Here is a 46297-nt window from a genome sequence, read left to right as displayed (position 1 = left end):
CAAGCCGCGCAGGTCAAGCGAGGAGAAGGCAGCATGAGCGACCACGGATGGAAGCACGACGACCTCGCCGCCGATCTTGCGCAGCATTTGCTTTCGGACAAGCGCATGGTCTGGACCGACATGCAACTCGGGCCGAGCGGATCGGCGCGGCCGGACGTCTACACTCTCGAACGGTCCTACAGCCGGCCGCTTCCGACCGCCTACGAGTGCAAGATCAGCCGGTCTGACCTGCGTTCCGATACCACGTCGGGCAAGTGGCAGAAGTACCTGCAATTCGCGGGTGCCGTCATCTTTGCCGTCCCCGAAGGCCTCTGCACACCAGCCGATATCCCGACCGGCTGCGGCCTGATCGTGCGGAAGGACAAGGTGTGGCGGAACGTTCGGAAGGCAACGCGCCAGCCGGTCACGCTCCCGATGGATGCCTGCATGAAGCTGCTGATCGATGGCGTGTCTCGCTCTGTGCAGCGGACAATACCGCAGCCGCGTGAGATCAAGTTGTGGACCGAGCACGAAGCCGTTCGGAAGAAGTTCGGATCCGCCGTGGCGAAGGCTGCTCGCGACCTCACTGCCGCGCAGACCGAAGCGACCAATTACGCGGAACAGCGGGCGGAGATGTGGCGTCGCATCGATATCGAGACATCGGCGAGGAGGCAGTCCCTCATCGACCAAGCCAAGCGCGACGCTGGCGAGTACGAGCAGGCCAAGCGCGACCTTATGGAGTGGCTCGGACTTGAAGAGCCCGCGAGCGTCTATGCCATCCGCCGTCGCATCGCCGAATTGCAGGCCGAATGCCGGGCTGACGCGCGTGTCGAGAAGGTCGAGAGTGCGCTGTCGAATGCGCTGCGTTCCGCCCAGCAGGCAGCGCGGACGCTTGAAGCCATCGCGCAGGAGAAGGCAGCATGACCCGCTGGCCCGCCATGATGAAGCGCAAAACGGCCGCAGAATACTGTGATATGACCGAGGCCGCGTTCGAGCGCGAGATCATCGCCGGTCGTCTGCCTGCCGGAATCATGTTCGGCGGGCGTGAGCATTGGCGTAAAAGTGCCCTCGATGCGGCATTCGAACGGCTGACGGGTGACGTCGTGCCGGAATATCGCCGCAGATTGAGAGGCGACAATGCTCAGGCTGCCTAAGCTCGAACACGTCAAATACGTGAAGTCGAAGGGGAAAGTTTACGCCTACTTCAACACGGGTGCGAAGAAGGACGGCCGGACGATCTATGCGCGCCTGCCGCACCCGAGCGACACCGGCTTCTATGAGAGCTACGCCGGGATGTGCCGGGCGCGCAAACGCCGCGGCGGCTCGGCCTACACAGTGGCCCAGCTTGTCGCTGATTACGAGACGGCAATGGAGAAGCGCATCAACCTGGCTGAGGGTAGCAAGACGCTATACCGGAAGGTCAACAAGAAGGTCGTCGCCTTCCTCGGGGACTTTCCCGTCAACGATCTCCAGCCCGACGATGTGCAATTCGTGCTGGACGAGAAGATCAACGGGGTAGGGGCCTACAACTCGTTCCTGTCGATGATCAGCATCCTCTACAAGCACGCCCGCAAGTCAGGCAAGACGAAGCTGGAACCCACCAAGGACATGGCGAAGCTCAAGACGGGCGAGCATGAACCGTGGCCGGAGCCCATCCTGCGCGCCGGCCTGTCCGCGAAGGACGACCAACTGCGGCTCGCGATCAGCCTTCTCTACTACACCGGGCAGCGTATCAGCGACGTGATCAAGATGCGCTGGTCGGACATTCAGGACGGCGAGATCTTCGTCCTGCAGAAGAAGACCAACAAGGACGTCTGCCCGCCGCTGCACAGTGCCCTCGCCGCCGAGCTGGCGCGCACCCCCAAGCGCGGCATGACGATTCTGTGTGACGAGATCGGAAAGCCGCTCACGGGCACGGCGATCCGCGATCAGATCAAGGCCTTCACCAAGGATCTTGGCAAGGAGTGCATACCGCACGGCCTTCGCAAGAATGCCGTGATCGCGCTTCTGGAGGCAGGCTGCACCGTTGCCGAAGTGTCCGCCATCACCGGCCAGACATTCCAGGTCGTCGAGAAATACGCCAACCGCGTGAACCGCAGGCGGCTCGGCAGGGCGGCCATTCTCAAGCTGGAGAACAGTGCGGGAACAGGAAAACCCTCGTAAAAACTTTTCAGGAAATGGCAGTGAAACAACGCATTAGAACACGGCGAAGTAAACACAGCATTTACTTCTTGGGCTTACGATCGGCCCAGGCCCGGTCACGGGACCGTCGGTGTATCGCATGCAAGACCGGGGTTGATGATTCACTTCCACGCCAATGCAGCCATCAAGGACAGTGCAAAGGCCATCAACGATGACCGTCCAGACACGCTGAAGCTCTTCGAACAGGCGGCGGCGCTTGTCCCGATGGGGGCATGGTCATGCGACTTGCCCAGCGACGAACTTGCTTGGACCGGTGGGGTCTTCGATCTCTTCGGACTTTCCCCGAAAGATATCCTCGACCGCCGCATGGTACTCGGCATGTACGACGAGGAATCGCGCGAACTGCTGGAGCACAAACGTTCGAAGGCCGTCGAGGCTTGCTCCGACTTCACGCTCGATGCCCGCATCGTCCGACCCGATGGCATGGCACGCTGGATCAGGATTACGGCCGCCACGCGAGCCCGCAACGGGCGGGCCGAAGCGCTCTATGGCATGAAACAGGATATCACCGAGGATCATGCGCGCTGGGAACGCCTGCGCCTGCAGGCCGAGTGTGATCCGCTGACCGGCGTTGCCAATCGCGCGCGCTTCCAGCGCTTTCTCGAGCAGCCCGATACTTCGGCAATGTCCGAACGCGTTGGTGCGTTGCTGCTGTTCGACCTCGACGGCTTCAAGAAGATCAACGACTGGTGGGGCCACGCGGCAGGCGATGCCTGCCTAGCAGCCTTCGCCGAGCGCCTTCGCCGGGCCTTTCCTCAGGCGCACCTGATCTCGCGCATCGGCGGTGACGAATTCGCCGTCCTGCTGCCTCCGGCGGGTATGCGTTCGATCATCGAAGCCGAAGTTCACGCCGTGATCGGTAACTTGCTTTTGCCAGTGCCATGGGGCGGCGACCTGCTTCCGCTAGGTGTGTCTGTTGGCTTTGCCCATGTTCCGACAGAGCACCCGTTCGATCCGCAGGCCCTGTTCGTGTCCGCCGACAAGGCGCTCTACGCAGCCAAGCGTAACCCGTCGTTGGCGTTGGTCTGCGCGTGAGGCGAGGCGGACAGACGGACTGAAATCAGCTCAACCGCCAGACAAGGCAATCTCCCGCCTTTCTCGGGCACTCTCCTGCGCTGCTTCGAGAATTTCCATGACGGCGATTGCGTGCCGGGCGGGAACGGCAGGGCTTGCCTTGTTCAGCAGGCAATCGCGCACGTTTTCATAGAACGCCTGATAGCGGCCGCGGTGGTTCGGAACCGGGCGGGCGTATCCGTCGGCGTTTGTCAGCAGACCTTCTTCGGGATCGATACCCCAAACACTCTCATGCGGTGCGATACCGCTCTTGCTCTGCTCTTCCTGCACGTCGAGGCCGTGCTTGACGTAGCTTGCCTTGGTGCCATGCACGGCAAAGCGCAGGCGATGATCGGGCACGAGTTGCGAGATGTGCAGGATCGCGCGCGCCTTTGCATAGCGCAGTACGACATGGGCAAAGTCCGGGGCATGTCCATCGGGCTTCTGGACTGCGATGTCCGCCCAGACCGCCTCGGGCTTGCCCAAGAGGTGCAGGGCCTGGTCGATCAGGTGCGGCCCGAGATCCTGCCAGACGCCACCCGATCGCTTGTCCTTCCAGCGCTGCCCCGCTTCAGGGCGCATGCGGTCGAAGTGGCTTTCGAAATGGACGATCTCGCCCAGTTCGCCTGCACCGACGAGCGATTGCAGGGTCAGAAAGTCGGCATCCCACCGGCGATTGTGGAAGACGAAAACGTGCCGGTCGCAGCGCTCGGCGGTTTCGGTAACCTTGCGCGCGTCCGCGATGGTGACAGCGAAGGGCTTGTCGATCACCACGTGCTTGCCTGCTTCAAGCGCAGATAGCGCCTGTTGTGCATGCAAGTGGTCGGGGGTAGCCAGCACGACAAGTTCTATCGTGGGATCGGCAAGAACGGCTTCGAACTCTGCTTCAACCCGCATGTCAGGCCAGTCGCCATGCACTTTGGCCGGATCGCTCGATACCACTGCCGCCAGTTCCACCCCGTCCGTGACCTGAAGCAATGGGGCGTGAAAGACCTTGCCCGCCAGACCGTAGCCGATGAGAGCCGCTCGGATGCAATGCACGGTCTATATCCTTCTCTTGCGCGTTCCCTGTGGGTCGACGAAGTCACTAAACGCGCAGAGCCCTTATTGAAAGGGAAGCGGATCAGTTAAGCGCAAGTTGGCCTTGCCGGCTGTCGCGCAAGGATCGGGATTCGCGCCGGTTCATCAGGCAGCGCGCCCGCCCGGTCAGGGTATAGACGACGTGACGCTGTGCCCCGCGGTTGTGGTGGTCGACCCGGAAGCCCTGGTAATGGCGGCGGATCAGTCCCTCCTTCACCAACTCGGACACCGCCCGGCTGAGGTTGGTCTTGCCCGAACTGCGCACGCGTTCGCGCACTTCTTCGTCGATCATCGCAAGGGCAGCTTCGGGTTCCCTTGGCAGCTTGTCGGACCGCGCCAGTTCGCCCCGGATTTTTTCGGTCAGGGCCTGACGCTTGGGATCGCGCGTTCCCATTGGAGTCAGGGCATCGCAGAGCCAGTCGCGAAGCAGGATCGATCGGCCGTTGAAGGAGACGAATGGCCCGGCGCTACCGTCCGGGCGGGCGATTTCGGCAATGAGCGACAGGACCATGAAAGCATAGCGCGGCCGTGAACTGGCATGGGCAACCTGGTCCAGCAGGGCTGCCATGTCACTGACCGAGGCACGCGGTGCGGATGGGGGCGGCGCAACAAACATAACGGGAAGAAATAGAGCACAAACACGGAATCATGAGAATCCCCTTTCTCACGAGGACAACATTTTGTCGTCAATGACACTTTACCCGCCGGTAAAGTGTCGCGGGTGGCATTTGGCGCAAAGATGGCTTGGCCTGCAGGAACAGATGCGCGAAGGAGCGGCTAGGGACGGGCCGTCATCGAAAAAGCCGGCGACCCACTGACGGGTGCCGGCTTTCGGGGTTTCTCTTGTCAGGGCCACAAGAGGGCGGACCTCCTCCTGTGCCTCAAACGTCAGGCAAGGTCGTAACGATCGGCGTTCATGACCTTGGTCCAGGCGGCGACGAAGGCATCTGTGAACTTCGCGGCGCCATCGGACGAGGCATAGACTTCGGACAAGGCACGAAGCTGCGAATTCGATCCGAAGACGAGATCGGTCCGGGTCGCCTTCCACTTTTCAGTGCCGGTCTTGCGACAGGTGCCGACGAAAGTCTCGTCTCCCCCGTCGTCTGTCTGTTTCCAGGCCGTTCCCATGTCGAGCAGGTTGACGAAGAAGTCATTGGTCAGAGTGCCGGGCTTGTCGGTCAACACTCCATGCGGCCTGCCGCCATGATTGGCGCCCAGAACACGCAGGCCGCCAACCAGCGCCGTCATTTCCGGAGCGCTGAGGCCGAGAAGCTGGGCGCGGTCGATCAGCAGTTCCTCGGTCGGGACCGAGAAGCGGGTTTCGAGGTAATTGCGAAAGCCGTCGGCGCGCGGTTCGAGGACTGCGAAGCCCTCAACGTCCGTCTCTTCCTGGCTGGCATCAGTGCGGCCGGGCACAAAGGGAACCTTGACCGTCGTGCCCGCTGCAGACGCGGCCTTCTCGATCGCGACGCAACCGCCCAGTACGATCAGGTCGGCCAGACTGACCTTCTTGCCGCCCGAAGCGGAGCCATCGAAATCGGCCTTGATGGCTTCGAGCTTGCCGAGCACATTGGCGAGCTGGTCGGGCTCGTTGACCGCCCAGTCCTTTTGCGGCGCGAGGCGGATACGCGCGCCGTTGGCGCCGCCGCGATGGTCAGAACCGCGCCAGGTCGAGGCCGAAGCCCACGCGGTCGACACCAGTTGGGCGATGGAGAGTCCGGAGCCGAGGATGTCGTCCTTGAGCGCGGCAATGTCGGCATCGTCCACGAGCGCGTGGTCGAGCGCCGGGATCGGGTCCTGCCAGATCAGGTCTTCGGCAGGGACTTCCGGCCCAAGGTAGCGTGCCTTGGGCCCCATGTCGCGGTGGCACAGCTTGAACCACGCGCGCGCGAAAGCTTCACCGAATTTCTCAGGATTGTCGCGGAAGTGCTCGGAAATCTTGCGATATTCAGGATCCATCTTCATCGCCATATCGGCAGTGGTCATCATCGTCGGCAGCCGCTTGTCCGGGCTGTGCGCGCCGGGTGCCATGTCTTCCGGTTTCTGGTCGATCGGTTGCCACTGGTGGGCGCCGGCCGGGCTCTTGACCAGTTCGTACTCGTAATCGAGCAGCATGTGGAAGTAGCCCATGTCCCATGTCGTGGGGCGGGGCGTCCAGGCGCCTTCCAGTCCGCTGGTGATCGTATCGTCGCCCATTCCGCTGGCATGCGTGCTGGTCCAGCCAAGGCCCTGTTGGGCAATGTCCGCGCCTTCCGGTTCCGCGCCGACCAGCGCGGCATCGCCCGCCCCGTGGCACTTGCCGAAAGTGTGCCCGCCGGCGGTGAGTGCGACGGTCTCCTCATCGTTCATACCCATGCGGGCGAACGTCTCGCGAATGTCACGGCCCGACTGGATTGGATCGGGATTGCCGCCGGGGCCTTCCGGATTGACGTAGATCAGGCCCATCTGGATCGCGGCGAGGGGATCTTCGAGGTCGAGCTTCCTGTCGGGATCGATGCGGGTCTGGCCCAGCCATTCTTCCTCGGTCCCCCAGTAAACGTCCTTTTCCGGTTCGAACACATCGGCGCGGCCGCCGCCGAAACCGAAGACCGGCCCGCCCATCGATTCAATGGCAACATTGCCGGCCAGGATCATCAGGTCCGCCCAGCTGAGGCTGGCGCCGTACTTCTGCTTGATCGGCCAGAGCAGGCGACGCGCCTTGTCGAGATTGGCGTTGTCCGGCCAGGAATTGAGCGGGGCGAAGCGCTGCTGGCCCGAATTCGCACCGCCGCGCCCGTCACCGGTGCGATAGGTGCCCGCGCTGTGCCAGGCCATGCGAATGAAGAAGGGGCCGTAGTGTCCATAATCCGCCGGCCACCAAGGCTGGCTGTCGGTCATGAGGGCATGAAGATCCCTCTTCACCGCATCGTAATCGAGAGCCTTGAAGGCTTTGGCATAGTCGAAATCGGGACCGAGCGGACTGGGTGACTTGCCGCTCTGGTGAAGGATGTCGAGCGATAGCTGGTTGGGCCACCAGTCCCGGTTCGTCCGGCCGACCAGCGAGCGAAGATCTCCATGCTTCACGGGGCATCCCCCGCTTACCGTCTCACCTGTCTTGGCGTCCATCTTGCTCTCCTGGTCCAGTTCTTGTGCCCCGCTCCAGCTGAGATCAGACCATGGCACCGTTACGATTGCAAGACGCTCCGATCGAAGCGGAGCCCCGGTCACGAACAAGCGTGCCAGCGCCGTTCCAGACATCACCAGTCTAGAAGTGGATGGACCCGTTGACGGAGAGCGTTGTCGGCTGTTGCGGCGTGAATTGGGGCATCGTGCGGTAGCGCAGGGCATTGCCGAACGCGAAGACGTCACCCTTGTCGGCAAACAGGTTCTGCACGCTCAGGCTCACCTGCCAGATGCCATCGGTGATCTGCACTTCGAATTCGCTTTCGATCAGGTCACCCATCTTGCGATCGAGATCAGGATCGAAGCTCATGCGGGCCGGGCCGACATAGCGCAAGTTCAACCTGGCCCGCGCATTGAGTAGCCCGAGAGTGAAGTCGTGCCGCAAACCGGCGCGCACGGTATATTCAGGAACGACCGGCAGGTGCCTGTCTTCCAGCTTATAGCCCAGGTTGTTGCGGTAGAGGCGCGCATCGGTGAAATTGCCTCCGGCTTCGACCTGCCAGCCCTCGGCCAGCGGCAGCTCGAGGCTGCCTTCGATGCCGAAAATGCGGGCGTTTCCGGCATTGGTGGTCTCAACCAGGCCGTTATCCTCCAGCACGTCGGATTGCAGGTCGTGCCAGTGGGAGAACCATGCGCCCAGATCGAGCTTGCCCCCGCCGGACAGCCGCTGGCGCCAGCCCAGTTCGACAGACGCCAGTTCATCGCTGCCCAAGGCGTCGATGCTGCCGCTGGAGGTAATGTCCGAACCGCCCTGCCTGAAGGCCGAGCCATATCGCACGTAGAGCAGGCTGGAAGAGTTGGGCTGCCAGGACAGCGCGAGACTGGGGGTTATCCCAGACTTGTCTCGCTCACGCGAGACGGGACCGGTCGGCAACATGCGCGTCTCGCGGATGGACGAGCGGAAAAGGCGCGCACCGGCATCGATAGACACAGTGCCGGTTACGGGGATCGTCGCGTCGAAATAGGCGGCATTGTCGTGACTGGTCCTGCGATCATCGTCGAGTGTCGCCATAGCGCCCGCGATGTTTTCCAGCGAGGTCGCCAGCTTCTGGCGCGCCACGAGGCGTGAGATGCCCGCAAGCCACGTCACACCGCCGAGATGACCGCGCAGCCGCAACTCGGAATCCCAGATCCGGAAGTGACGCTTGTCGTGAAGGCTTTGCGGGTCATCGAGGCCGAAATCCTCCGCGCCTACCGTGGCATCGAGCGTGTTGTCGACATCGTGCCAGGTCATTGCGCTGGCAACTGTCATGTCGATCGTACCGAGCGTTCCGTTCAGCCGTCCGGCGAAGTGTATGAGGTCGTTGTCGTGCGGCTCCGGCGACTGCGCATCGCGGGTATAGCTGCCCGAGGTGTAGACGTAGCGGGTATCGCTGGAGCGAAGCCACTGGCCGAAGCCGGTCAGGTCGAGGCGCCAGTCGGCGGTAGGGACGAAGGCGAGTCCGGCGCGTGCGCCGGAAACGCGCGTCCAGTTGGCATCGTTGCGGCTACCGGTATCGATCCAGCCCGGTTCCTTGGCCGCATAGCCGACGAGGCGCAGGGCCGCCATCTCGTTGACCAGAGGCAGGTTGGCGACGGCGGAGCCCGAATAGCCAGTGTCGCCGTGCATGACCAGCGAGGTTCCCGCGCTGACATCGAGACTGGTCCGGTCGAGTTCGGGGGCGCGGGACACCATGCGGTAAATGCCGCCGAGTGCGCCCGTCCCGTAAAGCGAGCCCTGCGGTCCCTTGAGAACTTCGACCCGGTCCATGTCGACAAGGCGGATATCCGGATCCGGCGCGGCATAAGTCAGGCGTGCCTCGTCGAATACGACGGCTACGGTCGACTGGCTTTCTCCGCTGAAGGCGCTGTCGGCGACGCCGCGCAGGAACATGCGATTGCGGCCCGGTCCCAGCGAGGTCAGCGAAAGCCCCTCGATCTGCGAGGCGACCATGGCGCTCGATCGCGCGGGATTGCCGTGCAGATCGTCTTGCAGCCCGACGACCGAGACGGCCGCGGGGAGCGAAAGCAGTTCGAGCGGCTGCTTGGTCGTCGTGACGACGATCGGTTCTGGAGGCGGTGAGGGGGCGGGCGGAGGCAAAGGATCCGGAGTCGGGGCCGTCGGGGCACGATCGATCCGCCAGGCGGTTTCGCTGACCTGGCGCGCCACGAAACCGCTTCCGGCCAGAAGCTGCGCCAGTGCTTCGCTGACCGAATAGTCCCCGCGCAGACGGCGGGTGCGAATCTTGGGAAGTGTCCCTTGCGTGCCGATCGACACCCGGGTCTCCCGGGCCAGTTCGGCAATCGCGGTAGGCAGGTCGCTGGCGCTTATGTCGATCCCGTGGCGCGCGGCTTCGCGTGCTTCAGCGGGCGGGCTCCAGGCGCCAGGCGCCAGCGTGGCCGCCGAGGCGCAAGCCCATGAGCTGCACCAGATCGCGAAGCGCCGCATCCCCATCGTCGACAATCAGGGTCCCCGAAAACCGCCGGTCGCGCAAGGACGCCGGCACTTCCACCGAGACACCGGCATAGCGATGCAGATCGGCGGCGACCAGCACAAGTCGCGCATTTTCGTAGGAAAGTCTGCCCTCCTGCCATGAACCGACATTCCCGGGCTTGATCGTTGCAATCGTCGCGGTGCCCTTGGCGCCATCGAAATCGAGTCCGCTGCCTGCGGCCAGCTTCACCGGAGAGTCGAGCGCCTGCGAACTGACCTGGACTTTGCCTTCGACCACGGCAACGCGCACCGTGTCCTTCTGCTCCTGAACGTCAAAACGCGTGCCGATGTCACTGATCGCAAGATCACCAGCGGTGATCGTGAGCCGGCGCGAGGGGTCGTGCCGGATGTCGAACAGGGCACCGCCGGAAAGGGCCATGCGATCGCGGTCGCGGCCTTCGATGGTAAGGTGGCTGCGTGGCGCAAGCAGGATCGTCGAGCCGTCTTCAAGTGCGATGCGCTGCGAGGAGGCGGCTGTCTCGTACAATTCCGGAGCGGGGCTCATGAACTGGGGAACCGCAAGAACTGCGGTCAGGGTTGCCGCAATGGCAAAACCTGCCCAGCGCAGTCGCTTTCCGAAGACGGGTCGAACGACGCGGTCGTTCGCGGCCTCGGCATAAGCGGCTTCCATCGGGGTTTCGGGCGCAGACGTCTTGGGTTCCGCCAGTTCCTCACGATGCTCGCCGAGCATGACGTCCGTCAGGGCGATCTCGTCGAAAACCTCGCGGTGCCTGGGGTCCGCGTCCAGCCAAAGGGTGAACGCATCCCAGTCCATGGCATCGTCGTTGCTGGCGAGGTGCCAGCCAACGGCTTCGGCCAGGATCGGATCATCTTCGCGCTTCATTGGCCCTGTTCCATATGCGGTCGGTCCCCGCTGTCAGCCCCTCGATCAGTAGACGTCGCCGTATCGAAACATCCGCAGTCGGCAAGCGCGGTACGCAGGCGTTTCATGGCGAGCGCAAGGTGCTTTTCCACCCCGCTGCGGCTAATTCCCATAACTTCGGCGATTTCTCCCTGCCCCATTCCCTCGAAGCGGTAGAGCCGCAAGGCCCGGCCGGCACCTTCGGGGAGGGCGTCGATGGCTTCGCGCAGGATCTGCGCTTCCTGCTTGCGGACCAGCGCGTCGTCGGCCGGTTCGCCCGGGTCCGTCCTGTCCTCGGGCGGCATGACGACACCGCCGCTTTCCGCCTCAAGCCAGTTGCGCTCGCGCCGCATGGCGCGTTGGCGTCCGCGCAATCGATCGAGAACGAGGTTGTTGGCCATCCGGAACAGGTAGGCGCGTGGATTGGCAACGGGCCCCGCGGGCTGCGCGCTGACCTTGATCCAGAGGTCCTGCAAGAGATCCTGCGCGTCGTCCGCCGAACCGCAACGGGCAACGAGAAATTGCAGCAAGGGACCGCGTTCGTCTTCGAGTACGCGGGCGAGCCCTGAGGCACGCGGTTGCTGCGGCATCGGCTCCATGTCGATCTCCGCCAAGAACTTCATGATCGCCAGGCCCTTGCGAGCAAACCGGTGACCGATCGGGTGATCGCCACTTCATGCACTTCGATCCGCGCTTGTGCAAACCCTGCATCTGCAAGCGCTGCCCAAAGCGTCTCCTTATCGAACAAACGATGAAATCCCTCGCGGGCAAAGGACCAGTTTTCCATGCTTTGACGGTCGGTGACGTAAGCCACCAGTCGCCCCCCGGTCTTCAGGAGACCACGCATCCGGCGCAGCATGGCGTGGTCTTTGCTTTCGAAATACAGCACGTTGAGTGCAAGCACCGCATCGAAGGCCGCGTCCGGCAGTGCGATGTCCTCCAGTTTTGCCTCGAGGTAGGAAGCGCGCGGGCCGAGGCGCTGCCGAGCGGCGTCCAGCATGGTCGCGGAAGCGTCGGCCCCGGTGATCCGACAATCGGCGCGGGCGAGCAGTTCGGCCATCGCCGCGCCCGTACCGCACCCTGCATCGATCACCGCTTCGCCCGGACAAGGCGCCAGGAGATCGACCGCAAGCCGGGTGGGCTTGCGGTTGACGACATCCATGGCATTGCCCAGCAGGCGGCCGGGCAGGCCTTTTGGGTGGGCAAGCTGGCGGGCAAGCCGGTGAGCCAGCATCATGGGTACGCGCTTCCGGTCACTCAGCCCGCCTTGGCCAGCAGGGCCCTGACTTCGCGCCGGCGGCCCGCGTCCCAGACCGGGCGGGCAGGATCGTGCGGTGCCAGAAGGGCCTTTTGCAGAAAGGTCTTTGCACCAGCCCTGTCGCCCTGATCCAGCAGGTAATCGCCGTAGAAATAGTTGGAATCGAGGCCGTTCGGATCGACCGCCAGCGCCTGCTTGAGCAGCTTCTGCGCCTTCTCGTCGTCTCCCCAGCCCAGAGGCGAGCCCGGGACCTTGTAGTAAAGTACGCCGAGGCTCAATGCCGCGCCGCCGTCGGCCGCCCGCGGATCGAGCGAATAAGCCTTGGCGATCAGGTCGCGGGCCCGCGTCGCCAGGCTCATCTTGTGGAAAATGTTGGCGCGGTTGGCCTGTTCGCTGGTGATGATGCCCTGCCACAGCAGCGGCTCGGCCTTGCCCGGATAGCGCGCTACGATGGTCGCGGCCTGCTTGGCCAATTGGTCCAGCGCCTTGGTCTGCGTGCTGGAACCCTTCACTTCGTAGGCAATGTGAGCCCAGCCGTCGTTTACCGCCTTAACGTCGCTCGCCATGTCTGCGAAAGCGGCGGAGGGCAGGGCACAGGCCAGCAGCGGGGCGGCCAGCAATGTCATCACACTGCGTTTGATCATCGAATTGAACTCCTCTTTTTGTTTATTGGCGGACCGCTCAGCAGAACTCGGCCCGGGCCTTGCGGATCTGTCCGGCAAGACCGTTGTCGATCAGCCGGGGGGAAATGGCATTGAGAGCGGCGTAGATGCGCTCCAGCGCGCCGATCGAGACGGTCTCACGCTTCTCGACGATGGCCGAGACGATGCGCCGGGCCACCCAGTCGGGCGCATCGGCCTTCATCCCCGTAACTTCGAGGAAACGATTGACCTCGCCGTTGTTGAAGGCGGTGCGCGCGGCCCGCGGGTTGATGTGTGTGACGGTAACGCCGCTGCCCATCAGTTCGCGCCGCAAGCCCTGGCTGAGGGCTGCCAGACCCGCCTTGCTGCTCGAATAGGCGGCGAACCAGGGATAGGGGATCGCGCCGAGGACCGAGCCGATATTGACGATCTGCCCGCTCCTTCGCGCCTGCATCGGCGCGGCCACTGCGCGGGCGAGCACGGCCGGGACCAGCAGGTTGATGCGATAGCACAGCGAAAGCGCCTCGATCGGTTGGCTCTGGTGCAGGCCGAAGCGCATGACCCCGGCGATGTTGACGAGGATATCGGGACAATCGCCGGCAAGCCGCTCGGCCAGCCGGGCAAGGGCGGTTTCGTCCGAAAGGTCGGTGACGATGCTGGCGTCGCAAGCCGCGCTTTCGATGCGGTCGATCCCAGTGACATAGGCTCCGGCCTCGCGAAGAAGCGTGGCCACGGGGGTGCCGATGCCCCCTGCAGCGCCGGTGACCGCAATGCGTTTGCCTTCAAGCGGCGACATGCTGATCCTCCATGGCAATCGATGCGAACATGGCGCCGAACAGGGCGAACATTTCGCGTGCCATCCCGGTGATGGCTTCGCGGTCCTCCTGCGCGTCAAGCCCGTTTACCAGCGCGGCGAAGAAGGCCATGTGATCCTGGTCCAGCGCGCCGTGCGACGTGAGGTAAGTGAAGGCTTCCGGTGGCAGTCCAAGGTTGGCGGCAACCGCGCTCGCCCCGCGCTGGGCAAGAGCAACACTGACGCTTTCCAGCACATAGACCATGCCGAAGAAGCAGGCGGCATTGCCATTGCCGATCCGGGCAGAGGCATGGTCGACCATGGCCTGCGTCGCCGGATTGGGCCTGCAGGTGCGCGCCCTGTCGGCATCCCCGCCGGCCGCGGCGATGTCTGCCAGGATCCATTCCTCGTGGCCGGTCTCTTCTTCGATATATTCGTCGAGCGCGGAAACGAGTTCTGGCCGCTCCAGCAACCGCGCCCGCGCCGCCTGCATCAGCGGCACTGTGTGGCGCACATGATGATAGGCCTGGGTGAGGTAATCGAGGTAGGTACGCTGCGATATGGTTCCGGCAAGTCCGGCCCGAACCTGCGGGATCGTCAGGAAGCGCAGGCGATGGCGCCAGGTGGCCGCTTCCAGCTCATCGAAGAACGCCGGCTCGCCATCAAGCCATGTCCGCGCGATGGCCTTGCGGCGCAGGCGTCCGTTGCCGGTAAGCATGCCGTTGGCTGGCGTGAACGGTGCCACTTCGCGCCAGGCGTTCACGCGGGCGTAAGCGGGCAAAGTCCGGTTTGCCGCAGCAATGGCCTTGAAGAGATCCGCGTCGGCCGATGCCGGGACCAGCAGCGCGTCTGGTGCCGGGGCGCCGTCGCCATGAACAAGGGCCTGGGCGATTTCGGGCTGTGCCAGAAGCGCAGCCTCGACCCATTCCGGCGAGATGTTGCGGCCATAGCTGGTAACGATCATGGCCGTCTTGCGCCCATCTACCCAGAGACGGCCATGATCGTCGATGCGGCCGATGTCGCCGGTGGCCAGAGGTCCCGGCGCGCGAGGCTCGCCAACGGTGCCAAGGTACATTTCACCGTCGAGCAGGATTTCGCCATCGGGGGCGATTGTCGCACGGACATGGCCGAGCGGCCGTCCGACCGAACCGTCCACGTCCTCCTCTGCCCCTTCCAGCGATACGACCGAACCGCATTCGGTCAGGCCGTAACCCTGCCGGACAGGCAAGCCGAGGGCGCGAGCCCGCTTTAGCAGTTCGACCGGAACCCGTGCGCCGCCGACCGCAACCAGCGTGAGGTCCGGAAGGCATTGGCCGGTGCGTTCGAGAAGCGCGACCAGGCCTGCAAGGTATTCCGGGACGAGGATCAGCGAAGTGATCCGCCACTCCGCAAGGCGCGAGACCATCGTCCCGAAATCGGGACGGAAGGGATCACCGAGCCCTGCTTCGCGTTGCGGCGGGCAGACATAGGTGCCTCCGGCCAACATGGTGGCGAAGAAACCGGCGACCGTCTCCAGCAGGATGCCGGGAGGCAGCAGGGCACAGTGCCGACCGGCATGACCGGTGCCCAAAGCTTCGACGACCGATGCGGCGACAGCGAGCATGTGCCGGGCCGACAGGCACACGCCCTTTGGCGTACCGGTCGATCCGGAGGTGAAAGTAACCCGCGCCGTCAGACGGGGCAGTAATGACGGCGCGGGGTGCGGTGTGGCGGGACAATCGTCCCCCGCACCGCAGGCGGAAACGGCATGACGGACCTGTTCGTCCGTGAAAAAGGAAGGAAGCGACAGCACCGGAATTCCCGCTTCGAGGAGCGCCAGTTCGAGAACGGACGCTTCGACGCCATGATCGAGGCGCAGGACATGTGGCTTACCTGTCTGCGCACCCTCGCAAAGATCCGCGGCGACCTGCGTGACGCGCTCGGCCAGGTCCCTCCACGTCACGCGATCCGACACGATCGGTTCCAGTGCGATGCCGTGCGGATTGACCTCGGCATGGGCGCGGATTGTTTCCAGCAATCCGGTCACGCGGCAATTCTCCGGCGACGGGCAAGGAAGGTCGAAATCGCGCGCTGGCCCTGCGTTATAAGGCCAGCGCAGACCATCGGGTCATTGGCGTAGTAATTGCCCCAGGCCGCCGGATCGTCGGCGCATTCAGGATCGGCCTTGGCAAGGACATGCAGCGTCACGCCCAATCGCTCGAACATGTGGCGCAGCGGGGCGGTCAGGGTTGCCACGGCGACTTCGCAATCTGCACCGAGGTCGTTTGCCGCCATGCCCCAGAGGGTGACCATGGCAAAGGCATCGTCGGCCGCCAGATTGCCGATCTCGATTACGGCGGACCTTTCGATGGGCAAACCGAGCGCATCGGTCAGGCATTGCTCCACCGGACGGTCGAGATAGCGCTCGAGGTACAGCGTCTCTTCGCCGGCCCGGCGATAGCCAAGCGCGGCGTGAGCCGTGTTCTGGTGCGAGACATGCAGGATCGCTGCATATCCGGCCTGCACGCTTGCCCCATGCGCTTCCAGGTAGCGCCTGCGGACCAGATCGATCGACGATGTCTCTGACATCCTTGTCTCCTCGGTGTTCGAGGAAATGACGGCACGCCTCTCGGGCTTCCGCAGTCAGGGCTCTCGTCGTGCGACAAGATTCCCGTGGCGCACGATGAAATGATCGAAGCGCACGCCGTGACGCAACCGGCATGACTTCTTTGAAGCGCCACTTGCATAAGTTCCATCCCGCTGAACTGCGCATCTGCGACTACGGTAGTTCATTCAAACTGCGGGTACGTGAGGGTGAACCGGCCCTTGCCTCTTCAACAGGTGACAAGTGGGCATTCGTCCACCATGTTTGCATCACAGGACAGTGCCTTGCACGTTCGGCGCAGTGCCTCGCGCCGCGTAGGGCAGATGGGCAATTTGACACACGAGGGCGGCATGAAACTTCAGATCAACGGCAAGGAAATGGACGTCGAGGCCGAAGGCGACACCCCGCTCTTGTGGGTATTGCGTGACGACCTTGGCATGACCGGCACGAAATATGGTTGCGGTCTTGCGCAGTGCGGGGCCTGTTCGGTCCTCGTCGACGGGGTCGTCACCCGTTCGTGCGTGACCCCTCTCGATGCCGTGGCGTCGAGCGCCATCACCACGATCGAGGCAATCGAGGAAACCGATCTCGGCAAGCGGGTGGTCGATGCCTGGGTGCGCCACCAGGTGCCCCAATGCGGTTATTGCCAGTCCGGACAGGTCATGGCGGCGACTTCGCTCCTCAAGGAAACTGCGACGCCCACGGACGATGAAATCCGCGCGGCCATGATCAACCTGTGCCGCTGCGGTACCTACAATGCGATCAAGGCAGCGATGAAGGACCTGGCTGGTACTTCGGAGACTGCGGACAACGGCCAAGGTCTTCACCTCGGGTCCGCGGGAATGGTTGCAGGTGGCGTCGCCGTGGCAGCGGCGGCCGTAGCCGGAACGGCCGCGGTTCGATCCAAGGGGCGAAATGAAGATACCGGCAGCGAAGGGGACGCGTGATGGACATGATCGTTGATGCACCCCGCGGCGGGAACGATGGCCTGCAGCAATTTTTCGTTGGCGAGCCTTCCAACATCTCGCGCCGGCGGTTCCTGCTGACCTCGGCCGGAGTCAGTGCAGGGGCCCTGGTTCTGGGTTTCGGTATCCCGATGGGCAAGGCGCGGGCGCAAGAAGGCAAGTCCGGGATCCCTGACGCCGCGGCCCATCCGAAGGTGCCTGCCTTCCTCGAAATCCGACCCGACAACACCGTGCGCCTGCAGAGCCCGTTCATCGAGGGTGGGCAGGGCGTGTTCACGGCCATGGCCCAAATCGTCGCCGAAGAACTCGACCTGGATCCGTCGGCCTTCACTGTGGAGAGCGCGCCGGCAGGCAGCGAATACCTGATCGTGCCGGGAGCGGGACGGCTTACCGGTGGCAGCATGTCGGTGCGCACCAGCTACATGACGATGCGCAAGATCGGCGCATCGGCGCGGCTGATGCTGATGCAGGCGGCCTCGGGCAAGTTAGGCGTACCCTTCAGTTCGCTCACGACGCAGCCGGGCCGTGTGCTCCATGAAGCTTCCGGCCGTTCGCTGACTTACGGCGAAGTGGCTTCCGGCGCGCTCGACATGCCGGTTCCGCCGCAGGACGGCCTCAAGCTGCGCGATCCCAAGACGTTCCGCTGGATCGGCAAGCCGGTGGCGCGCATCGACATGCACGAAAAGGCGACCGGCAAGGCGCAGTTCACTATCGACGTGGTGGTCGAGGACATGGTCCATGCCGCCATCCAGCATGCTCCGCGTCTCGGTCTGGAAGTCGGTTCGATCCGCAATGAGGGCCAGGTCAAGGCGATGCGCGGCGTGGAATCGATCCATCGTCTCGACGGCGCCGTCGCAGTCGTCGCCAAGCGCTGGTGGCATGCGCGCCAGGCGGTCGAGGCCCTGCAGGTCGACTGGGCTGAACCCGGCGACAAGTCCGGCATCCGCTACATGCCGGACGACTTCGACAGCGAGGCTTTCTCGCAGCAACTGGGCGCCAATGCCGACGCGGGCAACGAGGCGGAATCCCGGGGCGATTTTGCCAAGGGCTTCAGCGACGCGGCAACCAAGGTGGAAGCCACTTACTACAGCCAGTACCTCCACCATGCACAGCTCGAGCCGCCTTCCAGCCTTGCTCGGTTCAACGCCGATGGCACGCTGGACTTGTGGGTGCCCAACCAGGCGCCCGAGATGTTCCAGGCCGATGCTGCCAAGATCGCCGGGATGGCGCCGGCCAAGGTCAAGATCCACTCGCAGATGCTGGGCGGCTTCTTCGGCAGACACTTCCTCTACGGACCGGGCTGCTGCTATCCTCAGGCGATCAAGCTGGCCAAGGCTGTGGGCAAGCCGGTCAAGGTGATCTGGAGCCGCGAGGAGGAATTCCTGCGCGATCCCCTGCGGCCCATGGCGGCGGTGCGTTTCCGCGGCGGCCTCGACAGCAACGGCATGCCCATCGCGATCGAGGCGATCAGCGCCTGCGAGGGGCCGGGTGAAGGCATTGCCAACAAGCGTGCCGAGGGCGTGGATGGGATGGCCGTCGAGGGTCTGACCGGCAAGTCCTATGCCATTCCCAATTCCCGCATTGCACAGGCCTACGTCAAGAACCCGGTCACGCTTGCCTACTGGCGGTCGGTCGGCAACTCGATGAACGATTTCTTCTACGAGACCTTTCTTGACGAACTGGCCGACAAGGGCGGTATCGATCCGTTCGAGATGCGCTTGCGCCTGCTCAGGGACAACAAGCGCCTGACCACGTTGCTGAAAGCCGTCGGCGATCTGGCGGGAGGCTGGAAGCGCGGTCCGTTCAGTGCGGCGGACGGCACCCGGCGCGCGCGCGGCGTGGCGATGGCCTCACCCTTCGGATCGCACACTGCGGCCATTGCCGAAGTATCGATCAAGGATGGGCAGGTCGTCGTCCATGAACTGTGGGAAGCGATCGATCCGGGCAGCATCGTCAATCCGGCGATCGTCGAGGCGCAGGTGAACTCCGCCATCGCGCTGGGGCTTTCGCAGGTTTTGCTGGAGGAAGCGGTCTACAAGGACGGCCAACCGGTCGCGCGTAACTACGATCTCTATCCGATCCTGCCGCCCGATCGCATGCCGCGCGTTCACGTCAAGATCGTCGAGAGCGGCGCGGAAATGGGCGGCATCGGTGAGCCGCCCTTGCCGGCCGTGCCGCCGGCAGTGGCCAATGCGGTCTCGGCGTTGACCGGAAAGCGGGTGCGCAGCATGCCGCTTTCGCGGATCAAGTTCGACACCTGACGCAAACCCGAAAGCTCCTGTTCTCCTGTCCGCGACCCGCACCGGTTGCGGACAGGCCCCCCAGTGAACGGAACGAAACCTTGAAGAAGATTCTCTCGATCCTGCTGGCCCTCGTGGTGATCGTCGGTCTGGCTATCGCATGGTTCGTCAATCGCACGCCCGCATCGCCTTTCGATGGAGCGGCAGGGGGCAAGCCGAGTGCCGATCTGGTCAAACGCGGCGAATATGTGGCGCGGGCGGCGGACTGTGTCGCCTGTCATGGCCTGCCGGGCAAGCCTGCCTTTACCGGCGGGCTGGAGATGGCGACGCCGATGGGCTCGATCTTCGCCACGAACATTACGCCCGACAGGGAAACCGGTATTGGCGCCTATTCCCTGGCCGATTTCGATCGGGCTATCCGTCAGGGCATCGCGCCGGGCGGGCAGTGGCTCTATCCGGCCATGCCCTATCCTTCCTATGCCAAGTTGAGCGACGATGACGTGAAGGCCCTCTATGCCTTTTTCATGACTGCGGTGCCGGCAACCAGGCAGGAAAACCACGAAAGCGAAATCCCCTGGCCGCTCAACATGCGTTGGCCGCTCGCGCTGTGGAAGGCCGTCTTCACTGACGGAGGAACCTACGAGACCAAGGCTGACCGCGATGCGCAGTGGAACCGGGGCGCCTATCTGGTGCAGGCCGCGGGTCATTGCGGCGCCTGTCATACGCCGCGCGGACTTGCCATGAACGAAAAGGCGCTGGACGAGGATAGCGACCTGTTCCTCGCCGGAGCGGTGCTCGATGGCTGGTATGCTCCCAGCCTGCGGGGAGACAGCAACATCGGCCTGGGCCGCTGGAGCGAGGATGAGATCTGGCAGTTCCTCAAGACCGGTCGCAATCGCCACGCTGTCGTCTATGGTTCGATGACTGAGGCATTCAACAATTCGCTGCAGTTCATGCGCGACGAAGACATTCGCGCCATGGCTCATTATCTCAAGTCCTTACCCGGCAATCCTCGCAAGGAGGGTGAACCCTGGCAGTATGACGCCTCGTCCAATCAGGCACTGGCGCTTGCCAATCGCATGGACCACCCAGGCGCCCAGACCTACATGGCCAAGTGCAGCTTCTGCCATGGCGCCGATGGACGCGGACAGGGCCAGTGGATACCGCCGCTGGCAGGCTCGGCATCGGCCATGACGAGCGAGGGTGCGCCTTCGGCGATCAACATCACGCTCAACGGATCGCAGCGTGTGGTGGCCCAGGGCGTTCCCGATGCCTACCGCATGCCGCCCTACCGCAACCAGCTGTCGGACGGCGAGATCGCCGATGCCCTCAGCTTCGTGCGCACGGCCTGGGGCAATCGCGGTGGTTCGGTATCGCCGGGCGATGTCGCCGACTTGCGCAAGCGAACCGATCCCGCCAGCAGCCAGGTCATCATCCTGCAGATGCGCTGAGGGTCTGGAGCCGGAAATGAGAAGGGGGCGTCGATGCGCCCCCTTCGTTTTTCAGGATCGATGGATCAGGCAGCTTACCAGGCCACCTTCATGCTGCCGCGCAGGGCCAGGTTGACATGGTCGTGACGATCTTCGGCTGACAGTTCGCCGCCCAGAACGAAACCGGCCGATCCGCCGAAGGCGCGCAGGCGGGCGAACCAGCCTCCGGTGGCCTTCTCTCCATCGAGGGAGAACGGGGTGCCGTCCTTGAAGTGGGCCGTCGTCGTGCCAAGGCCACCGCTCAGGATCTCGCGCCAGCCGCCTTCGGTCTCGATGCGGAACCAGTTCTCGTCGCGCGCGCCCATGCCCATGAGGTCGGCACCGAGCGTGACGCCGCCGTTAAGGCCAAGCTCGTCGCTCTTGCGCGAATTGACCGTCAGGTCGAGTGCCTTGCCTCCACCGGTCTCGGTGTAGCCGCTTTCCTTGAGGCGGACGTAGTCGACAGTGACCGCCGGACGAAAGTAGAGGTAACGGCTGCCGCCTTCAGCGGACGCGCCTGCCGAAAACGTGACGAAGTTGCCGTTCCAGTTGCCCTCGATCTTGCGCTTGACGTCCTCCTGTCCGGCCACGCCGACGAAGTTGCGGGTGCTGTCGAAGTCGGCATGGCCGTATGATGCGCGGGTGAAGCTGCTGATCGCGCCCCAGTTGCCGCGCCAGTGCGCCGCCAGTTCATAGGAACCGGACTTGACCTCGCTTGCCGCGCCATTGGTGTGACGGTTCCACAGGTAGGCGGCAGTCGCACCGAAGCGGCCGATGCCGGTTTCGTACTCGCCGGTGAGCGACCAGGCATAACCGTTGAGATCGTAGGCCGCACTGGCTGCGGTGTTCTTGTCGCTTCCCCAGAAAGCCAGGTTGACGCTGATGCTGATCGGGCCGCTGGCAACCAGCGGGCCCTGCGGGTCCATCAACTGCCGGCCAATGGTCCGTGCGCCCAGGCTGATGCCTTCGAAGGAACCGCCTGCATGGTCGGGCAGCATCATGCCGACCGTCTGTCGGAACAGGTCGCCATCGGTAATGCCAAGGAAGACATCGCCGACTTTCTGATCCTGCCCAAGCGCCGCGAAGACGGCGTCGTATGCCGATGCCTGCGAACGGTTCAGGCCAAGCTCCTGCTTGGAGCGCCGGGCGACGTTGACGACGATGGTGTTCGCAGCCGCATCCTCGTCGAGCGAAGCCTTGAACATGAAGGGGACAAGGTCAGTGGCGGTTGCAAGTCCGTCGAGGCCCTCGATCGCCCCGGCAGTGAGCACCTGATAGCTGCCTTCGGCGGTCGACACGTCGGCAAGACGGATGGAGAGCTTTGCGCCTTTTTCGAACGAGGCCGTGCCGGCAACGGTATAGGCGCTTCCCAAGCCGGCTTCCTTGTTGAGCGTGACGGCCAGCACGCCGTCCTTGCCGACATCGAGCGAGGCGATCTGCGAGGGCGTGCGCACATCGAGCATGCCGCCCTGGACGCTGACTGCAAGGTTTGCCGCATTCGCGAGGCTGCCGGAGAAGCGGGAGGTGCCGGCTAGCGTGAGGATGTCGGCGCCTCCGCCGAAATCGACGGTGCCGGCGAACGAGGAGCTTCCGGCCAGGCTCATCGTGTCACTGCCGCCACCGAAGGCGACTTTCCCCGTCTGCGCGGCATCGCCGGAAAGCGCCAGGGTGTTGCTGCCGGTGCCGAACGAAACGTTTCCGGTCAGCGAACCGTCCGCCAGTTCAAGGCGATCGTCGCCGCTCCCCAGCCTGACGTCACCCACGATCGAGGGGGCGTCATAGCCCGATGCAACCTGCGTCTGCTTCACCGTCACGCCGCCGGTTGCAGCGGACAGGTCGATGGCGATGTTACGGCCGGAATCGGCCTTGGCGCCGCTGGCAACGATGCTGCCGCTGTTCTCGATCAGTGCGACCGTGCCGCTCCTGTCGACGATGGCGCTGGCCGAACCGTTCTCGCCAGCCGCGGTTGCCTTGATCGCGCCGCTGTTACGGATGGTGGCAAGGTTGGCGCCTTGGGCAATGTGGATGGCGGTCGTCTGCGCGCCGGTGGCATTGCCGCCGCTTGCCGTTACACTGCCGGAGACGCGCAGTTCCGGAGTCGAAGTACCTGCTCCGATGCTCACGGCCGTGGCGTTTGCGCCATTGGAAACCGCCGCGACGCTGCCGGCAATGCCGATCCCGTTGGCGATCGTGACCGCACCGCCGCGCCCGCCGATGGCAAGGCCGGTGGCATCGATGCCGGAATAGAGGCCGCGGCCTTCGACAGTGCCGTCGATCTGCAGGCCGTACCGGCTGGCCGTGCCCGAAACCGGTCCGATGGCAATGTCATGGTCGGCGGCGCCGATGACCATGGCCGGTGCCTTGCCGTAGGAGACGACCTTGGCGGAGCCTTCCTTGGCATCCTCGATCCCGTCGCCGTCCTCGTCGGCATTGTTCGGGTCGGTATCCTTGGGCGCCACGGCAAGGACGATGCCGCCCGAGACATTGCCCTCGATGACCAGCGCTGACCCACCCTGGAGCAGGTCGTCCGCGTCGAGCTTGGACGTGTTCGAAGGCACGGTGGTATAACGGTAGCCCGTCGACGCGACGGTACCCTGGACGACCATCGCGCCATCGACGTCGCCACCGAAGTGCGCGCCGACAGAATCCTTGCCCTGGACCGATACGGAGCCGGCCAACCGCACATTGCCGCCGATGTCGCCCGCTTCGATGCCGATAGCGCGGTCGCCCAGCACCGTCGTTTGCCCATCGTGCACGAAATCCCCGGTCAGCGGCCCACCCAGCGCGATGCCAGCCGAATCGTTGCCTTCGACCACGATCTTGCCGCTGTTGACGATCTTGCCGGTATGGGCGCCCGTGGTGCGGATGCCGTAGCGGTTGGAGCCGAGTGCGAAGGGGCCGTCGAGGTCGCCGTCCTTGTCCCCATCGGTCGGTTCATATGGTTCGTCGATGGTGATCGTGCCGGAATTGACAATGTCGCCACTCGTTCCGGCCGATGCGGCAATGCCGACCGCGCCGTTCGCATTGCTGACGCTGATCGCGCCGGCATTGGTCACCTTGTGGTTGCTGTCCATCGTCACGGCGGTGCCGGCGGTCAGGACGACCGAGCCGTCCTTGGTGATGTTGATCGCATCGGCGGCGCCGTTCTTGATCGTCGAGGTGCGCCGCGGCGAGGTCTTCTTGGTGGTAACATCCTCGGCATGGGCGGCCGTGGTCTGGGCCGCCGCGGCAAGAGCAAGCAGTGCAGTAGAGGCAAGCAGGTAGCGCGACATCTCAATCCCTTCAGGTCGGTTACGACCTTTGAGACGGAGACCTCCGCGGCCAGCCTTGAAGAAAACTTTCTAGAAGCGCGTATCGACGCCTACACGCAGGGTTCGCGGTCGTAGCGGCGTGACCTGTTCACGCCCGATGCTGAAGGGCGTTCCCAGCGAAAAGCGATTGCCGCGCGAATTGGCGATGTTGGTCAGCCCAACCGTTACCCCGAGCCTGTCCGTCCCCAGCCGCAGGTTCGCGCCGCTGTCGAGATAATCGCCCTGCGGTGCGCCCAGTTCCGGACCGATCCCGAGGCGCGAGCGGCCGACGTAGCTTGCCCAGCCATTGCCGGTGAGCCGCAGGCCGTTCCCGACATTGCGCTCCCAGGTGACGCCCAAACGCCCGGCGACATGGGCGATGTTGGGCACCTGCATCGTTCGCGCGGCAAGGAACAGCGGGGGAGTGTCGACCTTGCTGCGGTTCCAGGTCACGCCGCCTTCGACACGCAGTCCCGGGGTCAGCGCGACGCCGCCCGATACGCTGGCCGACCAGACGCGGCCGTCGCCGATATTGGCCGTGCTGGGCAGGCCTGAGCCATCGATGAAGTCTGCCTGTATGTCCTGCCAGCGGGTGTAGGAGAGACTGAGCGCAAAGTCGAAGGGGCCTTTGCCTGCGTGGCCGTGGCGGGCGCCGATTTCGAAAGTCTCCGTCTGGTCATTGCGGAAGCGGCGGACGAACTCGCTTTCGATGGCAAAGCCGCCCGGGCGGAAGCCCTCCTGGTATCGCATGTACAGCGCCGTTTCGGGCGCAACTTCGGCATGGAGCGCAAGGGAGGGCAGGAACGTCTCGAGCGAGCGGTTGGCCGTGACCTGCGCCAGCGCCATTGCCAGTTCGCGCGAGACGTCCTCTCCCGAACCGCCGAGGCGCGAGTAGGTGAAGCGCCCACCCGCCGTTGCCACCAGGCTTTCCATGAGCCGCAGGCTTGCCTCGCCGTAGAGCGTCGCTTCATCGATGGTGTTGCGCACGCCGGTGGTCGAACTGCGCAGGAGCCCGCTTTCGAAGCGGCGCTTCAGGACCGTGGTGTTATGGGTGAAGCTGGTGCCCAGAAGCCAGCTGAAACCGTGCTTTTCAGGCATCCAGACGCGCGTTTCGTTGGCGATCATGCGCGTCCGGTTGCGCTGCGCGAACAGCTGCGGCGCACCATCGGGCAGGCTGGCGTCGTAGCGCTCCATCAGGCGCTGGCGCACGAGGCCGGTGGTGGAGCGCAGGCGCAGGTCGCCTATGCGGCCGGAGACGACGAACTGGCCCATCGCATAGTCTGCGTCGGAACCTTCGGCGACGCGGGCGGAGCTGTTCATCGGAGCGCCGTAGCGATCGGCATACTGGCTGTCCTGCGCCTCGGTGGTCTGGCCAAGCGCGATGAGATCGACCGACCATTCGGGCGAAAGCTCGACGCGCGCGCTGATCCGGCCGCCGAGTATGTCGGTGCGGTTGACGTTGCTGCGGCCCAGGACCGGCTTGTCGATGTAGCCGCCCTGCCGGACGGTATCGAGCGTTGCGCGCAAGGCGGCGCTTCCGCCGGAAAGGGGCAGATTGACCGTCGCACTGGCATCGCCGCCGATAGCCCCGCCCTGCGTCAAAGAGCCGCCCAAGGTACCGGAGAGCAAGGTCGCGCCCATGACCGGGGCATTGGGGACGATGCGGATGATACCGCCCAGCGATCCTGCGCCGTAAAGCGTGCCCTGCGGGCCTTCGAGGACTTCGACGCGCGCCGTGTCGGACAGGCGCAGGTCGGGGTCGGGCGCATTGTAGGCGAGCCGCAGGTCGCCGAGGTACTGGCCGACCGTCGCCTGAGTCGGCCCGGTGAAGCTGGAATCGGCGATGCCGCGTATGAACAGTTTGTTGCGCCCGCTGCCAAGGTGCGTGGAAGTGACGGTCGCAAGGCGCTGCGTGATCTTTTCCGTACCGCCGATACCCCCGGCTTCAAGCGCCTCGCCGTCGAGGATCGCAACTTGTCCCGGCACCTGATCGATACGCAAGTCGCGCTTGGAGGCGATGACCACGATCGGTTCGGGCGGTAGAGCGCGCTCCGGCGCGGCGGCCGGGGGCGTCTTCCGCGCCGGGATTGCGGATCTCGCGATCGGCTTCGGCACCGCTTCGAGCCGCCATGCAGAAGGGGCGACTTCGACAGCACGGGCGCCTGCAGCGCGGGCCAACCGCCGTACCGCCTCGTCGGCCTGCATCCGCCCGCGCAAGGAGGGAATGGGCCTGCGGGCAATCTCCGGATTGGAAACCACGATGCTGGTCCCGGTCTGCCTGGCAAGATCGCTGACCGCATCGCCCACGCTGCCGGCGCGCGTCGACACCATGGCTTCACGCGCCAGCGCCGGGGCGGGCAGGGCCATTGCGGCCACCAGAAGCCAGATCGCAGCCTTCACGTTCAGCGTTCGCCGATGATCCAGCCATCGCCTTCCCGGCGCACGTCGAGATCGAGTAGAACAGCCAGCGAGCGCGGGTCCTTGCGGATCGGATCGAGGCGCAGGGAACCCGAAACCGATCCGGGTGACGATCCCGGTGCGGCGGCAAAGGCAATACCCGTGCTGCTTGTCAGATCCGAGGCCACCTGTTCCAGCGATGCCGCGCTGAAAGTCAGCCGGCCTTCATGCCACTCGCCGACCTGCTCGGGTGATATAGCCTCCAGCGTAATGCGGCCGTCTTGCCCGTTTTTGCGCAGGATCTGGCCGGGCGAAATGCGCTGGTTCTGGTCTTTCGGATTGAACTGCACCGCACCTTCTGAGACGGCGACGCTCAGCTGCGCTCCGCGATGGCGCACGTCGAAAACCGTGCCGACATCGACCAGTGTGTCCTCTCCCACCTTCAGGCGGAAGGGCCGCTGCTCATCGTGGCGGATGGTGAAAAGCGCCTGCCCCTTTTCGAGGCGGGCATAGCGCGGATCGTCGCGGTCGAGTTGGATTGTCGTGTCGCCGGCCAGATCGATATGACTGCCCGCAGCGAGCGCGACTGTCCTCGCCGCGCCGGGCGCGACTTCGATTTGATAGAGGTCGCGCGAATTCGCCTGCCAGAGCGCTAAGCCGCCGACCAGCGCCAGTGAAGCGGCAAGTGCGCCGCCAATCCAACTGCGCCGCGCAATGCGCGCGGTGTTTGTTTGCGTAGCCGCAAGATCGTCGTCGTTTGCAGCGCCCACGCCTGACACCAGCCCCGAAGCGTCAGCGACGGCGGCGGCCACTGCGTCGTAGGCCTCACCGTGCGCGGGATCGGCCTCAAGCCACAGGGTGAAGGCTTCCCACTCCTCGAACTGCGGGTCGCCGGCCCGCACAGCCCAGTCGAGGGCTTGCTGCCGGATCGTCTCGTCAATCGTCATTGCGCCCTCCTTCTGCCCGGAAGACGGAGACGACGGGCTCAAGCCTCATCGCGGGTTTCCTTCCACTCGCTGATTGCCCGATAGGCGCCGCGCAGATCGCTCTCCACGGTACTGAGGCTGACACCCAGATCGCGGGCGATGTCCTTCTGTGCAGCCCCGTCGATGCGGTGGCGGCGAAAGACTGTCGCCGCGCGCGGGCCCAGACCTTCGAGCATGCGCAGGATCATCCCTGCTTCCTGCGCTGCGGCGACACGTTGCTCGGCGGAAGGTTCTGCCGGCGGATGGCCGGAATGCGCCTCGCTCCAGTCGCGATCGCGCTTCTCGGCCTGTCGGCGCGAGCGGTAGCGATCGATCATCAGCAGGTCGGCGGTGCGGTAGAGATAGGACAGGGGCGATGCGACCGGTCCCGGTCGGCTCGACGAGATCTTCACCCAGACTTCCTGCACGATATCCTCGGCCGCATCTCCCGCGCCGCGTGCGCGCAGGAAGTTCAGCAGCTTCTCCCTGTTCTCCAGGAAGGCCGATTCAAGACCCGAACGGAAAGGTTGCGAAGTCACATACAGCCGGAATGATTCTGGTTCGTGCGAGCCAGATAGACTGCCTGTTCCACCAGGGGAAGGGGCCGGCGGCGATCATTTGATCGCCCCGCCGGATTGACGAGGCGGTGCACGGGTTTGTCTGAGCGCGCTGCCCGATCACGTCACGTCGGGCAGCGCGCGCAGGAGGTCAGGGTGCGATGGTCACCACGACTTGCGACAGGGTTCCCGAAAAGGTGCTGTCCGCGATCGTGTAGTCAGGATCGACCGGGGTGATCGTGTCGCGACCGATGTCGAGGCCCTCGGTATGCGACATCCATCCCGCGACTGTCCTGCCGATGCGGCCGCTGGCGATCTCCTTGCCGTCGAGCAGGATGGCAAGCGTACCCGGGGTGCCCGGCTTCGGCGCGTCGGCGGTGAAGCGTGCGGTTAGCTTGTGCTCACCCGCCCCCACGGCAACGTCGCTGCGCACCGAGAACTGGTCGTCTCCCACGGCATTGTAGTGGAACACCGGCTTGCCGTCCTTGAGGTAGAAGGCATAGCCGCCGAAGCGTCCGCCCTGAGTGATGATCACGCCATTGGCGCCGCCTTCGGGGATGGTCGCGTCGGCCTCGATCGTGAAGCTGCGCCCGATGGTATGGGGCGCGGCATCTTCGTGAATGCGGGTAAGGCCCGGGGTATAGACGAAGCGCTTGCGATGGCCGCCCAGCGTCGGGCGCCCTTCGGTTCCCTGGCTGTAGTCGTGGATCGGCAGGATGTTGTTCTTCGCCGCTTCCTCCCAGAACAGGTTCTGGAGTTCCTTGAGCTTGGCCGGGTTCTTTTTCGAAAGATCGACCGCGGTCGTGAAATCCCTGTCGAGGTTGAACAGGGTCCACACGCGCTGGTCGGGGCCGATGTCTAGGCGGCGATCGCCGGATGCTCCGGCTTCCCAGGCCGCCCGCTTGGGCAGGGTTCCGGCCATCCAGCCATCCTTGTAGATGCCGAAGTTCTCCATCATTTCGTAGATCTGGGTCCGCCGCGCAGACGGTGCCTTGGGCTGGGTGAAGCTGTACTTCAGGCTGATGCCGTCGATCGGCTTCTGCTTCACGCCGTCCAGCACTTCAGGGGCCTTGACGCCTACTGCGTCGAGCACCGTGGGCATGATGTCGCTGACGTGGGCATATTGGGTGCGCCATGTCTTGCTGTCGGTGATGTGCCCCGGCCAGGAGATGACCATGCCATTGCGCACGCCACCGGCCTGCGATGCAACCTGCTTCCACCAGGGGAAGGGCGCGTTGAGGGCCCAGGCCCACTGGGCCGGGAAGTGGTTATAGACCTCCGGCCCGCCGAAATCATCGTAGTGGCGCGCCAGTTCCCCGAAGCTTTCGGAGCGGCCGGTGATCGACGACTGTTCGAACGCAAGGCCCTGCAACCCGCCCTCGGCACTGCTGCCGTTGTCACCCTCGATGTAGACGATCATGGTGTTGTCGAGCTGACCCGAACGGCGCAATTCGTCGATTACCCGGCCGGTCTGATAGTCTGAATAGGCGACGGTCGCCGCAAAGACCTCCATCAGCCGGGCATAGACCTTCTTGTGCTCGGCATCGAGCGAAGACCAGGCCGGCATGGAGTCCGGGCGTGGGCTGATCTTTGCATCGGCAGGCACGATGCCGATCTTCTTCTGGCGCTCGAAGATCTGCTGGCGCAGCACGTCCCAACCCTGATCGAACTGGCCCGCGAACTTGTCGATCCACTCCTTGGGCGCATGATGCGGCGTGTGCGAAAGGCCCGGAGCATAGTAGATGAAGAAGGGCTTGTCGGGCGCCACCGCATGCTGCTTGCGGATCCAGTCGATCGCGTGATCGGCCATGTCGGCCTCGAAATGATAGCCCGGCTTGTTGTGCGGCGGCTCAAGCGGTGTCGTGTTCTCGACGATGCTGGGGTTCCACATCGATGTGTCAGCCGAGAGGAAGCCGTAATAGTACTCGAAACCGAGGCCGACCGGCCAGCGGTCGTAAGGGCCGGCCATGCTCATTTCCCAATCGGGGGTGAGGTGGCCCTTGCCGAACATGGCGGTGTTGAAGCCGCTTTCCTTGAGGATCTGCGCTATGGTGCCGCCGGATTTGGGGATGACCGTGGTGTAGCCGTCGAAGCCGGTCGGAAGATTGGTGACATTGCCCATGTTCACGTTTTGCGGCAGCCGCCCGGTCAGCAGCGACGCGCGCGTGGGCGAACATAGCGCGGTCGTGTTGAAGCGCGTGTACTTCGCCCCATTGCGGGAGAGCGCCTCGAAAGTGGGAGTGGGTACCGGTCCGCCGAAAGTGCTGGTGACCCCGAAGCCGACATCGTCGGTCATGATGACGAGGACATTGGGCGCATTCTTCGGCGCCGTGGGTTCGGAGGGCCATTCGGGCGCGTGCGTTTCGGAAACCGTCCGGCCGACCTTGCCTGCCATTGGGTCCGCAGCTTGGGCGAGGGCCACTCCGGGAACGATCGCCGCTGCCAGCGCGGTGGTGCCGATCCAGCGCAGTCGCCTGCACACTTGCCCGGGATTCCGGTTCGGTTGGGTCATCGCTCAGGTCCTCTCTTCATGCTTTGTCATGGGATCGGAGTGTCGGGCCGATCGCCGGGTGTAGGGCACCGGGTGGTGAGGAGCCGCTTTCCGCCACAGGACAGCGGTTCCTCACTTTCCGACCTATCAGTACTTGAACGTGATTTGCGCCGTGACCGTGCGCGGATCGGCAACATAGCCGATCTGGTCGGCGTGGAAGCCTCCTGCCGTGCCCGTCCCGCCACCTGAACTCGGAGCGTCCTGTGCGCCGTTCACATAGAACGTGTTGGTCAGGTTCTTGCCGATGATCGCGAACTGCAGGTGGTCGTCCTTGGTCGACAGCCGGATTTGCGCATCCAGAACGCCGTAGCTCTTCTGGCGCGAGTAGGGATTGCCGAAAGCAGTGGGCAGGTAACCGCTCTTGAAGCGACCGTCGGCAGACAGACCGATCTTCAGGTTCTCGCTCACGTCGGTCTCGTAGCTGGCGCCAAGAGCTCCGGTCCACTTCGGCGCATTGGCCAGTTCCACGCCGCTCAGGTCCTGCGCGGGACGCGGGATGGTCGTGTAGCAGCCCTGGGCGATGGTCTGGCCGGTCCAGCATGGCGCGCCGTCATACTTGTCGTAGGCGGCCTTGTTGTAGTTGAGCGAGCCATGCAGTTCGAAGCCGGGCAGGGCATAGGGCGCGAACTGGAAGTCGCTTTCGATGCCCTTGGTAATGGCCGAACCGGCATTGTAGGTCGTGAAGGCGAAGACCGGCGAATTGAAGAAGTCGATCTGCAGGTCCTTGTACCTGTACCAGAAGGCCCCGAGGTTGAAGCGCAGCTGGCGGTCGAACAACTGGGTCTTGATGCCGCCTTCGAAGCCGCGCGCGGTCTCGGGTCCGAAGGTGAAGTCGTCGACCGAAGCCAGCGGACCGTAGATCCCCGAGTTCGAGAAGCCGCCCGACTTGTAGGCCGACTTGTAGCCTGCATAGACCGTCACGGCATCGCTGGGCTCCCATGTCACGGTGAATTCCGGTGACCAGTTGTCGAACGTCTGGTTGGCGGTCAGCGTCACGCCCGGCGAGAAGACGCCCAGCGCCACGAGGGCCGGGTTGGAGTAGGGCTGAAGGAAGCTGCTGTCCTTGGTTTCATGCGTATAGCGTACACCGCCGGCCAACTCGACCTTGGGGATCGGCCGGAAGATCGCTTGTCCGAAGATGGCCAGGGTTTCGCCCTTGGTGGTCGAATCCTTGGAGTTGCCAACGAAGCGGTATCCGTCTGGCGCATCCGAATTCTCGAGCCCGGCCTGCGCCGTCCAGGCCAGGTAATTGCGCTTGGTGGTCTGGTAGAGGCCGCCGACCATGAAGTCGAACATACCGCCGAAATCCGATGTCGCGCGCAGTTCGTCGGAAAAGCTGTGGTAGCTCGTGTTCTCGGTGGCGTAGAGGCCCACCGGCGATGCCGAGATGACGTTGGCATCGATCCGGAAGATGTTCCTGTTCCAGTTGTAGTTCGCGACGTTGGTCAGGGTGATATTGCTGTCCAGCTCGTAGTTCACCGTGCCGGTCACGCCCCATGACTTGTAGGTATTGCCCGGCGATCCGTCGGAATTGCCGTTGGGAATGTCCTGCGCCACTTCAAGCGGAGCGGAAGCCTGGTAGGTACGGAACTTCTTCTCGCACGGCACATTGGGATTGAGCTGGGCTTGGCCGCCGTTGCAGTTGTAGAAGACGTAGTTCGACAGCGGATTGTCCGAACGTGCGTCGTTGAAGCTCGCTTTCAGGTTCGCGGTCAGGCGGCTGTCGGGCTTCCAGACAAGGGTAATGCGGCCGAGCAGGTCGCGCGTGCCCTGCTTGCGGATCGGTTCGGGGGCGTTCAGGAAACGCGTGGTGCCGGTCGCCACGTCGGTAAGGCGCCAGGTTTCGGCCGCTCCACGATTGGGTAGCAGCGAGCCGTATTGCTTGCTGGCGCGAACCGCGAGGCGCGCTCCGAAGGTGTCGCTAAGGGGGCCTGAGGCGATGGCCTCGCCGGTCAGCTGCTGGGCATTGGCTTCATAGCCCACCCTGGCGAGGAATTCAGGTGCGTCGCCCGGATCCTTCGTCGCCATGGAGATCACGCCTGCCGTCGCGTTCTTGCCAAAGAACAGGGCCTGTGGGCCCTTGAGAATCTCGATCTGGCCGAGGTCGAAGAAGCCTTCGTTGATGGTGCGGCCCTGTCCGTAATAGACCGAGTCCACGACGACGGCGACAGATTGCTCGAGGCCGATGGAAGTGGTGTTCGAGCCGATACCGCGCAGGACCAGCGTCGCGCCCGAGCCCGTGCCGGCGCGGCCGACGGAAAATTGCGGGGTCGATGCCGAAAGCCGCTCCAGGCTCGTCAGGTCATATTTCTCGATGGTCTTGGCATCGACGGCGGTGATCGCGACCGGAACGTCTTGCGTCGATTCCGCACGCTTGCGTGCCATGACCACAATTTCGCCAATGCCGCCGCGAGGCTCGTTGTCTTCGGCTCCCGTGGCCGCGGACTGATCCTGCGCGCGGGCCGGAATGCCTGCCAGCAGGCCGGCCGCGGTCCCGGCAAGCAGCAGATTTCGAACGCACTTGTAGTGTGAAATGGCCAAGCTCTCTCTCCCTCGATCGCTTCGCACTTTGCGGAGCGTGCCCGCAGCGGTGCTTCCCCCGCTTGCTCCGGCATCATGGTCCGAGGCTAAAGTTAAATCACCTGTTTGTTTAATTAGTGTGTTTGAAAATGACCTGAAAGCCTATACCCTTGGGCCCGGTCCTGTGGCAGAGGAATGAAATGCAGAGCAAAAACAGCGAGAGGACTGCGGCCAGCGAGCGCCCGCCAAAGACGAAGCGGTCGGAAATCACGCGTCAGGTCATCCTGGAGGCGGCAGAGAATCTGTTTGCCAACGACGGGATCGAAGCCACGTCGATGCGCGCCGTCGCTCTGGCTGCGGGTCAGTCAAACGTCGCGGCCGTGCAGTATCACTTCGGCGACAAGCAGACCTTGCTGACCGAAATCTTCGAATGGCGCGTGCAACTTATGGAACCGCGCCGACAGGACATGATCCTGCAGTTCGGTTCCATCGAAACCTGCACGATGCGCGAACTGCTCTCGATCATCTTCCTGCCCTATCTGGACATGCGCAATGAAGCGGGGGCGCATGTCTACGCGCGACTGCTGCTTGAGTATCTTACACTTTACGGACGCTTCGCCCTGCAGCACCCGGCCGAAGATCCGCAACGTCAGGATCGCGCCATCGGCAGGGCCCTCAAGGAATTCGATCGGCGCATGGATGCCCATCCAGCGATGGCCCGACGCCTGCACCTGACCATGATTACCACAGGATTTCTGGGCGTAATCAGCGAGTACGACCTGCTCAAGGCAAAGGACCGGGCAGAGGTCCCATTGGAAGATCTGGTCGTCCAGATGATCGAGTTCTCCGCCATCGGGCTTGAACATCTGGAATAGGGGGCAGGCTCAGAAGCTCATCCAGCCGCCTCAAATGGCGTTTGGCCCACCGCTTTTGATGTATTCCACCGAGAGGCGAAAGGCGAAGCGTCTCACAATTTGGACACGTTCCGCATCGATGCCCGCTTCGGTCAGGATCTCGACCCAGTCCTCCTTGCGGAAAGAGCGGGCGATCGACAGCTGGCCGTCTTCGCGCACGATGCGGTGAACTCCCATCGCCCGGGCCAGCCAGGGAAAGCCGTGATAGGCGAACCGGTGGCGATGCAGGTCGCTGATGAGCCAGCCACGACGCGCCCGGCTGTCCATGTGATGCAGGAAGGCCGTCAGCTGCGCATCGCTCATGTGGTGAGTGACCTGGCTGCTGACGATGTGATCGAATGTTTCGGGCTGGTCGGCATAGTCGCCGGTTCGAAAATCGATCCCGAGATCGTCAGGAGTCGCGCTACGCGCGATCGGCTCGCTTCTGGGATTGATGTCGACGCCGACGAGTCGCGCCGCGATCCCTTGTCTTTGCGCCCATCGGGCGACGGCGCGCAGCAGGTCGCCATGGCCGAACCCTACGTCGAGAAGGCTGAACGCGGTCACCCCCCTCGTGGCCTTGCGCAGATAGGCTAGTGCGGGATGGGCCGTGAACGTCCAGCGATTGACCCGGGCCAGATCGCGCAGGACCTGCGCATAGGTCCCGGCGTCCAGATCCAGTGCATCCATCTGTTCGTCCTGTCGGGATCGCACTGCAAGCGAAGCCATCGCCATTCTCCCCTTTTCGGACGGTCGCCCGGCTCCTCGGCGCCAGACGCAGCAATCTGGCGTTCATGCGCGTTTCACGATCAAATGCATAGACTGTCCAGTCTCAAGGCGTGATAGTCGCGCTCATGCAGAGCAGGCGTGAAGGGTTCGAGCACCTTGCCGACAGATACACTCAAGCGTTGTCATCGCTGCATACGGAGAGCCTGTTGCATCAGATGAAATGCGTGCCATTCGCCGTTGTCGTGGGGCTGACTGCACTGGCAGGTTCCGCCAGTGCAGCTCCATCCCGCGGGGTCTTCGGCCACTGGCTGACCGACGACGGTGCAGGGATCGTTGAAGTGAAGCGTTGCGGCGCATCGCTCTGCGGCACCCTTGTGCGCGTTCTCGATCCCAAGGCACCTGCCCATGACATTAACAATCCCGACGCCTCACTGAGGGGCCGCCCACTGGTGGGGGTGCCGATCATTTACGGCATGCATCCCGACGGCGATGGCTGGAAAGGCGGGCGGGCCTACGATCCGAAGGCGGGCCGCAGCTACCGCGCTTCGCTTGCCCTTGGTGAAAAGGGCCGTCTCGATGTAACCGGGTGCATACTGTTCCTGTGCCAGACCAAGCATTGGACCCGCGTTGCCGAGGAGAGTGGCCGTTGACGAATGAAGACATCATGGCCCTCATCGCCCAGGAAACCGGCATCGAGCGCGAAAGACTGCAGCCAGACGCCACGCTTGCTACTCTCGACATTTCCTCGATCGACCTTGTGAGCGTGCTTTTCGAGATAGAGGACCGCTTCGGCGTCGAAATACAACCGGAAGACATTCCACCCGATTCCACGCTCCAGCAACTGATCGACCGCATTACGGCCGGCGCCGGGGCATGAGACAAAGGGTCGTCATCACCGGCATGGGCTGTGTCAGCGGCCTTGGCAAAGGGGTGGAGGCCAACTGGACAGCCTTGCGGGACGGGGCAGGCGCAATCCGGCCCATCGCGCGCGAAGGCATGGAAGGCATCGCTTCGTGGATCGCGGCGGACGACAGCGCGACTTCGCGTCTTTCATCAACCGATCTGCGCCCGCTGGGCAAGCTCGATCCGCTTTCCCTCCATGCTCTGGAAGCGGCGAGCGAGGCCGTCGCGCAGTCGGGATTGTCCGGCCATCGGGTGCTGCACGATCGGACCGCGATCCTCATGGGGTGCGGCAGCGGGGGCAATGCGACCATCGACACCGCCTATCAGCGACTTTACGGGCAGGGGCAGGCCAAGGTTCATCCGCAGACCATTCCGGCATCGATGATCGCGGCGCCTGCGGCGCAGATCGCCATGATGCTGAAGGTGCATGGTCCAACCTTCACCCTGTCCAGCGCCTGCGCTTCCTCCGCCCATGCACTTGGCGAAGCCATGCACATGATCCGCAGCGGGAGGGTCGACGTAGCGATTGCCGGGGGTGCGGAGGCGTGCCTTTCGCAGGGCTCGTGGACGGCCTGGCGTTCGCTTGGCGTGCTCGCGCCCGATGCCTGCAGACCGTTCTCCGTCGACCGAAAAGGCATGGTCCTGGGCGAAGGAGCTGCGGTTCTGGTGCTCGAAAGCGAAGCGCACGCCGCTGCACGCGGCGCTACGGTCATTGCCGAACTGGCCGGTTATGGCGCCTCCAGCGATGCCGCGCACATGACGGCTCCGGCTGTGACCGGAATAGCAGCAGCCATCCGCGCCGCCCATGAAGATGCGCGCCTGGACATCGATGAACCGGCGTTGATATCGGCGCACGGCACCGGCACCCAGCTTAACGATCCGGCGGAGGCGGCGGCCATGCGGGCGGTCTATGACACGGCGCTCGATCGCCATCGCGTCATCGCGACGAAGTCAGCGCACGGACACATGATCGGTGCAGCGGGAGCGGTGGAGTTCCTGCTGGGGGTCAGGAGCCTTGTCGAAGGCATCGCCCCGCCCATCCTCAATCACCTGGGCACGCCTCCCGATTGTGCCTTGCCGCTGGTCCTTTCGCGGCAGGCCATCGATCACGAGGTTCTGGTGTCGAACAGCTTCGCCTTCGGCGGCCTCAACGCCGTACTGATCGGACGCAAGCCATGACTGCAGTGACGGCCCATGTGAATCGTATCGGTACGGCCAACCCGCCCCACGGCGTACACGATGCCTTCCTGCGTTTCGCCACGGCCGGTCTGCCCGACGACAAGACGCGCAAGCTGTTCGGCCGCATGGTCGAGCGGTCGGGCATCGAGCAGCGCTTTTCGTTTCTCGAGCCGGTGACCCTGCCTGACGGGACGGTCACCGATCGGGACGATTTTTACGGCACCGGCGAATGGCCGAGCACCGCAAGGCGCATGGCGCGCTATGCCAGCGACGCGCCGCGCCTTGCCCTCGCTGCCATCCACGCACTCGATCCGGACATCGCGGCACAGGGCATTACCCACCTCATCGTTGCCTCCTGCACCGGTTTCATGGCCCCCGGGCTCGATCAGGTCATTGTCGAAAGGGCAGGGCTGGATCCGCGTATCGAGCGCACCGTCGTCGGCTTCATGGGCTGTTATGCCGCCGTCAATTCGCTGCGCCTCGCCCATCATATCGTCCGCTCGACGCCGCAGGCGCGGGTCTTGGTCGTCACGCTGGAGCTGTGCAGCCTTCATTTCCAGCGCACTGCCGACTTGGGCAAGCTGCTGTCGATGCTGCTTTTCGGCGATGGTGCTGCGGCAGCGCTTGTCACGGCGGAAGCGGAGGGGATCGCTCTCAGGGATTTTCGCGCGGCGACGATCGGGGGAACTGCCGATGCGATCACCTGGGACATCGGCGATCAGGGGTTCGACATGCACCTGGGTGGCGAAGTCCCGGCGCGGATCACCGAAGCGTTGCGCCGGGAGCGCGACATGCCCGAAGGATTGCTGCGCGGTCAGGCACCAGAGGAATTCTCGCTATGGGCCGTCCACGCCGGCGGTCGGACGATACTGGATGCGGTGGAACAGGGGCTATCGCTTCCGGAAGGTTCGCTGGCACCATCGCGCGCAGTCCTGCGTGATTACGGCAACATGTCTTCGGCGACGCTGATGTTCATTCTCGCGCATATGCTCGAACGTCGCGAGCAGGGGCGACCACCGCAACCGGGCCTTGCCATCGCCTTCGGTCCGGGCATGGCGGCGGAGAGCTTTCGTTTCCATCTAGTGGGTTAAGATGACCGACGCGCTGATCCTTGGTGGGGGACTGGCGGGAGGCGCGGCAGCAGCGCTGCTCGCCCGCGCCGGGAAGTCGGTCCACCTGATCGAACGCGAAACGGGGCCGCATCACAAGATTTGCGGAGAATTCCTCTCTATCGAAGCGCATCAGCACCTGGCCGACCTCGGCATCGATGCGCAGGCGCTGGGCGCTGTTCCGATCGATCGTGTGCGCCTGGTCTCGGGCCCTTCCCAGATCGAGGCGGCTTTACCGTTCACCGCTCTCGGCCTCAGCCGTCATATCCTTGACGAAGAGCTTCTGGAACGTGCGCAGGCAGCCGGTGTAACGCTGGAGCGGGGCGTGCGGGTCCTCGAAGTGGCCGGATCGATAGTGCGCACCAGCCATGGCGACCGCGTTGCCAGCAACGTTCTTCTGGCGACGGGCAAATTGCCCGTGCGGGAGGACCGGCAGGAGCATAGGGAGAAAGACGCTGATCCCTATGTCGGCTTCAAGATGCACTACCGCCTGTCGCGTCGGGCGAAGGAGCAACTTGCAGGCGCGGTGCAATTGACCCTGCTCGAAGGCGGCTATGCGGGCCTGCAGATGGTTGAAGGCGGCCGTGCCAATCTTTGCCTTATCGTCAAACGCAGCCGGTTTTCCCGGATCGGCCGGAACTGGTCGGACATGCAGGCATTGCTGGCATCCCTGCCGCGCGGCGGCGAGTGGCTGGCCGAAGCCGAGCCCTTGTTCGACAAGCCCGTCACTATCGGCAACCTGAGTTATGGCATGGCTTCGGCTTGCCCCTCGGACGACCTTGTATTTCGCTTGGGGGATCAGGCGGGCATGACAGCATCGCTGACCGGTGACGGCATGGCCCTTGCCCTGCGTAGTGCCTTTATCGCTGCCGAATGCCTGCTCGAAGGAAAAGGCGCCGCCGACTATCGAGAGCGTCACCGTGCCGAGACCGGGCTTCAAATCTCCCGGGCAATGGCTCTGCAGCGCGTTCTCGAGCAGCCAGTGCTGCGAACGATGGGCATTGGCCTGCTTCGCGCATGGCCAGGACTGTTGACGTATCTCGCTTTTGCGACGCGATTGACTCAACGGCGCCCTGAACCCGAATTTGGATTTGCAGGGTAAGGTGGATTTTCCCGGTCAGAACGAAGTCGTCATCCGCAGGGCAATTTCCTCCTGATGAGGGACAGGTCGGCCCGGAGCGATGGCCCTGTTCCCGCTGCTGGCCTCAAGGCTCATCAGTGTGTGATTGAAGAAGCCAGGACCAGCAACGGGCATTTCGAACACAAGGCGGGCGCCATGCGCTGCCGCCGGATCTCCATTGGTCATCCGCATGGCATCGTCCTGCAGGGAGTGTCCGCCCCAACCGCCTTGGGCAAACCATCCTGCGCGAATGCGCCAGTCTGCAGCGTGCTTGATCGTCGCATCGACGCCGGCCTCGACTGACTTTGTCTTTGCAACGAGCACGGCCGATTCCCGATCCATCCTGCTGGTCATTCCAGCGTGTGCGAGCAGCCGCAATTCCATGTCCGCTCCCACGTCCTGCCAACCTTCGATGCTGACCCGGCGAACATGAACTTTCATGCGCGCATCTGCGCTGGGTTCGTCCCCGGCATGAACCGAGCGAAGCGACAGAAAGCTCAGCCCCCAGCCAGAATCGCCATTATCGTTGATGAACAGTTTGGTCTTGGCCCGGTCCAGATTGATCCGATCGGATGTAGACCAATGCAGGTCGGCCGGCACTACCCGCTCCGACCGGGCGCTTGGCAACTTGCTCTCGCTGGCATGGGCCGGAACCGATGCGGTCGCGGCAATCAGGCCCACTATTGTCAGGCGTCGGCGCATCGTCACGGCCTCCACGATTGCTTCCGTTGCGGGGTACCGTAACTGGACGCCACCGCACGCCGCAATCCGCAGCTTGGCACGCAATTCAGTCGTTCAGGCAGAGCCTGTCGTGTAGATCACTCGCTCGCAGCATTCCAGGCTGCGACGATTTCCCGCGCCTTTGCGGAAACGGTCGCAACATCATGTCCGGGCTTGAACAGACTGCCGCCAACTCCGATCCCGAAAGTGCCGGCAGCGCGATATTCGGCCAGATTGGCGGGACCTACCCCGCCCACGGCCCAGATGCGGGCATGTCTGGGAAGGACTTCGGCAATGGCCTTGATATAGCCGCTGCCCAGCGACGCGCCCGGGAATAGCTTGAGGTCACGGGCCCCGGCGTGAATGGCGGCAAAGGCTTCTGTCGGCGTCAGGAAGCCGGGCAATACGTCCATGCCAAGATATATCGAACGGCTGATGACCTCAGGATCGACATTGGGGGAAACCATGAAGGTTCCGCCAACGCCAGCGAGCGTTTTGGCCAGCTCGACGGAAATCACCGTGCCACCGCCGATGGCGGCCCGATCGCCAAGCGCGTCGACCATGGCGGCAATCGAATCGGCCGGATCGGGCGAATTGAACGGCACTTCGATGATGCGGATGCCTGCATCGATGAGCGCTTGCCCGATGGCAACCGCCTCTTGCGTCAAGATCCCGCGCAGAATGGCTGCAATGGGCGGAGCACCGCTTGCCAATGCCTCTTCGATCTTCATTTCGGAGTTCCTCTTGCCAGCCTGAGCCCGGCTACGACTGCCGCATCGCCATCAATGCGGGACGTCTTGCATCCCATGCTGCTCAAACTTCTTTCGTAAAGATTGCATAGGGCGGGGTCCCCGATGAGCACGACGCTCGATCCCGCGATTACCTCTGCCTCGACTTCACTGCCGATCAGAAGGCCGGAGATGTAGCCGCGCGACCAGTCCTTCGACTTGCCGTCGAGCATGCGCGCGGCGCGCGCCTCGAACAAGGCCGAGGTAAGCGGCTCGTCCGCTCTTTCAATTCCACGCGCAAAACCGTCTTCGAAGCGGCCATTCCCCGGGGTGTCGGGGCCGGTCAGGGTCGACTGGCCGGCCAGCAGCGCGAAGAGTTCGCCCGTTGGATGCGTTCGGAAACTTGCGATCGTGCCATTCTGCAATCGGACCCACTTGCAGTGCGTGCCGGGCAGCACGACGAGATACTCCCCTTCGGCAAGGGCCGGATTGAGCGCTACGGCGCCGAAGACCTGTGTCTCCTCGCCGCGCATGACTTCGGGTACACCGTCGTTCGTGCGGCAGCTCAAACCGGGAAGGACCGAAACTTTCACTCCAGCGACCTGCGTGACCGCGCACGAGCCGAGCCATGTGGCCGCGCTGGCGGGACAAGGGGCGTATTGCGCGGGAATGAGCCCGCCCGGTGCACCAGCCATTCCGCATAGGGTGACATCGGAAATCCTGCCTTCGCCGAGCCAGACTTCCAGCCTTTCGGCCAGGACGGTCTCTGCAGGTGTTTCGAGGGCACCTGTACCGGGGCCGTTGAGCCGCGCGGTGACCTCCGCTCCGCTCATCCGGTAAAGCCGCAGGCGACTGGTGCCCCAGTCGCCCAGGACGAAATCCCCGGTCATGGCAGCTCGCGCACCATCATCGACACGTTCGATGACACCAAGAAGAAGTCCACGTCATGTCCCTTTTCTAGTCTTCTTGCTTCAAGCCAGATAACACGCTTTCGCTCGAAGGGTTCTGAACATCGTTGCGCGCGCCGCGCACATGCTCGACTGCTCCTTCGCCCGGACGTTAGTCGATGAACGGTTCGACGCTCACGCGCCGGCCGCGCAGGAAAGCATCGGCCACGAGGCGCAAGGGATCGATATCGACGTCGCTGCGTCCGCCACGGATGAGGTTTGCGAAACGCGCATAGAGGCCGGGATATTCCAGATCCTCGTTGTGTTCGGTGCCGCTGGGCAGGGCCAGCACAGCGCCGCCGCTGGACAACTTGAGCGTTCCGGCGTCCGTCTCGACCACGATGTCCCAGCTCTGCGGGCCGGTCTGCCGCCAGTCGAGATCCATGTGGATCTCGGCACCTGCCGTATCGCGAAAGTGCATGTCTGCAGCGATCGGGGCCGCACGGTTTGCCGGGATGCTGAGCGTTGCGTTCGTGAGGAAGACCGGGCGGTGCAGGATATGGGTCAGGATGGACAGGGCGTTGATGCCCGGATCGAATACGCCAAGTCCGCCGGGTTCCCAGATCCACGCCTGCCCCGGGTGCCAGACGCGAACGTCCTCGCGCCAGACGATCGAGACTTTCTCGATCGTGCGTTCGGCCAGCCACGCGCGCGCCGGCGCGACGCCTGCGGCAAAGCGCGAATGCCATGCCGCGAAGAGCGACACGCCGATTTTGTCCGCACGGTCCCGCAGGGCGACGACTTCGCTCAGTGTTGCACCCGGCGGCTTCTCGAGGAAGACGTGGACGCCGCGCTTGAGCGCTTGCGTGGCGAGGTCGTAGCGGACCTGCGGCGGAGTGCAGAGCGAGACGGCGTCAATCGCCGGCCCCTGTTCGAGCAGCTCGTCGAGGCTGGCGAAATGGGGAATGCCGTCCAGTCCGGCGTCGTGCGGGCTGACCGTTGCCGCCAGGCTGAAGGTCGCGTTTCCGGCGATGGCGGGCAAGTGCTGGTCGCGAGCGATCTTGCCAAGCCCCACGACGGCAATGCGGATCGGGTCCATGGTTCAGAGCGCCCTGACCGCCACGGCCCGTTCTTCGGCCCTTGCAAGCGGATTGGATACCGGCAGCGTGAACGGAAAAGCCGATATCTCGAAGACGTCGCCTTCCTGCGTCGTTACCCCGTCGCTGAACGAGAGTGTCGCGGTGCCGAAGAAATGGACGTGCACGTCGCCGGGCCGGCAGAACAGGCCGTACTTGAAGTGATGGTGTTCAAGATTGGCGATGGTGTGCGACATGTTCGCCTCGCCGGACAGGAACGGCTTTTCCCAAAGCGTCTTGCCGTCGCGCAGGATCCGGCTTGTGCCTTCGATGCCTGCTGGTGCAGGCCCCAGCAGCAGCTCTGGCCCCAAGGCTGCCTGCCGGAGCTTGGAATGGGCGAGCCAGAGGTAGTTGTGTCGCTCGGTCACATGGTCCGAATACTCGTTGGCGAGTGCGAACCCGATGCGATAGGGCGTACCGTCCTCGGCAACGATGTAGATGCCTGCTACTTCCGGTTCCTCACTGCCGTCCTTGGCAAAGGCTGGCATGAGCAGAGGATCGTGCGGGCCGACCAGTTGCGAGCCGTCTCCCTTGTAGAACCATTCCGGCTGCTGGCCGACTTCGCCCGGCGCCGGTTTGCCGCCCTCCAGGCCTTCGAGGAACATGCGCATGGAATCGGTCTGCTTCTCGCTGGCCATGGCATCGCGATGCATCTTGTCGCGCCCTTCGGCCGAGCCGAGATGGGTCAGGCCGGTGCCCGAAAGGATCAGGTGCGCCGGATCTTCGTGATCGATGGGGGCCAGCAGACGGCCCGCTTCGAATTCCCCACGAATGTCGACGGCTTCGCCCTGCTTGCAGGCCCTGGCGGTTTCGGCCAGCGTTTCGCCCGCGGCAATGGCGCGCAGCGCCAGTTCGCGCACCGAGGTGACGCCCGACAGGACATGCGCAGCGTCCCCCTCGGCAAGAATAACGGATCGCACGCCATCGGTCGTGCGATGCTGGAGCAGGCGAAGATAAGTCATGTTTCTCTCCCGGGCCGCGGCGCGCGCTGTGTTCCGGGCGCGCCGCGGTTAGGTGTTTGCTGTCAGCCGAGTTTGAGAGTGCCGTCGATCAGGCGGGGCGCGCCATCGCCGATCGCGCTGTCGCGAAGTTCTTCGGGCAGTACGTCCTGTGCCAGGTTCTGGTAGCTGACCGGGCGCAGGAAGCGGTCGATAGCGAGGCTGCCGACGGACGTTGTGCGCGGATCGGACGTGGCCGGGAAGGGGCCACCGTGAACCATCGCGTGGCACACTTCGACGCCTGTCGGCCAGCCATTGGCAAGGATCCGGCCGACCTTGCGCTCCAGCACCGGCAGCAGGCGCGAAGCCAGGCCCTCGTCGGCTGCGTCCATGTGCAGGGTGGCCGTGAGCTGACCTTCGAGACCGGCAAGAACCCTGGCGAGTTCTGCCTCGTCCTTGCAGCGCACGACGATGGAGGATGCACCGAAGACTTCATGGCCCATGGCCTTGTTCGCGAGGAACGCTTCGCCTGTCGTCTGGAACAGGACGGCGCCGCCGTGGGTGCGATCTCCTTCTTCACCGCGAGCCAGCGTCTCGACACCGGGGCAACCGGAGAGCGCTTCAACGCCCTTGGCATAGGCATCGCGAATGCCGGTTGTCAGCATCGTCTGCGGCTTTGCCTGCGATACGCTGCCGGTGGCTGCCGATACGAAGGCATCGAGTCCGTCGCCTTCGATGGCCAGGATGAGGCCGGGGTTGGTGCAGAACTGGCCCGCGCCCATCGTCAGCGAACCGACGAAGGCGGTGCCAAGCGCTTCGCCGCGCGCCTTGAGCGCTTCGGGCAGGAGCAGGACCGGATTGATGCTCGACATCTCGGCATAGACGGGGATCGGCACATCGCGCGCCTGCGCAATGCGGGAAAGGGCCAGACCGCCGCCGCGCGAACCGGTGAAACCGACCGCCATGATGCGCGGATCGCTGACGAGCGCTGACCCCAGATCGTTCGAAGGCCCGACAAGGTGCTGGAATACACCTTCCGGAAGTCCGCAGGCAGCAACGGCCCTGGTGATCGCCTGTGCGACCAGTCCACCGGTGATCGGATGTGCCGGGTGCCCCTTCACAACGACCGGGCAACCGGCGGCCAGCGCCGAGGCGGTGTCGCCACCAGCGGTCGAAAAGGCCAGCGGGAAGTTCGAGGCGCCGAATACGACGACCGGGCCGACCGGGATCATGCGCAGGCGCAGGTCCGGGCGGGGGAGGGGCTGACGCTCGGGCATGGCCGGGTCGATGCGCAGTTGCTGCCATTGTCCCTTGCGCACGACATCGGCGAACATGCGAAGCTGGCCGACGGTGCGACCGCGTTCACCTTCCAGGCGCGCACGCGGCAGTCCGCTCTCGGCCATCGCGGCCTCGATCAGCGAATCGCCGATGGCCAGAATCTCTTCGGCGATTCGTTCGAGGAAGCCAGCACGCTCTTCACGGGCGGTGGCACGGTATGCGTCGAACGCAGCATCAGCTTTAGCACAGGCTTGCGCAACTTCCGCGGGGCCATCGACATGCAAGGGCTCGCCATGGGGCTGACCGGTTTCGGCCACTACGGATCGGAATTCTGTCATTCGGGGTCTCCCTATTTACTCCGACATATTATGGGCGGACGGCAAACGCAATGTTTGTCGTTCCTTCCTTGTCTGAGGGCTGTTAGGGTCGTCGCGGAGGTAACGGAAATCGTGACAGAGGCTGAACTGAGCAAGGAAATGGGTGCCGTAAAGGCAGCCGAGGAACCCCGCGGTCCGGGCAGGCGCCTGCATGGCGCGATTGCGCATAAATTGGGGACGGACATCTTGTCAGGCAAATACGCCCCCGGCGATGTCCTTTCGGGTGAAGTCGCCTTTGCCGAGGAGCTTCAGGTTTCCCGCAGCGCCTATCGCGAGGCGATCCAGGTGCTTACCGCCAAGGGGCTGGTGGCAAGCCGCCCCAAGGCAGGCACGCGGGTACTGCCGCGCGACCGCTGGAACCTGCTCGATCCCGAAGTGCTGGGCTGGGCTTTTGCCGGTGAGCCGGACATCGAGTTCGTGCGCAGCCTGTTCGAACTGCGTGCCATCGTCGAACCGGCTGCTGCGCGCCTCGCTGCGCAACGGCGCGACAAGGCCGACCTCAAGGCCATGAAGACCGCCTTGGCCGAAATGCGGCGCCATACGCTCACGACCGAAGCCGGTCGCGCGGCCGACAGGGATTTCCACGCTGCGATCCTGCATGCCACCCGCAATCAGGCGCTTATGGTCCTGAGCGCCAGCATCGGCGCTGCCGTCAATTGGACCACGCAGTTCAAGTTACGCGCGCGCGCACTACCGCGCAGTCCGATTCCCGATCACACCAAGGTCTACGATGCCATTGCCGCCGGTGACGGCGAGGGCGCGGCGGAGGCGATGAATGTTCTCGTCGATCTGGCGCTCGAGGATACACGCAGTGCCATGACGTCCTGAAGGCACTCGCCCGCTCGGCAATCTCTCCTGGAATTGAGACGGACACAGGGCCGATGACAATGTCACCGGCCCTGCCTGCGATCTGGCTTTCGCATGCTCAGGGTGCGGTGACGGGTTCAAGCACCTCGTCGGGAAGGGCATGTGTCGGCTTGCTGCCCCACAGCGCGTAGAACAACACATAGAGTTCGCAGGCCGCGGTCAGCAGGAACGAGGTCTGCAGCCCGTAATTGTCGGCGATCCAGCCCTGAACGATCACCAGCGCGCCGCCCGCGATAGCCATGACCAGCAAGCCCGACCCCTCTTCGGTGAGCGGCCCCAGGCCCTTGATGCCGAGGGTGAAGATGGTCGGGAACATGATCGAATGGAACAGGCCCACGAGGATCAGCGACCACATGGCCACCGGTCCATGGGCGAAGCTGGTGATCATCATC

39 protein-coding genes (1 of these 39 running past the window's edge) are annotated in these 46297 nt (G+C 64.0%); 14 read left to right on the top strand and 25 right to left on the bottom strand.

What is annotated here, in order from left to right:
- Positions 1-33 precede the first annotated feature (33 nt).
- The 4 genes from SPHV1_RS12610 (at position 34) to SPHV1_RS12595 (ending at position 3216) form a co-directional block, all read left to right on the top strand.
- Positions 34-903 carry a hypothetical protein gene (locus tag SPHV1_RS12610; protein WP_082430993.1) on the top strand — a complete coding sequence of 290 codons (870 nt, stop codon included), beginning with the start codon at positions 34-36 and terminating at the stop codon, positions 901-903.
- Positions 900-1133: a hypothetical protein gene (locus SPHV1_RS12605; protein WP_054946384.1), complete on the top strand. Its 234-nt coding sequence runs from the start codon at positions 900-902 to the stop codon at positions 1131-1133. The genes SPHV1_RS12610 and SPHV1_RS12605 overlap by 4 nt, the downstream gene beginning before the upstream one ends.
- Entirely contained in the window at positions 1117-2142 is a 1026-nt protein-coding gene (locus SPHV1_RS12600) for a site-specific integrase (protein WP_054946383.1), read from the top strand. Before SPHV1_RS12605 ends, SPHV1_RS12600 begins: the two co-directional genes overlap by 17 nt.
- Positions 2143-2277: 135 nt before the next feature.
- Positions 2278-3216, top strand: coding sequence for a GGDEF domain-containing protein (locus tag SPHV1_RS12595; protein WP_054946382.1), 939 nt, complete (start codon positions 2278-2280; stop codon positions 3214-3216).
- Positions 3217-3246: 30 nt separating this feature from the next.
- On the opposite strand, the gene SPHV1_RS12590 is transcribed toward SPHV1_RS12595, so the two are convergent.
- The 11 genes from SPHV1_RS12590 to SPHV1_RS12540 form a co-directional block, all read right to left on the bottom strand.
- Entirely contained in the window at positions 3247-4275 is a 1029-nt protein-coding gene (locus tag SPHV1_RS12590; protein ID WP_054946381.1) for an oxidoreductase, read from the bottom strand.
- An 82-nt stretch (positions 4276-4357) separates the two neighbouring features.
- Entirely contained in the window at positions 4358-4882 is a 525-nt protein-coding gene (locus SPHV1_RS12585) for a hypothetical protein (protein WP_079730998.1), read from the bottom strand.
- Positions 4883-5202: 320 nt separating this feature from the next.
- Complete coding sequence (gene katG / locus SPHV1_RS12580; RefSeq protein ID WP_054946398.1) at positions 5203-7419, bottom strand: catalase/peroxidase HPI; 2217 nt, start codon at positions 7417-7419, stop codon at positions 5203-5205.
- A 139-nt stretch (positions 7420-7558) separates the two neighbouring features.
- Positions 7559-9910 carry a TonB-dependent receptor gene (locus SPHV1_RS12575; protein ID WP_231634662.1) on the bottom strand — a complete coding sequence of 784 codons (2352 nt, stop codon included), beginning with the start codon at positions 9908-9910 and terminating at the stop codon, positions 7559-7561.
- Positions 9819-10793 (bottom strand): FecR domain-containing protein, encoded by a 975-nt coding sequence (locus SPHV1_RS12570; protein ID WP_054946379.1) that lies wholly within the window; start codon positions 10791-10793, stop codon positions 9819-9821. Before SPHV1_RS12570 ends, SPHV1_RS12575 begins: the two co-directional genes overlap by 92 nt.
- Positions 10790-11434 (bottom strand): RNA polymerase sigma factor, encoded by a 645-nt coding sequence (locus tag SPHV1_RS12565; RefSeq protein WP_054946378.1) that lies wholly within the window; start codon positions 11432-11434, stop codon positions 10790-10792. Before SPHV1_RS12565 ends, SPHV1_RS12570 begins: the two co-directional genes overlap by 4 nt.
- On the bottom strand, positions 11431-12048 hold the full coding sequence (locus SPHV1_RS12560) for a class I SAM-dependent methyltransferase (RefSeq protein WP_054946377.1): 618 nt from the start codon (positions 12046-12048) through the stop codon (positions 11431-11433). Before SPHV1_RS12560 ends, SPHV1_RS12565 begins: the two co-directional genes overlap by 4 nt.
- A gap of 20 nt (positions 12049-12068) precedes the next feature.
- The gene (locus SPHV1_RS12555) at positions 12069-12713 is read right to left on the bottom strand and encodes a tetratricopeptide repeat protein (protein WP_054946376.1); all 645 of its coding nucleotides are present in this window, start codon (positions 12711-12713) and stop codon (positions 12069-12071) included.
- A 37-nt stretch (positions 12714-12750) separates the two neighbouring features.
- Positions 12751-13506, bottom strand: coding sequence for an SDR family NAD(P)-dependent oxidoreductase (locus SPHV1_RS12550; protein ID WP_054946375.1), 756 nt, complete (start codon positions 13504-13506; stop codon positions 12751-12753).
- Positions 13493-15529, bottom strand: a complete 2037-nt coding sequence (locus SPHV1_RS12545) for an AMP-binding protein (RefSeq protein ID WP_054946374.1) — start codon at positions 15527-15529, stop codon at positions 13493-13495. Before SPHV1_RS12545 ends, SPHV1_RS12550 begins: the two co-directional genes overlap by 14 nt.
- Entirely contained in the window at positions 15526-16071 is a 546-nt protein-coding gene (locus tag SPHV1_RS12540; RefSeq protein ID WP_054946373.1) for a thermostable hemolysin, read from the bottom strand. The genes SPHV1_RS12545 and SPHV1_RS12540 overlap by 4 nt, the downstream gene beginning before the upstream one ends.
- Positions 16072-16437: 366 nt before the next feature.
- On the opposite strand from SPHV1_RS12540, the gene SPHV1_RS12535 reads away from it, so the two are divergent.
- From SPHV1_RS12535 to SPHV1_RS12525, 3 genes are all read left to right on the top strand, one after another.
- Positions 16438-17034 carry a (2Fe-2S)-binding protein gene (locus SPHV1_RS12535; RefSeq protein WP_054946396.1) on the top strand — a complete coding sequence of 199 codons (597 nt, stop codon included), beginning with the start codon at positions 16438-16440 and terminating at the stop codon, positions 17032-17034.
- Positions 17034-19313 carry a molybdopterin cofactor-binding domain-containing protein gene (locus tag SPHV1_RS12530; protein WP_054946372.1) on the top strand — a complete coding sequence of 760 codons (2280 nt, stop codon included), beginning with the start codon at positions 17034-17036 and terminating at the stop codon, positions 19311-19313. The genes SPHV1_RS12535 and SPHV1_RS12530 overlap by 1 nt, the downstream gene beginning before the upstream one ends.
- Positions 19314-19393: 80 nt before the next feature.
- The gene (locus tag SPHV1_RS12525; RefSeq protein WP_054946371.1) at positions 19394-20743 is read left to right on the top strand and encodes a cytochrome c; all 1350 of its coding nucleotides are present in this window, start codon (positions 19394-19396) and stop codon (positions 20741-20743) included.
- A gap of 74 nt (positions 20744-20817) precedes the next feature.
- On the opposite strand, the gene SPHV1_RS12520 is transcribed toward SPHV1_RS12525, so the two are convergent.
- From SPHV1_RS12520 to SPHV1_RS12495, 6 genes are all read right to left on the bottom strand, one after another.
- Entirely contained in the window at positions 20818-24033 is a 3216-nt protein-coding gene (locus SPHV1_RS12520) for an autotransporter outer membrane beta-barrel domain-containing protein (RefSeq protein ID WP_054946370.1), read from the bottom strand.
- A gap of 69 nt (positions 24034-24102) precedes the next feature.
- Positions 24103-26418 carry a TonB-dependent receptor gene (locus SPHV1_RS12515; protein WP_054946395.1) on the bottom strand — a complete coding sequence of 772 codons (2316 nt, stop codon included), beginning with the start codon at positions 26416-26418 and terminating at the stop codon, positions 24103-24105.
- A 35-nt stretch (positions 26419-26453) separates the two neighbouring features.
- On the bottom strand, positions 26454-27395 hold the full coding sequence (locus SPHV1_RS12510) for a FecR domain-containing protein (protein WP_054946369.1): 942 nt from the start codon (positions 27393-27395) through the stop codon (positions 26454-26456).
- Between the two features lie 38 nt (positions 27396-27433).
- Positions 27434-27952 carry an RNA polymerase sigma factor gene (locus SPHV1_RS12505; protein ID WP_054946368.1) on the bottom strand — a complete coding sequence of 173 codons (519 nt, stop codon included), beginning with the start codon at positions 27950-27952 and terminating at the stop codon, positions 27434-27436.
- Positions 27953-28121: 169 nt separating this feature from the next.
- Complete coding sequence (locus SPHV1_RS12500; protein ID WP_054946367.1) at positions 28122-30482, bottom strand: arylsulfatase; 2361 nt, start codon at positions 30480-30482, stop codon at positions 28122-28124.
- Positions 30483-30608: 126 nt separating this feature from the next.
- A complete protein-coding gene (locus SPHV1_RS12495; protein ID WP_082430991.1) occupies positions 30609-33062 on the bottom strand; it encodes a TonB-dependent receptor in 2454 nt (817 codons plus the stop codon).
- A gap of 179 nt (positions 33063-33241) precedes the next feature.
- On the opposite strand from SPHV1_RS12495, the gene SPHV1_RS12490 reads away from it, so the two are divergent.
- A complete protein-coding gene (locus tag SPHV1_RS12490; RefSeq protein WP_054946366.1) occupies positions 33242-33916 on the top strand; it encodes a TetR/AcrR family transcriptional regulator in 675 nt (224 codons plus the stop codon).
- 30 nt (positions 33917-33946) lie between these two features.
- Here SPHV1_RS12490 and SPHV1_RS12485 read toward each other — a convergent pair whose 3' ends face one another.
- On the bottom strand, positions 33947-34663 hold the full coding sequence (locus tag SPHV1_RS12485; protein WP_054946365.1) for a methyltransferase domain-containing protein: 717 nt from the start codon (positions 34661-34663) through the stop codon (positions 33947-33949).
- 215 nt (positions 34664-34878) lie between these two features.
- Between SPHV1_RS12485 and SPHV1_RS12480 the strand changes: the two genes are divergently transcribed.
- Genes SPHV1_RS12480 through SPHV1_RS12460 form a run of 5 tightly spaced genes read left to right on the top strand, consistent with a single transcriptional unit; the run spans position 34879 to position 38956 of the window.
- Positions 34879-35313, top strand: a complete 435-nt coding sequence (locus SPHV1_RS12480) for a DUF2147 domain-containing protein (protein ID WP_231634661.1) — start codon at positions 34879-34881, stop codon at positions 35311-35313.
- A complete protein-coding gene (locus tag SPHV1_RS12475; protein ID WP_054946364.1) occupies positions 35310-35540 on the top strand; it encodes an acyl carrier protein in 231 nt (76 codons plus the stop codon). Before SPHV1_RS12480 ends, SPHV1_RS12475 begins: the two co-directional genes overlap by 4 nt.
- Entirely contained in the window at positions 35537-36745 is a 1209-nt protein-coding gene (locus SPHV1_RS12470; protein WP_054946363.1) for a beta-ketoacyl synthase, read from the top strand. Before SPHV1_RS12475 ends, SPHV1_RS12470 begins: the two co-directional genes overlap by 4 nt.
- Positions 36742-37836 carry a type III polyketide synthase gene (locus SPHV1_RS12465; RefSeq protein WP_054946362.1) on the top strand — a complete coding sequence of 365 codons (1095 nt, stop codon included), beginning with the start codon at positions 36742-36744 and terminating at the stop codon, positions 37834-37836. The genes SPHV1_RS12470 and SPHV1_RS12465 overlap by 4 nt, the downstream gene beginning before the upstream one ends.
- A gap of 1 nt (position 37837) precedes the next feature.
- A complete protein-coding gene (locus SPHV1_RS12460) occupies positions 37838-38956 on the top strand; it encodes an NAD(P)/FAD-dependent oxidoreductase (protein WP_054946361.1) in 1119 nt (372 codons plus the stop codon).
- A gap of 15 nt (positions 38957-38971) precedes the next feature.
- Here the strand turns inward: SPHV1_RS12460 and SPHV1_RS12455 are convergent, their stop codons facing one another.
- The 6 genes from SPHV1_RS12455 to SPHV1_RS12430 all read right to left on the bottom strand — a co-directional run bounded on the left by SPHV1_RS12455 (position 38972) and on the right by SPHV1_RS12430 (position 44999).
- Complete coding sequence (locus tag SPHV1_RS12455; RefSeq protein ID WP_156367342.1) at positions 38972-39676, bottom strand: hypothetical protein; 705 nt, start codon at positions 39674-39676, stop codon at positions 38972-38974.
- 116 nt (positions 39677-39792) lie between these two features.
- On the bottom strand, positions 39793-40425 hold the full coding sequence (locus SPHV1_RS12450) for a 2-dehydro-3-deoxy-6-phosphogalactonate aldolase (protein WP_054946360.1): 633 nt from the start codon (positions 40423-40425) through the stop codon (positions 39793-39795).
- Positions 40422-41312: a 2-dehydro-3-deoxygalactonokinase gene (locus SPHV1_RS12445; RefSeq protein ID WP_054946359.1), complete on the bottom strand. Its 891-nt coding sequence runs from the start codon at positions 41310-41312 to the stop codon at positions 40422-40424. Before SPHV1_RS12445 ends, SPHV1_RS12450 begins: the two co-directional genes overlap by 4 nt.
- A gap of 169 nt (positions 41313-41481) precedes the next feature.
- On the bottom strand, positions 41482-42408 hold the full coding sequence (locus SPHV1_RS12440) for a Gfo/Idh/MocA family protein (RefSeq protein WP_054946358.1): 927 nt from the start codon (positions 42406-42408) through the stop codon (positions 41482-41484).
- Between the two features lie 3 nt (positions 42409-42411).
- Positions 42412-43407 (bottom strand): AraD1 family protein, encoded by a 996-nt coding sequence (araD1, locus tag SPHV1_RS12435; protein ID WP_054946357.1) that lies wholly within the window; start codon positions 43405-43407, stop codon positions 42412-42414.
- A gap of 62 nt (positions 43408-43469) precedes the next feature.
- Positions 43470-44999 (bottom strand): aldehyde dehydrogenase (NADP(+)), encoded by a 1530-nt coding sequence (locus tag SPHV1_RS12430; protein ID WP_054946356.1) that lies wholly within the window; start codon positions 44997-44999, stop codon positions 43470-43472.
- A 138-nt stretch (positions 45000-45137) separates the two neighbouring features.
- Between SPHV1_RS12430 and SPHV1_RS12425 the strand changes: the two genes are divergently transcribed.
- Positions 45138-45866 (top strand): FadR/GntR family transcriptional regulator, encoded by a 729-nt coding sequence (locus tag SPHV1_RS12425; protein ID WP_054946355.1) that lies wholly within the window; start codon positions 45138-45140, stop codon positions 45864-45866.
- A 97-nt stretch (positions 45867-45963) separates the two neighbouring features.
- Here the strand turns inward: SPHV1_RS12425 and SPHV1_RS12420 are convergent, their stop codons facing one another.
- Positions 45964-46297: the end of a sugar MFS transporter gene (locus tag SPHV1_RS12420; RefSeq protein WP_054946354.1), read on the bottom strand. It continues 989 nt past the right edge of the window; only the last 334 of its 1323 coding nucleotides appear in the window; its start codon lies beyond the right edge, outside the window; the stop codon is at positions 45964-45966.

Source organism: Novosphingobium sp. KN65.2 (assembly GCF_001368935.1).
GTDB lineage: Bacteria > Pseudomonadota > Alphaproteobacteria > Sphingomonadales > Sphingomonadaceae > Novosphingobium > Novosphingobium mathurense.
Note: the sequence above shows the minus strand (reverse complement) of the source record. Positions and strands in the feature narration are given on the sequence as shown.

Excerpts from the sequence above, each read along its gene's own strand:
- SPHV1_RS12610 (WP_082430993.1), top strand. The coding sequence starts at position 34 with ATGAGCGACCACGGATGGAAGCACGACGACCTCGCCGCCGATCTTGCG.
- SPHV1_RS12605 (WP_054946384.1), top strand. The coding sequence starts at position 900 with ATGACCCGCTGGCCCGCCATGATGAAGCGCAAAACGGCCGCAGAATAC.
- SPHV1_RS12600 (WP_054946383.1), top strand. The coding sequence starts at position 1,117 with ATGCTCAGGCTGCCTAAGCTCGAACACGTCAAATACGTGAAGTCGAAG.
- SPHV1_RS12595 (WP_054946382.1), top strand. The coding sequence starts at position 2,278 with ATGATTCACTTCCACGCCAATGCAGCCATCAAGGACAGTGCAAAGGCC.
- SPHV1_RS12585 (WP_079730998.1), bottom strand. The coding sequence starts at position 4,882 with ATGGCAGCCCTGCTGGACCAGGTTGCCCATGCCAGTTCACGGCCGCGC.
- katG (WP_054946398.1), bottom strand. The coding sequence starts at position 7,419 with ATGGACGCCAAGACAGGTGAGACGGTAAGCGGGGGATGCCCCGTGAAG.
- SPHV1_RS12575 (WP_231634662.1), bottom strand. The coding sequence starts at position 9,910 with ATGGGGATGCGGCGCTTCGCGATCTGGTGCAGCTCATGGGCTTGCGCC.
- SPHV1_RS12570 (WP_054946379.1), bottom strand. The coding sequence starts at position 10,793 with ATGAAGCGCGAAGATGATCCGATCCTGGCCGAAGCCGTTGGCTGGCAC.
- SPHV1_RS12565 (WP_054946378.1), bottom strand. The coding sequence starts at position 11,434 with ATGAAGTTCTTGGCGGAGATCGACATGGAGCCGATGCCGCAGCAACCG.
- SPHV1_RS12560 (WP_054946377.1), bottom strand. The coding sequence starts at position 12,048 with ATGATGCTGGCTCACCGGCTTGCCCGCCAGCTTGCCCACCCAAAAGGC.
- SPHV1_RS12555 (WP_054946376.1), bottom strand. The coding sequence starts at position 12,713 with ATGATCAAACGCAGTGTGATGACATTGCTGGCCGCCCCGCTGCTGGCC.
- SPHV1_RS12550 (WP_054946375.1), bottom strand. The coding sequence starts at position 13,506 with ATGTCGCCGCTTGAAGGCAAACGCATTGCGGTCACCGGCGCTGCAGGG.
- SPHV1_RS12540 (WP_054946373.1), bottom strand. The coding sequence starts at position 16,071 with ATGTCAGAGACATCGTCGATCGATCTGGTCCGCAGGCGCTACCTGGAA.
- SPHV1_RS12535 (WP_054946396.1), top strand. The coding sequence starts at position 16,438 with ATGAAACTTCAGATCAACGGCAAGGAAATGGACGTCGAGGCCGAAGGC.
- SPHV1_RS12530 (WP_054946372.1), top strand. The coding sequence starts at position 17,034 with ATGGACATGATCGTTGATGCACCCCGCGGCGGGAACGATGGCCTGCAG.
- SPHV1_RS12520 (WP_054946370.1), bottom strand. The coding sequence starts at position 24,033 with ATGTCGCGCTACCTGCTTGCCTCTACTGCACTGCTTGCTCTTGCCGCG.
- SPHV1_RS12515 (WP_054946395.1), bottom strand. The coding sequence starts at position 26,418 with ATGGCCCTGCCCGCCCCGGCGCTGGCGCGTGAAGCCATGGTGTCGACG.
- SPHV1_RS12510 (WP_054946369.1), bottom strand. The coding sequence starts at position 27,395 with ATGACGATTGACGAGACGATCCGGCAGCAAGCCCTCGACTGGGCTGTG.
- SPHV1_RS12500 (WP_054946367.1), bottom strand. The coding sequence starts at position 30,482 with ATGACCCAACCGAACCGGAATCCCGGGCAAGTGTGCAGGCGACTGCGC.
- SPHV1_RS12490 (WP_054946366.1), top strand. The coding sequence starts at position 33,242 with ATGCAGAGCAAAAACAGCGAGAGGACTGCGGCCAGCGAGCGCCCGCCA.
- SPHV1_RS12485 (WP_054946365.1), bottom strand. The coding sequence starts at position 34,663 with ATGGCTTCGCTTGCAGTGCGATCCCGACAGGACGAACAGATGGATGCA.
- SPHV1_RS12480 (WP_231634661.1), top strand. The coding sequence starts at position 34,879 with ATGAAATGCGTGCCATTCGCCGTTGTCGTGGGGCTGACTGCACTGGCA.
- SPHV1_RS12470 (WP_054946363.1), top strand. The coding sequence starts at position 35,537 with ATGAGACAAAGGGTCGTCATCACCGGCATGGGCTGTGTCAGCGGCCTT.
- SPHV1_RS12465 (WP_054946362.1), top strand. The coding sequence starts at position 36,742 with ATGACTGCAGTGACGGCCCATGTGAATCGTATCGGTACGGCCAACCCG.
- SPHV1_RS12460 (WP_054946361.1), top strand. The coding sequence starts at position 37,838 with ATGACCGACGCGCTGATCCTTGGTGGGGGACTGGCGGGAGGCGCGGCA.
- SPHV1_RS12455 (WP_156367342.1), bottom strand. The coding sequence starts at position 39,676 with ATGCGCCGACGCCTGACAATAGTGGGCCTGATTGCCGCGACCGCATCG.
- SPHV1_RS12450 (WP_054946360.1), bottom strand. The coding sequence starts at position 40,425 with ATGAAGATCGAAGAGGCATTGGCAAGCGGTGCTCCGCCCATTGCAGCC.
- SPHV1_RS12445 (WP_054946359.1), bottom strand. The coding sequence starts at position 41,312 with ATGACCGGGGATTTCGTCCTGGGCGACTGGGGCACCAGTCGCCTGCGG.
- SPHV1_RS12440 (WP_054946358.1), bottom strand. The coding sequence starts at position 42,408 with ATGGACCCGATCCGCATTGCCGTCGTGGGGCTTGGCAAGATCGCTCGC.
- araD1 (WP_054946357.1), bottom strand. The coding sequence starts at position 43,407 with ATGACTTATCTTCGCCTGCTCCAGCATCGCACGACCGATGGCGTGCGA.
- SPHV1_RS12430 (WP_054946356.1), bottom strand. The coding sequence starts at position 44,999 with ATGACAGAATTCCGATCCGTAGTGGCCGAAACCGGTCAGCCCCATGGC.
- SPHV1_RS12425 (WP_054946355.1), top strand. The coding sequence starts at position 45,138 with ATGGGTGCCGTAAAGGCAGCCGAGGAACCCCGCGGTCCGGGCAGGCGC.